This is a genomic window from Mesobacillus sp. MER 48, assembly GCF_023714225.1.
Taxonomy (GTDB): Bacteria; Bacillota; Bacilli; order Bacillales; family Cytobacillaceae; genus Mesobacillus; species Mesobacillus oceanisediminis_A.
The window spans coordinates 115,343-173,013 of sequence record NZ_JAMAUR010000004.1; the positions used below are offsets into that span (position 1 = coordinate 115,343).

51 protein-coding genes, 11 pseudogenes and 1 riboswitch (2 of these 63 running past the window's edge) are annotated in these 57,671 nt (G+C 39.3%); of the genes and pseudogenes, 36 read left to right on the plus strand and 26 right to left on the minus strand.

Annotation, left to right across the window (positions count from 1 at the left end; all coding sequences use genetic code 11):
• On the plus strand, nt 1-318 hold the 3' portion of the coding sequence (locus M3593_RS15370) for a hypothetical protein (protein ID WP_251544657.1). The gene continues 273 nt to the left of window position 1, outside the view; 318 of the gene's 591 nt are visible here — the last part of the coding sequence; its start codon lies off the left edge, out of view; its stop codon occupies nt 316-318.
• Between the two features lie 123 nt (nt 319-441).
• On the opposite strand, the pseudogene M3593_RS15375 reads toward M3593_RS15370, so the two are convergent.
• The 3 genes and pseudogenes from M3593_RS15375 to M3593_RS15385 form a co-directional block, all read right to left on the minus strand.
• Nucleotides 442-636 (minus strand): annotated as a pseudogene (locus M3593_RS15375) (DUF4158 domain-containing protein); the annotation flags it as partial.
• Between the two features lie 59 nt (nt 637-695).
• Nucleotides 696-992, minus strand: coding sequence for a DUF4158 domain-containing protein (locus M3593_RS15380; protein ID WP_251544656.1), 297 nt, complete (start codon nt 990-992; stop codon nt 696-698).
• Between the two features lies 1 nt (nt 993).
• Entirely contained in the window at nt 994-1,563 is a 570-nt protein-coding gene (locus M3593_RS15385; protein WP_251544655.1) for a recombinase family protein, read from the minus strand.
• A gap of 278 nt (nt 1,564-1,841) precedes the next feature.
• On the opposite strand from M3593_RS15385, the gene M3593_RS15390 reads away from it, so the two are divergent.
• The 5 genes from M3593_RS15390 to M3593_RS15410 all read left to right on the plus strand — a co-directional run bounded on the left by M3593_RS15390 (nt 1,842) and on the right by M3593_RS15410 (nt 7,186).
• Complete coding sequence (locus tag M3593_RS15390; RefSeq protein WP_251544654.1) at nt 1,842-2,921, plus strand: GerAB/ArcD/ProY family transporter; 1,080 nt, start codon at nt 1,842-1,844, stop codon at nt 2,919-2,921.
• Between the two features lie 3 nt (nt 2,922-2,924).
• Entirely contained in the window at nt 2,925-4,451 is a 1,527-nt protein-coding gene (locus tag M3593_RS15395) for a spore germination protein (protein ID WP_251544653.1), read from the plus strand.
• The gene (locus tag M3593_RS15400; protein ID WP_251544652.1) at nt 4,448-5,614 is read left to right on the plus strand and encodes a Ger(x)C family spore germination protein; all 1,167 of its coding nucleotides are present in this window, start codon (nt 4,448-4,450) and stop codon (nt 5,612-5,614) included. Before M3593_RS15395 ends, M3593_RS15400 begins: the two co-directional genes overlap by 4 nt.
• Nucleotides 5,615-6,123: 509 nt before the next feature.
• Entirely contained in the window at nt 6,124-6,639 is a 516-nt protein-coding gene (locus tag M3593_RS15405; protein WP_235252822.1) for a hypothetical protein, read from the plus strand.
• Between the two features lie 106 nt (nt 6,640-6,745).
• A complete protein-coding gene (locus M3593_RS15410; protein ID WP_115596644.1) occupies nt 6,746-7,186 on the plus strand; it encodes a hypothetical protein in 441 nt (146 codons plus the stop codon).
• A gap of 791 nt (nt 7,187-7,977) precedes the next feature.
• On the opposite strand, the pseudogene M3593_RS15415 reads toward M3593_RS15410, so the two are convergent.
• Nucleotides 7,978-8,146: pseudogene (locus M3593_RS15415) on the minus strand (DUF1657 domain-containing protein).
• A 206-nt stretch (nt 8,147-8,352) separates the two neighbouring features.
• Here M3593_RS15415 and M3593_RS15420 point away from each other — a divergent pair.
• The 3 genes from M3593_RS15420 to M3593_RS15430 all read left to right on the plus strand — a co-directional run bounded on the left by M3593_RS15420 (nt 8,353) and on the right by M3593_RS15430 (nt 10,701).
• Nucleotides 8,353-8,736: a hypothetical protein gene (locus M3593_RS15420; protein WP_236564809.1), complete on the plus strand. Its 384-nt coding sequence runs from the start codon at nt 8,353-8,355 to the stop codon at nt 8,734-8,736.
• A 586-nt stretch (nt 8,737-9,322) separates the two neighbouring features.
• Nucleotides 9,323-9,949, plus strand: a complete 627-nt coding sequence (locus M3593_RS15425) for a S8 family serine peptidase (RefSeq protein WP_251544651.1) — start codon at nt 9,323-9,325, stop codon at nt 9,947-9,949.
• Nucleotides 9,871-10,701 carry a S8 family peptidase gene (locus M3593_RS15430; protein WP_251544650.1) on the plus strand — a complete coding sequence of 277 codons (831 nt, stop codon included), beginning with the start codon at nt 9,871-9,873 and terminating at the stop codon, nt 10,699-10,701. The genes M3593_RS15425 and M3593_RS15430 overlap by 79 nt, the downstream gene beginning before the upstream one ends.
• 286 nt (nt 10,702-10,987) lie before the next feature.
• Here the strand turns inward: M3593_RS15430 and M3593_RS15435 are convergent, their stop codons facing one another.
• Both M3593_RS15435 and M3593_RS15440 read right to left on the minus strand, forming a co-directional pair.
• Nucleotides 10,988-11,326 carry a spore coat protein gene (locus M3593_RS15435; protein ID WP_095308193.1) on the minus strand — a complete coding sequence of 113 codons (339 nt, stop codon included), beginning with the start codon at nt 11,324-11,326 and terminating at the stop codon, nt 10,988-10,990.
• A 13-nt stretch (nt 11,327-11,339) separates the two neighbouring features.
• A complete protein-coding gene (locus M3593_RS15440; RefSeq protein ID WP_026562888.1) occupies nt 11,340-11,606 on the minus strand; it encodes a hypothetical protein in 267 nt (88 codons plus the stop codon).
• A gap of 316 nt (nt 11,607-11,922) precedes the next feature.
• Between M3593_RS15440 and M3593_RS15445 the strand changes: the two genes are divergently transcribed.
• Nucleotides 11,923-13,440, plus strand: coding sequence for a phospholipase D-like domain-containing protein (locus M3593_RS15445; RefSeq protein ID WP_251544649.1), 1,518 nt, complete (start codon nt 11,923-11,925; stop codon nt 13,438-13,440).
• 519 nt (nt 13,441-13,959) lie between these two features.
• A pseudogene (locus tag M3593_RS15450) lies at nt 13,960-15,335 on the plus strand (transposase).
• 64 nt (nt 15,336-15,399) lie between these two features.
• Here M3593_RS15450 and M3593_RS15455 read toward each other — a convergent pair.
• Nucleotides 15,400-16,752: pseudogene (locus tag M3593_RS15455) on the minus strand (IS3 family transposase).
• A 342-nt stretch (nt 16,753-17,094) separates the two neighbouring features.
• Here M3593_RS15455 and M3593_RS15460 point away from each other — a divergent pair.
• From M3593_RS15460 to istB, 4 genes and pseudogenes are all read left to right on the plus strand, one after another.
• A complete protein-coding gene (locus M3593_RS15460) occupies nt 17,095-18,288 on the plus strand; it encodes an ISL3 family transposase (RefSeq protein WP_251545027.1) in 1,194 nt (397 codons plus the stop codon).
• A gap of 1,043 nt (nt 18,289-19,331) precedes the next feature.
• A complete protein-coding gene (locus tag M3593_RS15465) occupies nt 19,332-20,015 on the plus strand; it encodes a DUF421 domain-containing protein (RefSeq protein WP_251545028.1) in 684 nt (227 codons plus the stop codon).
• 348 nt (nt 20,016-20,363) lie between these two features.
• Nucleotides 20,364-21,911 (plus strand): annotated as a pseudogene (gene istA, locus M3593_RS15470) (IS21 family transposase).
• A pseudogene (gene istB, locus M3593_RS15475) lies at nt 21,908-22,673 on the plus strand (IS21-like element helper ATPase IstB). The pseudogenes istA and istB overlap by 4 nt, the downstream one beginning before the upstream one ends.
• A gap of 280 nt (nt 22,674-22,953) precedes the next feature.
• On the opposite strand, the gene M3593_RS15480 reads toward istB, so the two are convergent.
• On the minus strand, nt 22,954-23,481 hold the full coding sequence (locus M3593_RS15480; RefSeq protein ID WP_251545029.1) for a cupin domain-containing protein: 528 nt from the start codon (nt 23,479-23,481) through the stop codon (nt 22,954-22,956).
• Nucleotides 23,482-23,508: 27 nt separating this feature from the next.
• Between M3593_RS15480 and M3593_RS15485 the strand changes: the two are divergent.
• A pseudogene (locus tag M3593_RS15485) lies at nt 23,509-23,824 on the plus strand (PepSY-associated TM helix domain-containing protein); the annotation flags it as partial.
• Nucleotides 23,825-24,336: 512 nt separating this feature from the next.
• On the opposite strand, the gene M3593_RS15490 reads toward M3593_RS15485, so the two are convergent.
• The 10 genes from M3593_RS15490 to M3593_RS15535 all read right to left on the minus strand — a co-directional run bounded on the left by M3593_RS15490 (nt 24,337) and on the right by M3593_RS15535 (nt 31,903).
• Nucleotides 24,337-24,921 carry a YitT family protein gene (locus tag M3593_RS15490; RefSeq protein WP_251545030.1) on the minus strand — a complete coding sequence of 195 codons (585 nt, stop codon included), beginning with the start codon at nt 24,919-24,921 and terminating at the stop codon, nt 24,337-24,339.
• 596 nt (nt 24,922-25,517) lie between these two features.
• A complete protein-coding gene (locus tag M3593_RS15495) occupies nt 25,518-26,192 on the minus strand; it encodes a DUF421 domain-containing protein (protein WP_251545031.1) in 675 nt (224 codons plus the stop codon).
• A 349-nt stretch (nt 26,193-26,541) separates the two neighbouring features.
• Nucleotides 26,542-27,402, minus strand: a complete 861-nt coding sequence (locus M3593_RS15500) for a DUF421 domain-containing protein (RefSeq protein WP_251545032.1) — start codon at nt 27,400-27,402, stop codon at nt 26,542-26,544.
• A 23-nt stretch (nt 27,403-27,425) separates the two neighbouring features.
• Entirely contained in the window at nt 27,426-27,632 is a 207-nt protein-coding gene (locus M3593_RS15505; RefSeq protein WP_251545033.1) for a DUF1657 domain-containing protein, read from the minus strand.
• Nucleotides 27,633-27,645: 13 nt separating this feature from the next.
• On the minus strand, nt 27,646-27,996 hold the full coding sequence (gene spoVAE / locus M3593_RS15510) for a stage V sporulation protein AE (RefSeq protein ID WP_251545034.1): 351 nt from the start codon (nt 27,994-27,996) through the stop codon (nt 27,646-27,648).
• A gap of 2 nt (nt 27,997-27,998) precedes the next feature.
• Complete coding sequence (gene spoVAD / locus M3593_RS15515) at nt 27,999-29,012, minus strand: stage V sporulation protein AD (RefSeq protein WP_251545036.1); 1,014 nt, start codon at nt 29,010-29,012, stop codon at nt 27,999-28,001.
• A complete protein-coding gene (gene spoVAC, locus M3593_RS15520; RefSeq protein ID WP_251545037.1) occupies nt 29,012-29,491 on the minus strand; it encodes a stage V sporulation protein AC in 480 nt (159 codons plus the stop codon). Before spoVAC ends, spoVAD begins: the two co-directional genes overlap by 1 nt.
• Nucleotides 29,492-29,507: 16 nt before the next feature.
• Complete coding sequence (locus M3593_RS15525) at nt 29,508-29,981, minus strand: YhcN/YlaJ family sporulation lipoprotein (RefSeq protein ID WP_251545038.1); 474 nt, start codon at nt 29,979-29,981, stop codon at nt 29,508-29,510.
• A gap of 78 nt (nt 29,982-30,059) precedes the next feature.
• On the minus strand, nt 30,060-30,266 hold the full coding sequence (locus tag M3593_RS15530; RefSeq protein ID WP_251545039.1) for a DUF1657 domain-containing protein: 207 nt from the start codon (nt 30,264-30,266) through the stop codon (nt 30,060-30,062).
• A gap of 1,244 nt (nt 30,267-31,510) precedes the next feature.
• Nucleotides 31,511-31,903 (minus strand): CBO0543 family protein, encoded by a 393-nt coding sequence (locus M3593_RS15535; protein WP_251665123.1) that lies wholly within the window; start codon nt 31,901-31,903, stop codon nt 31,511-31,513.
• Nucleotides 31,904-31,975: 72 nt separating this feature from the next.
• On the opposite strand from M3593_RS15535, the pseudogene M3593_RS15540 reads away from it, so the two are divergent.
• Nucleotides 31,976-33,296: pseudogene (locus M3593_RS15540) on the plus strand (IS3 family transposase).
• Nucleotides 33,297-33,665: 369 nt separating this feature from the next.
• Nucleotides 33,666-34,618: pseudogene (locus M3593_RS15545) on the plus strand (Tn3 family transposase); the annotation flags it as partial.
• A gap of 83 nt (nt 34,619-34,701) precedes the next feature.
• Here M3593_RS15545 and M3593_RS15550 read toward each other — a convergent pair.
• Nucleotides 34,702-35,637 (minus strand): annotated as a pseudogene (locus M3593_RS15550) (DNA topoisomerase); the annotation flags it as partial.
• A gap of 242 nt (nt 35,638-35,879) precedes the next feature.
• Between M3593_RS15550 and M3593_RS15555 the strand changes: the two are divergent.
• Both M3593_RS15555 and M3593_RS15560 read left to right on the plus strand, forming a co-directional pair.
• Nucleotides 35,880-36,311, plus strand: a pseudogene (locus tag M3593_RS15555) (NUDIX hydrolase); the annotation flags it as partial.
• A complete protein-coding gene (locus tag M3593_RS15560; RefSeq protein ID WP_251665124.1) occupies nt 36,297-36,782 on the plus strand; it encodes a GNAT family N-acetyltransferase in 486 nt (161 codons plus the stop codon). The pseudogene M3593_RS15555 and the gene M3593_RS15560, both read left to right, overlap by 15 nt.
• Nucleotides 36,783-36,882: 100 nt before the next feature.
• On the opposite strand, the gene M3593_RS15565 is transcribed toward M3593_RS15560, so the two are convergent.
• Nucleotides 36,883-37,200: a YbjQ family protein gene (locus M3593_RS15565; protein WP_251544001.1), complete on the minus strand. Its 318-nt coding sequence runs from the start codon at nt 37,198-37,200 to the stop codon at nt 36,883-36,885.
• Nucleotides 37,201-37,322: 122 nt separating this feature from the next.
• Nucleotides 37,323-37,487 (minus strand): hypothetical protein, encoded by a 165-nt coding sequence (locus M3593_RS15570; RefSeq protein ID WP_186326657.1) that lies wholly within the window; start codon nt 37,485-37,487, stop codon nt 37,323-37,325.
• A 304-nt stretch (nt 37,488-37,791) separates the two neighbouring features.
• On the opposite strand from M3593_RS15570, the gene M3593_RS15575 reads away from it, so the two are divergent.
• The 3 genes from M3593_RS15575 (at nt 37,792) to cydB (ending at nt 40,953) form a co-directional block, all read left to right on the plus strand.
• The gene (locus M3593_RS15575) at nt 37,792-38,403 is read left to right on the plus strand and encodes a peroxiredoxin (protein ID WP_251543999.1); all 612 of its coding nucleotides are present in this window, start codon (nt 37,792-37,794) and stop codon (nt 38,401-38,403) included.
• A gap of 179 nt (nt 38,404-38,582) precedes the next feature.
• Nucleotides 38,583-39,935 carry a cytochrome ubiquinol oxidase subunit I gene (locus M3593_RS15580; protein WP_144475212.1) on the plus strand — a complete coding sequence of 451 codons (1,353 nt, stop codon included), beginning with the start codon at nt 38,583-38,585 and terminating at the stop codon, nt 39,933-39,935.
• Nucleotides 39,925-40,953, plus strand: a complete 1,029-nt coding sequence (gene cydB, locus M3593_RS15585) for a cytochrome d ubiquinol oxidase subunit II (RefSeq protein WP_251543997.1) — start codon at nt 39,925-39,927, stop codon at nt 40,951-40,953. Before M3593_RS15580 ends, cydB begins: the two co-directional genes overlap by 11 nt.
• 511 nt (nt 40,954-41,464) lie before the next feature.
• On the opposite strand, the gene M3593_RS15590 is transcribed toward cydB, so the two are convergent.
• Nucleotides 41,465-43,276 (minus strand): solute:sodium symporter family transporter, encoded by a 1,812-nt coding sequence (locus M3593_RS15590; protein ID WP_251543995.1) that lies wholly within the window; start codon nt 43,274-43,276, stop codon nt 41,465-41,467.
• Between the two features lie 172 nt (nt 43,277-43,448).
• Between M3593_RS15590 and M3593_RS15595 the strand changes: the two genes are divergently transcribed.
• Nucleotides 43,449-43,823 (plus strand): DnaJ family domain-containing protein, encoded by a 375-nt coding sequence (locus M3593_RS15595; RefSeq protein WP_251543993.1) that lies wholly within the window; start codon nt 43,449-43,451, stop codon nt 43,821-43,823.
• An 85-nt stretch (nt 43,824-43,908) separates the two neighbouring features.
• Here M3593_RS15595 and M3593_RS24290 read toward each other — a convergent pair whose 3' ends face one another.
• Nucleotides 43,909-45,390 (minus strand): methyl-accepting chemotaxis protein, encoded by a 1,482-nt coding sequence (locus M3593_RS24290; RefSeq protein WP_251543990.1) that lies wholly within the window; start codon nt 45,388-45,390, stop codon nt 43,909-43,911.
• A gap of 202 nt (nt 45,391-45,592) precedes the next feature.
• Between M3593_RS24290 and motA the strand changes: the two genes are divergently transcribed.
• From motA to M3593_RS15635, 7 genes are all read left to right on the plus strand, one after another.
• A complete protein-coding gene (gene motA, locus M3593_RS15605; RefSeq protein ID WP_144475207.1) occupies nt 45,593-46,387 on the plus strand; it encodes a flagellar motor stator protein MotA in 795 nt (264 codons plus the stop codon).
• Complete coding sequence (gene motB / locus M3593_RS15610) at nt 46,380-47,150, plus strand: flagellar motor protein MotB (RefSeq protein ID WP_251543988.1); 771 nt, start codon at nt 46,380-46,382, stop codon at nt 47,148-47,150. Before motA ends, motB begins: the two co-directional genes overlap by 8 nt.
• 110 nt (nt 47,151-47,260) lie before the next feature.
• Nucleotides 47,261-48,478: an MDR family MFS transporter gene (locus M3593_RS15615; protein WP_251543986.1), complete on the plus strand. Its 1,218-nt coding sequence runs from the start codon at nt 47,261-47,263 to the stop codon at nt 48,476-48,478.
• Nucleotides 48,479-49,058: 580 nt separating this feature from the next.
• Nucleotides 49,059-50,405, plus strand: coding sequence for a nitrous oxide reductase family maturation protein NosD (gene nosD, locus M3593_RS15620; protein ID WP_251543985.1), 1,347 nt, complete (start codon nt 49,059-49,061; stop codon nt 50,403-50,405).
• On the plus strand, nt 50,402-50,863 hold the full coding sequence (locus M3593_RS15625) for a nitrous oxide reductase accessory protein NosL (protein ID WP_144475203.1): 462 nt from the start codon (nt 50,402-50,404) through the stop codon (nt 50,861-50,863). The genes nosD and M3593_RS15625 overlap by 4 nt, the downstream gene beginning before the upstream one ends.
• A complete protein-coding gene (locus tag M3593_RS15630) occupies nt 50,860-51,678 on the plus strand; it encodes an ABC transporter permease (RefSeq protein WP_144475202.1) in 819 nt (272 codons plus the stop codon). The genes M3593_RS15625 and M3593_RS15630 overlap by 4 nt, the downstream gene beginning before the upstream one ends.
• Nucleotides 51,671-52,378: an ABC transporter ATP-binding protein gene (locus M3593_RS15635; RefSeq protein ID WP_251543983.1), complete on the plus strand. Its 708-nt coding sequence runs from the start codon at nt 51,671-51,673 to the stop codon at nt 52,376-52,378. Before M3593_RS15630 ends, M3593_RS15635 begins: the two co-directional genes overlap by 8 nt.
• A gap of 138 nt (nt 52,379-52,516) precedes the next feature.
• On the opposite strand, the gene M3593_RS15640 is transcribed toward M3593_RS15635, so the two are convergent.
• Nucleotides 52,517-53,185 (minus strand): nitrous oxide reductase accessory protein NosL, encoded by a 669-nt coding sequence (locus M3593_RS15640; protein WP_144475200.1) that lies wholly within the window; start codon nt 53,183-53,185, stop codon nt 52,517-52,519.
• 250 nt (nt 53,186-53,435) lie between these two features.
• Here M3593_RS15640 and M3593_RS15645 point away from each other — a divergent pair, with 250 nt between their 5' ends.
• Entirely contained in the window at nt 53,436-54,533 is a 1,098-nt protein-coding gene (locus M3593_RS15645; RefSeq protein WP_251543981.1) for a carbohydrate kinase, read from the plus strand.
• A 15-nt stretch (nt 54,534-54,548) separates the two neighbouring features.
• A complete protein-coding gene (locus M3593_RS15650; RefSeq protein ID WP_283905375.1) occupies nt 54,549-55,472 on the plus strand; it encodes a pseudouridine-5'-phosphate glycosidase in 924 nt (307 codons plus the stop codon).
• Between the two features lie 62 nt (nt 55,473-55,534).
• Here the strand turns inward: M3593_RS15650 and M3593_RS15655 are convergent, their stop codons facing one another.
• Nucleotides 55,535-55,876, minus strand: coding sequence for a helix-turn-helix domain-containing protein (locus M3593_RS15655; protein WP_144475197.1), 342 nt, complete (start codon nt 55,874-55,876; stop codon nt 55,535-55,537).
• A gap of 218 nt (nt 55,877-56,094) precedes the next feature.
• Between M3593_RS15655 and M3593_RS15660 the strand changes: the two genes are divergently transcribed.
• Both M3593_RS15660 and M3593_RS15665 read left to right on the plus strand, forming a co-directional pair.
• Complete coding sequence (locus M3593_RS15660) at nt 56,095-56,310, plus strand: hypothetical protein (RefSeq protein WP_251543980.1); 216 nt, start codon at nt 56,095-56,097, stop codon at nt 56,308-56,310.
• 216 nt (nt 56,311-56,526) lie between these two features.
• Nucleotides 56,527-56,613, plus strand: a riboswitch (cyclic di-GMP riboswitch).
• A gap of 29 nt (nt 56,614-56,642) precedes the next feature.
• Nucleotides 56,643-56,771, plus strand: coding sequence for an anti-repressor SinI family protein (locus tag M3593_RS15665; RefSeq protein WP_144475195.1), 129 nt, complete (start codon nt 56,643-56,645; stop codon nt 56,769-56,771).
• Between the two features lie 98 nt (nt 56,772-56,869).
• On the opposite strand, the gene M3593_RS15670 is transcribed toward M3593_RS15665, so the two are convergent.
• Entirely contained in the window at nt 56,870-57,190 is a 321-nt protein-coding gene (locus tag M3593_RS15670) for a helix-turn-helix domain-containing protein (RefSeq protein ID WP_144475194.1), read from the minus strand.
• 269 nt (nt 57,191-57,459) lie between these two features.
• On the opposite strand from M3593_RS15670, the gene treR reads away from it, so the two are divergent.
• Nucleotides 57,460-57,671: the beginning of a trehalose operon repressor gene (gene treR / locus M3593_RS15675; protein ID WP_144475537.1), read on the plus strand. It continues 514 nt past the right edge of the window; only the first 212 of its 726 coding nucleotides appear in the window; it begins with the start codon at nt 57,460-57,462; its stop codon lies off the right edge, out of view.

Below are 57,671 nucleotides of genomic sequence, written 5' to 3' on the forward strand. Positions count from 1 at the left end.
AATAAAAAAGGATTAAGGGATGCTCTGTTTCATTTAAACGAAGTCATTCAGTCTCTTTATGAACAAAACCTAAAGCTAAATAAAAAAGTAAATGATAAAGAAAACTTAGAGGAGATCATCAAACAAAAGGAAAAAGAAATAAAGGAACAGCAAGCCATTATTAAACATTATGAAAGTCTTGTAATTGCTAGTTCTAATCCAAGTGTTAGGCGAGAAAAAGGAATACGAGATAATGTGATTTCCATAAATGAACAGAACAAACAGCAGAGTCTTAGCCTGGATTTTAAAAGTAGTTTTGCAACATTATTTGATGACTAAAAGAGGGATAAATCAATGTATTTCATTAACACTTTTCTGATTCAAAATTTGTATCTTACCTAAACAAAACTATAGATGTATAGCATGCTTGGATTAGCCTTATCTTAAATTCATACATGCTATTTATGTGGAGAGAATATCGAACTTTGCTACGTGTTGACGTGCCCCCCACACGATTCTTTCTATTGTTGTCATGGCTGGCAAAATTACTTTTTGTCTTCTTAATTTTTCAATTGTTGAGCGAATCAAGTAATCTGTATTTCCGTCCACAAGTGAGCATCTTTTAGTATATTGTGCAATTATTCCACATATACTAAAAGATAAACTTTGGTAACCATAATGTTGCCGAAGTTCCTCTAAGTGCTCATTGCGAGTTGCTACCTTTTTGCATACTGGTTATAATCTTGAGGGGAGACATTAATTTGCTTCGCGACAAAATCGAGTATTTTGTTAGGAATATCTTTAATCTGAAATAAAGTCCACCCAGGATAACGGAGGACAGCGAGCTGTAAGGCAATCCCTATACGATTATGGTCTCTTCGGTGCTTATTAATAAATTCAAGATCTTCTGAGTTAAAGGTATAGTACATTTCTATGTCATGATCACTCATATCGTCAGGAATGGACATAAACATATTTCGTTGATCAGAGGTCAACAATTCTTTTCCTCTCATGTTATAGCTCCTCGTTAGATATTTCTTTCTTTCCTAAGTAACGATATAAAGTTGTTGCTCCTATTCCTGTAGCATCTTTAATTTGTGATAAGGAGTAGTCTTTACTTTCATACATCTTTAAAGCAAGCAGGATTTTTTTTGATCCAACCTTCGGTCTACCTCCATTTCTTCCCCTAGCTCTAGCTGCCACCAAGCCATCTTTTGTTCTCTCACTAATAATGTCCCTTTCTAATTCTGCTATGCTAGCCAACATCCTGAAAAAGAATCGTCCCATAGCTGTCGTTGTGTCAATTTTATCTTGAATAGAAACGAAATGAATTCCTTTTTCTTCAAACTGTTCCATGAGTTCAATTAAATGTTTGGTACTCCGACTAATACGATCTAATTTATAGACAACCACTGTGTCACCTTTACGGAGGATTTTTAGAAGCTCATCTAACTGATGGCGATTTTTCTTTTTTCCCGATTCTTTTTCTTCGAAAATCTGATCCACATCATAATGTTTCAATGCATCAAGTTGTAATGTTAATGACTGATCTTGCGTACTTACCCGTGCGTATCCAAATTTCAATACTAATTCCCCCTTACATACTACCTTCATTATACCAAAAAGGGGTGTTGGACATATGTATTAGTAATTTGATTTTGGTTATATTTTCGGTCATGTATTTTTATGTTTTTATGTCTTTTTTTAAGAATCGCTTTTTCATAACCAAAAACGGTCGTTTTTAGAATTATTTTATTTAGTTGGGTAAAAAATTGAAGAATAGGTAATTATATTGAATGGTGTAACAAAAAGGAAATTCATGTTAGATATTTAAAATAAAAATTGGGGTAAGAGGGTTGAAAATGGATCAAAATAAAGCAAAGTTTTCAACTATATTTGTTCTTTTTATGATGAGTATAGGATTAATGAACCATGTAATGGTGATACCTATGTTACTAAGCGCAGCCAAGAGGGATTCTTGGATATCTGTACTAATTTCAGGAGTATTATTTTTGGGGTGGCTAGTTTTTCTTCAATCAATTATAAAAAAATTAGACTCTACCCATTTATTTACTTGGTTGAAGGAGCGATTTGGTAAAATTGTTGCTTGGGGTCTTTCTTCGTGTGCATATGTTTTTATCCTTATATTAATTGGAGTTACCTTAAAGGATATGATTGTTTGGACAGTTACATCCTATTTCCCTCTAAGCCCAGCTCCCATCCTAGCATTAGTTTTTCTAATCATTTGTTTTTTTGCTGCGACATCTAGCTTTACTACACTATCGCTTATTTCAGGTTTTTTACTTGTATTTGTTGTTGGTTTAGGTTTTTTTGTCATGAGCCTCAATATTCCATACAAAGATTATGCTCAAATATTCCCTATATTAGAAAATGATTGGAATCCTGTTTTGAAAGGCATAATTTATAGTTCAGGTTCATTTTTGGAGGTTGCACTTATACTCTTCTTACAACATAAATTAAAACCTGATATCAAAGTTCGGAGTATCCTTTTTCTTGGAATTATCTTAATAGGATTAACACTTGGTCCTTTATTAGGTTCCATTGCTATTTTTGGTCCTGAAGAGGCTGCTAATCAACGGTACCCTGCATACGAAGAATGGCGGCTATTAAAAGTTGGGCAGTATATTGAACACGTAGATTTCTTTTCCATTTATCAATGGCTATCGGGTGGATTTATAAGAATAAGTTTAGGTTTATTTATAATGGGGCAACTATTCCCCTTTGAGAAAGATAAGAGTAGACATCTATTAATAGGGTTTAGCTCACTAATTACATTGTTAGCTGTCATTCTGCCAATTAGCGATATGCAATTTGTTCGATTTTTGCAAAATGTATATTTTTATTTATCTTTTCTATTTTTACTTCTTTTTTCTTTATGCATAGGGTTTTTAGCTTTTCTAAAAGGCGTAAAGGGGAGTTAATCCTTGAGAAATTCCAACCATAAATACCAAAAGAAAAAAAACTCTAATCATATTTCCTTTCAATCAACTGACGAAGTAACTGCTGAAATCATTCGTTCTACTTATCAAAATAGTGAGGATGTTAAAGTTGTACTCCATAAATTTGCTGATGAACAACAAGAAATAGATGCCATTTTTATTTATTGTGATAATTTAGTTGACAAGAAACAAATAAATCAATATATCATTCCACAACTTAAAAAAATGATAACAAACAATCACCCTAAAATATTTAAAGATGGAGTGGAATGGAATCACGAAGAGCTGGAATGGACACCTTTAAAGGTGGAAACAGGGTTAAATTCCATCTCTTTAGAGATATTCGATGGTAATTTAGTTATTTATTTTCCGAAATTTAGTGCTTTTTTTTCTGTCAGTGCATCCAATAAACCAAACCGTTCAACCGAACAATCCAGTTATGAGGTATCTGTACGTGGGCCAAGAGATAATTTCACAGAGGATATCTCAACAAATATAGCACTAATTCGAAAAAGGCTAAGGTCGCCAACGCTATCTTACCAATCTTATACAATAGGAAAAAGATCTCAAACTAAGGTGGGGTTATTATATCTAGAAGATGTGGTTAATACGGAGCTGCTGGATACCATTCAAAATCGACTATCTATTGTTGAGATTGATGGAATTATTAGTTCAACTCAATTGCAGGAAATGATGTCCAAACAGTCTCTATCCATCTTCCCACTTTCTGCTGATACATCAAGACCTGACTTTGCAGTAGATTGTTTATTACAAGGTAGAATAATCGTAATAGTAGATGGCTCTCCGTTAGTCATTATTGCTCCTGTAACCATTACTTTCTTGATTAAAGCAGCAGAAGATTCACATTTTAACTATTTACCCATTTCGTTAGCTCGATTTTATCGATGGATAGGATTTCTTTTAGCTGTCTACCTACCCGGCTTCTGGATGGCACTGCTTGCATACCATCAAGATCAGATTCCTTTTCCTCTTCTTGCGACTGTAACTGTTGCAAGATCGGGTTTGCCATTTCCTGCACCATTAGAACTTATGATTGTTTTATTCCTTTTTGAAATGTTCCGTGAAGCTGGCCAAAGATTACCCTCACCTCTTGGACAAACCCTCTCCGTGGTGGGCGGACTCATCATTGGTGACGCTGCAATTCGATCGGGTTTTATTTCTCCTTCAGTCATTGTTATTACGGCTCTTTCTGCCATTTCAGGGTATACACTAGTGAACCAAATATTAGCAAGTGCAATATCTATTCTCAGAGGCTTTGTTCTTGTTTGTTCGATTTTTATGGGTCTATACGGTTTTATGATTGCAGGATTTGTTATCGTTATTTATATAGCGAGGTTACGTTCTTTCGGAATCCCTTACTTAGCTTTAGTATTTCCGAAGTTTAGTTCGGATTTTTTTAAAGCACTGTTTCGATTACCATGGAAAAGTTATAGAGAGCGAGTAAGTTATGTTCGTACTCGTGATAGCTCAAAGACGGATGAAGGAGAGTGACGATATTGAAAAAACGTAAACTCTTTTTAATAAGCATAATAACTCTCTTTAGTTCGGTGTTATCGGGATGTTGGAATATCAAAGAAGTACAAGATACTTACTATGTTGCAGCACTTGGAATGGACTATAAAGATGGAAAATATATAGCCTATGCTCAATTACTGGACTTTTCTAATGTGGCTAGACTAGAAGGCGCCAGACCTGATAAGCAGCCACCGGTTTGGATTGGGAGAGGTGAAGGAATTACGATGACAGAAGCATTAAATCAATTATACAAGGATGCACAACAAAGACTTTTTTGGGGACATGTGTCTACACTAATTTTGAGCAATAAACTACTTGAGCAAGATATTAAAACCTCTATTGATTTTATTAATCGGTATCGGGAAATACGATATAATATCTTATTGTATGCTACAAAGGAATCCATTGAAGATGTATTTAAAACAAAATCATTTTTCACCTTATCTGGACTTTCGACCATTCTTCACGAACCAAGAGAAGGATATAAGCAAAGATCCTACATACAACCTATTCAATTTTTCCAATTCATACGAGATAGCGATCCTGTTGGGCAAACAGCTTACATTCCTTCTATAAAAATATCCACTGAAAATTGGAAAGAGGAAGATAATAAAGCACCATTGTTAAGAAATGACGGTGCTTTCTTTGTAAGGAATAAGCATCTGCAAGGCTGGCTTTCTGAATCTGATTTAAACGGTCTAAGATGGATGGATGAAAAAACTGTTCGATCTCCTTTGTGGATAGTTGAAGATGACCAACCTATTGTTTCTATAGTATTAGAAAAACCCAAGATAAAAATTACACCTGTTATCCATAACGAACAAGTGATATATAACATTAACATAGTCGTACAAGCTGGAATAAACGAAAAGTTAAAGGAAATTAGTGAAAATAAGTTAATTGCTAACACTGAAAAAATAATAAGGGATGAGATTTTAAAGACTTTTGAGAAAGGAGTAGAGATAAATTCGGATGTTTATAAGTTAGGAGAAATATTATATCGTGAGAACCCCCAGAAATGGAATAAAGAGATAAAAGAAAAGCGATTTTTCTTAAATAAGGATAGTATCGAGCAAATCAACATTCAAGTTAATTTAGTGAACTCAGGAAAATTGAAATACCAAGACGGACATTATTAAGAACGATAAAAGAGTAATTCTGGAACTATATTAAGTAGCGAAATTACATAGAAGGAGCTTCATTAATTACACAAAAGTCAATTCTTAATTTATGGAATTGACTTTTTATTCTAATACATCTGCTTAGCGTATAATATTCGCGTTTTGTCGGCAGGACCCCTATATATACTTCATAATCGATTGAGTTGGCTTTCCTTCAGGTTTTTATCAAGTTCCTGAGCTTACCTGCTCTTTATCTGTTTGTTAAGAACGTTTTAAAAATGCCTGTATACTTTTAACACCGGCCTTGTTTGCAAAGGAAAATTATACTTGCAGAATGCAAAATATTTATCCGTTTGCAAAGAAAACAAAATTTATTTTGTTAAATGAGACAAAGGCCTAGTCTAGGGACATAAGTGAAACATACCATAGAATTGTAAATTGGTTTTAAAAGGTATTTAACCTCATTTAACATGCGATATTGCTTCTTTTTTTAGAAGTAAAAAAATTTAAAAAGGGTGATAATAAAAATGGAAGCCCAAACGGAAAACTATAAATATTTATTGGGATGGTGTACCGACATTTATGTTCATTGGGAAAGTGTGAAACCGAAGTTCTCAAAACTCTTTGACTTAAGAACTTTAGAGGAATGGGAAGAGACATGGCGCAATTTAATGAGTAAATTACAAAAAAATTTAACAGTAGACTCTGAGGACTTTGAGACAGCTACAAGTCTGTATGAACAGTGGGAGGTGCTATACAAAGAAGCACATCCAAATCTAGAGGGTAATGAATCCGATGAGAGAGAAAATTCGGATCAGGATTTGAAAAGTGAAACATTAATGGCAATAAAGCCTTTTGTTGATTATGGTCTAAAAGAAGTTGCTCTTACTTCCTATGAACATGCGCTAACTGAAATTGCCGCAATGGCCTATCTTCTGGGAAAAGGCTTTGATCAACAAACAGCTTATAAAACCGTTGAATCTTGGGAAGTAAATGAAATGTTCGAAACCGAATATGGAAGATTCAAAATGAATAAATATTAAAATAATTTATTAGACTTTCTTTCTTTTTTTAACACTCTGATGTATAGATAGAAATTAAACTTTAAACTCTTGTATTTATGATTATTACGAAACGAGGAATCAACTTATGCAAACTGCACAGAAACTCATGGTTAGTATACCTTTTCCATCAAAATGGGGTATTTCGGCTTCTATAGCCGGTCGACCCATTATTTGGGGAGTACTCATCATTAATTCTATTACAGGTAATAATAAAGTATCTGGTACAATTAATTTTCGTGGTACACCTATTCAAATTAATGGGTATTGGGAAGAAAACACCAAACAAATAAGTTTTGATTCACCATATGCCTCATTTTTTGGTAACTTAACTATATTTGATGATCCCTCGATTAGAATTCGTCATTTCGTTTTAAGTGGACGGTTTATTATGAAACCTCCCTCTTTGCTTGCAGGTGAGTACGGAACTTGGATTGCTACAACTGATACAGCACTCACTGAACCTCCTATATATCAGAACGGCGTTCCTCCTGCCGGAGTCTTTTTAACATCAGATATCCTGTACTAAATCACTACCCTCCCGTTACACTATGGTAAGATATCTTTATATATATCACATATATTAGGCGCACTAGTCCGTTAATCCACTTGAATAAATTATTTTTGTGTCACCCCGAATAATACTCTTTTTTTAGATTATGGTAATGGTTTCACATCAACCGGTTTTTAAATAGTATTTAGGAATGGATTCATTTTGACAATCGATTGCCCCCTTATCCATAAAGCCGATTATTTCTCGTAAGTTGAGGAAAAATCGGCTTTATTCATGACGAATTATGCTTAGCGTATGTTTTAAGCGCTTTTTGTTGGTGGGATCCCTTATATATAAAATAGCCTTATAATCAAAACGGTTGCTATATTTCATTGCTAAAAACTTTTATTGATTCCAAATTCTCTTTAAATCCAATGGAACGAATACCTTATTCCCATGTATCTCCCTATGTATGATAGGATTTGAAAAGCATTGATCTAAACTTAACCCTTCTTTTTTATGCCTAGCTCTTATAAAGTCTTCGGGTAATCGCATAACACTTGCTCCTTTTATATTTTTTATAAAACAACTCTTGGTAAGAAAGCTTAGTTTTTATTCGCTCTCTGTAATATACCAAGAATGTTGCGACATAAAGCTTAGAATTGTAATTTTTACGAACGTGTGCTTCAGTTATTTTTTTTATGAGACTGGGCTTGTTTGTTTTGTTGTCTTACTTGTTGTTCATTATTTTTGCTTGTAAACTCATTTCCTTATTGATTTTGTGCTCCTTGCGTACTGCCTTGGGAAGCTTGGCTTCCATCTTAGGCTTATTGCGGTTCTTCTTGTTCGATTTGTTGAACGCGTGGTTCAACGCTGTGTAGAACGGATTGAGTTTGTAGCCTCTTGGTAAAGCTGCTTAGCTTGTTGATTGCAAATGTTTCGAAGCTAGCCTGCAAATCCTGGTAGAGCTGTCTTTACGTCATTTTTTACTGTTATAAATAACGCCGCCTTTAATTTTTACTTTATTAGAATGATGTATAAGAATATTTTTTATAACTCCAATTTTATCCTGCTTTTAAATGACCAAAAACCCACAGTTATGTAATTATATTTGATAAATGGCACCATTTTTTTGATAGAAGCCTCTTTTCCTCTGTACTACATTTTTTATCTTCAATTCCTGACACCTAGGCCGCTACTGTTTGGTGATTAAGGACCTTAATTTTATTGATGTTAAGTTAAAATGTTCGTATAAAAAAGTGGAAGGAGAAGATAATATTGAAAGTAAACAACCAATAGAGAGGACGATAAAAATGAATCTAAAGTGGTTAAGGCTATTAACAGCAGTTTTTCTATCTGCCATCATGTTATTGGGGTGTAATAATGTAGAAGAGGATAAGGATCCACCACCACCTGAAGTGGATGTAGATCCTGACACAGAAGAACCCATTGAAGATCCTGAAGATGCAAATGACCCAGATAATATAGATGAAAATAAAGATGATGAAGCTGATTTAGTCCCTGATGCAGAAGAACCCATTGAAGATCCTAAAGATGTAAACGATCCAGATAATATAGATGAATAAATATTAACAGCAATAAGGCACACCGTTTGTTTTCAAACGGTGTGCCTTATTGCTCCAAATTTAACTGTTATGATAAAGCTCAATTGTTGTTTTTTTAACCAATAGTACAAAAATACATTTAAACATTTCAACTCTACTAGTTTTCCTTTATAAGCATGGAACATATCAACTATTTTTAAAACATTTTATTAATTTCCCAAGATTCAACCGTTAAATAAGCGGTCTATGCCAATTAAATAGGTTATTGTAGCACTTCCTTCAGCTCAGGGTATTGCGAAAACTGGCTGGAATATTGAGGATGATAATAAGACATGTAATTATGATATTGTATAATTTTTATAACTCCCCTTTCTTAAATTGAATATATTTAGTTTTATCTTATTTTCCTAATTATCCTAGGACTAGACATTTGCCTACATACCCTAATTTGAAAAAACAAATAAAGAAATAAGTAATAGCAAAAGCTAATCATCTTTTCTTTCTTTAATAGCAACGTAAACGAAACTCCTATTTTATTTCCATTTATTTCATCGTTAAAACCCCTGTGACTAAACAAGCTAATAACAATACTATTTAGAGGTGTCTCATGAGAAAAATACCAAGGGCCTTATTGGTTACCGTTTCCATACTTATTCTTTTATCCATAGGGTTACTATTTTTAGTACAAAATACAAGAAACACAGAGAATCACGAAAATGAAACTGTAGCTGTCAAAAACAGATTTAATACCCCTATAACCAGAGTCCAAAATGTTGAAAGCGAAAAAAATGTTCTTCAAATAAACAGCATTGCCATGGATGAAACCATAAAGAATCACTTAAGAAATGATCCTTCCGTTTTTCTTATTAAACACAATGAAAAAACTGAGAGTCATTATATTAAGAAAGAAGTAACCGTCAAATTCAAGGTTCACCCAACAACGCAGGATTTAGAACGGATGGCAAGTGAGATAAATGGTAAAATCATTGAAGATCTGAATTCTACGATTGCTTTTCATTCCAATGAGCTTTCAACTTCGGAACTAATTGAATACTTTAACGGACAGGCTATTGTTGAATTTGCTGAACCCAATTATCTTTATCTGCAAAATAAAATTGGACTTCCTAATGATTTGCTATACCGCGAACAATATCAATGGAACTTACCGGTCATTCAAGCCGAAGCAGGCTGGGATTTACAACAGGGGATGAACATATTATTATTGCTGTTATAGACACTGGGGTTGATCTGGACCATCCTGATTTGAGCAGAAGATTAACAAATGGATACAATGTTCTGGAAAATAACGACTTTCCTGATGATGACAATGGCCATGGCACCCATGTATCCGGAATCATTGCATCGGAAACAAACAACCAAGAAGGCATTGCTGGCATCACTTGGTATAACAAAATAATGCCTATAAAGGCAATGGGTGCTGAAGGATATGGAACGACCTTTGATATAGCAAAAGGGATTATTTGGGCAGTGGATCATGGAGCAAATGTCATTAATATGAGTTTAGGCAATTATCAGCCTTCTTCCCTTTTGAAAGAGGCAATCGATTATGCATACAATAAAAATGTAGTCATGATTTCTGCAGCAGGAAATGAAAATACTATGCAACCGAGCTATCCAGCAGCATATCCTGAAGTTTTAAGTGTGTCAGCTGTCGACAACACAGGACGACGAGCATCTTTCTCAAATTACGGGGATTATATTGATGTCTCAGCTCCCGGAGTCCAAATTACGAGCACCTATTTTAACCAGCAGTATGCAGCTTTATCAGGTACTTCTATGGCTTCGCCTCATGTGGCAGGACTTGCTGGGCTCTTGCTTTCTGCAAACCCTAATTTAACTAACAGAGAAGTAATAGACATTATTAAGAATTCTGCATATGATTTAGGAATCCCAGGAAATGATAGCGATTTCGGCAATGGCTTAATTGATGTAAAGAATGCACTGGAGGCAGCCCAAAATGAATAATCTGAAATACTCCCCCTATTGACCCCATGTCAGGCAAAAGGCAATGAACCTTTATAAAAGTTGCCTTTTGTAGTTAAAAAACACCTTGAAATTTTTGAATTCATCCCAAAGTGGTTCCTAATTCTGGGTTCTGACATCATATTGCTAGGAAAATCCTTCACAAGCAATCCCCTATTCGCCAAATGGATTTTCTGGAAAAGTTACAACGGTTTAACTAAGGGTAGTCTATATGAAAAAATTGAATAATTTAAAAGCTATGGACTGGTTACCATAGCTTTTTACGACCTTATTGTATTGGAGGATTATGCGGAAACTGGGACATGTACCCTGTAAACTGCTGTGCCGCCTGTTGAAGTTTTTGTGGCTGTTCCGCTTCAAGCGAATACCATCCCTTTTGAAACATCAGATTATACAGTTCACGCTGCAAATTCTTCGTTTCGTCGAAAATCGCGTGAATGTCCTGATATAGCGAAGCGTGGCTTGCCTCATTCATTGCCGTAGAATAAGATGCCGTAATGTACTTTTCATACGAAAGCATATCGTTTAGGAAGTCACGTTCATTCATCTCAGGTGTTTTTGGTATAGGTGTTTCTGGATTTTGAATCTTGTTTTGATTGTTATTCATTTTGTATGTCCCCTTATTGATTCATTTGGTTCACATTTTGCTCCAAATGCTGCAAAATGCGCTGATAATGTCTTTCGTGCATCATGCATGCCTTTTCAAGGGCTGCTACGACCTGTTGATCTTGGCACTGGCCTGCTGCAAAATGTGCCTTTTTGAATCCTAAAAGGTTCCACGATAGCATGTCCTTTAAGTAATTAAAATCTTTTCCTGTGAGCACCTGTGGTGGCTCTTGAAAGACCGGCGGCTGACTTTGAGATTGATTCGGTTGTTGCTGTTGCATGAACAGTTCCTCCTTATTGCTTCATTTACCACTGTAACTTTCCAAATTTATAAAAAACTATACCTATATTTAGGAATTTACCAGATGGTAATTTTCAAAATCACTAAGTCTCTAGTTAGGACAGTGCCCAGATCATTACGCCTTTCGTGATGTCAGAACTTACCCAATCTTAATTCTCTTTTTTTCGTTCTTAATATCTTATAAAAGTTCTTATAAAGGTAGTCCATAATATATAACAGACAATCCCTTCATATTCCATACGTATACTGGTTACATAGTTTGTACATGTTAAGAGAAAAAGAAGGAGTGATTCCAGTTGGAGTGGATTTTTTATCTATACCTGTTAAGTATGTTCTTTATGTTATTCATAGCAATTTGGGAAGTTCGTAGCCCTGCCAAGGCTTTGAATTGGATAACAATCGTCCTTATTTTGCCAATCATTGGTATCTGGCTATATCTTAGTACATCAAATCCCAGGCGTATTCATCGGAAAAGATTGACCTCTTCTCATAATGAGTCTGATAAATTACCTGATACATATAGTGATTCAGCATCGGTAATTGCTGATTCTTTACGGCATTTCGCCGTAAATGGGCTTCGAGTTGGCCAAGTCCAAGTACTTAACAATGGATTAGCAAAGTATGAACAACTCATCAAATCCCTACAAAAAGCCCAAAAAACGATTGACCTGGAATATTACATTTATCGGAATGACCAAATTGGTAATCGTATCACAGAACTACTGATCGAAAAAGCAGCAAACGGAGTCAGGGTTCGTTTTATAAGAGATGGTTTGGGGAGCAAAAAATTTCCGCGTCACATAATCCTTCAGATGATGGATGCAGGAATAGAATGCCGGACAATATTTCCTTTACGATTCCCCTGGATTATGTCCAATTGGAATTACCGGGATCATTGTAAGATTGTTACGATCGACGGAAAGGAATCCTTTACTGGCGGTATGAACGTGGGGTATGAATATACAGGATTAAAGCCTGATGTAGGATTTTGGCGGGACACTCATTTGCAAATCATAGGGGAAGTAGCAGTCGATTTGCAAACAATCTTCGACGTTCATTGGAATATCGCTTTGCCGGAACGGATAAAGTCAAAAACAAAATCTAAGGCAACGAAAAAAAATACTAAAATCCAAAAATATAAATCAAAGGAAACCAATCCAACCGGCAGCGTAGATCTTTCCAGATTGTCAGCCGAATTGGGATCTGAGTTGTATGCCATAGATGGTAAAATGACAGATAATTCCCCAAAGACAGGGAATTTGCAAAAAGCGTACATCCATACGTTGGAAGGAAATCCCGGAGTTCCTACTCCAGTCATTCGGCAAGCTTACTTTATATGCATAACACAGGCAACCAAGACGATTGATATAACGACACCTTACTTTGTACCAGAAACAGATATTATCATGGCATTAAAGACAGCTGTGGCTCGTGGTGTTCGCGTAAGATTACTGGTTCCTCGCCACATTGATCAAAAAATCGTAGGCTTTGCAAGCCGTACCTATTACGGGGAACTTATAGAAGCTGGAGTCCAGATCTACCAGTACGACAAAGGGATGTTGCATGCGAAGCTGATGATCATAGATGAGGAAATTGCAGAAGTAGGCGCAGCAAACTATGATATGAGGAGTTTTCGCCTGAATTATGAGGTGTGTCAAGTCGTGTACAGTGCTGATGTGGCAAGGGAACTCACAGAGCAGTTCGAGAGGGATCTTACTGATTCTGTACCAATAAGAATTGAAGACTTGTTGCAACGATCCCTGACCGAGCGCATTGTTGAACAGGGTGCTCGCCTGTTTTCTCCATTATTATAAGTTGATGTATCCTGTTTTTATTGTTCTATCTTAAATCTAGATTTTAAAAATTTTTGTTTTTAAATATTTCTGATTTATTTGAAAAAACCCGTGTTATAAGAACTGAACTGTGCCCCCGTTTACGGACAGTTTAAAAAAGCGCCTATGAGGCTAATAAGTGGCACCGGTATTGTACGTGGCCACTGAAAAAGTCCTTAAACTATTAAAAAGCAGAAATCCTTATTTTCAGGGTTTCTGCTTTTTTCATTTATAATCAGCTGTATTCTTAGACATTGTTGTTATTAATAAGCAGAGGTTGATTTGCGCTCCAGGATGCTCGCTTTCCGCGGGGCGTGCGGTGAGCCTCCTCGTCGCTAAAGCTCCTGCGGGGTCTCACCTGTCCCGCTGATCCCGCAGGAGTCTCCCACCTTCCGCCCCAATCAACCGTTTATCATCAGAAATTGAAAAAACAATAATACCCCCCTTTTTATTTAAGAAAAGCCTATAATTAAAAGTATCTAACTGAAGCAGGTGGTTCCGATGATTCCAAAACAACAGTCATTAAAGCTTAGCCCTTATATGGATCTCTATAATCTAATCGTTCCTAAAGATAATATGTTGCACATGATCAACGACCTTGTCGACTTTTCTTTTGTGTATGATGAGCTAGAGTCCAAGTATTGCCTGAATAATGGCCGGAATGCCATCGACCCTATCCGGATGTTCAAATTTTTATTGTTAAAAACCATTCATGACCTCTCTGACGTAGACATTGTGGAACGGTCCCGATACGACATGTCCTTCAAATACTTTCTGGACATGACTCCAGAAGAAGAAGTCATTGATCCAAGCTCCTTGACTAAATTCCGTAAATTGAGACTCAAGGATATCGTGGACGCGACACATACAAAAGCCCGTTATAATCAGATGACACCAAAGGAAGCGCTGATGGAGCGCTCCAAGAACTTGAGAAAGGCTATTTACCAGATAGATGAGTCTATGAAGGAGAAATTTCCACCCAAAACAAAAACAGACGTGCTGGAGGATGAAATTTCCTACTCCCAGGAACTCATCAAAGTCATCGAGAAGGAAGAGGTCCTTCTGCAGTATCCCAAGGTGAAGGAACAACTTAACCTATTGAAGGAAACTGTTACAGACGATATTGAACAGCTCCAGTGTCTGAAGGACCAGGATGCAAAAGTTGGCCACAAGGCAGTTGACTCCTTCTTTTTTGGATACAAGACACACATGGCAATGAGCGAAGAACGAATTATTACTGCAGCTGTCATCACGACTGGTGAAAAGAATGATGGGAAGCAACTTGAAACACTCATTGAGAAAAGCGTGGAAGCAGGATTGGAAGTTGAGACCGTCATCGGGGACAAAGCGTACTCTGAAAAAGAAAATATAAAATACACCAAGAAGAAAGAGATCAGATTGGTCGCCAAATTGAACCCTCTGGTCACAGGAAACCGCAAGAAAGAAGATGAGTTCGATTTTAACAAAGATGCCGGAATGTACGTATGTCAAGCTGGGCATATGGCGATAAGAAAAGCTCGAACTGGGAAAAAGAATGTAGGGGAAAACCAAAAGATACGTATTATTTTGATATTGAAAAATGCCAAAGGTGCCCTTTTAGAGAAGGGTGCTATAAAGATGGGGCCAAAAGTAAAACCTATTCCGTTACCATAAAGTCACTAGAACACACGGAACAGGCTCAATTTCAAGAAAGCGAATACTTTAAGCAGAAAGCCAAAGAACGATACAAAATCGAAGCGAAGAATAGTGAATTAAAACACAGACACGGGTATGATGTAGCCACATCCTCGGGTCTAATTGGCATGGAATTGCAGGGGGCCATATCTATCTTCACTGTGAATCTTAAAAGAATACTGAAGCTAATAAAAGAAAAATAGGGAAAAATAGATATATAAAACAAGAAAAAAGCCAATCCCCTTCCTTTATCAGAAAGGGGATTGGCTATTTGATTAGAGGACGGAAAGAAAATCTTAGAATCGGCAGATTTTCAGTGGCCTCGTATTGTACCGGGGTCATTTTATTTAATCCCCATTGATAACGGTGATGATTATATTCTTCGATTACTCGATCTACTTATTTCTTTACATCCTTCAAATTATCAAGTGATTTATACTCTGCTAAATCTTTAAAATGTCCAAAGAAACTCTCCATTGGTGCGTTATCCCAACAGTTTCCCTTTCGGGACATTGATTGAGTTAAGCCAAGCTTTTTCACTTTGCTTTGGAATAGAGGATGCGTATAGTGCATACCTTGGTCAGAATATAACATGGCTTCTGGATGAAAATGATTGCCAACAGCTGCCTCCAACTTTTTCAACGTCTTATAGACGATGTCCATCTCTAATGACGTGGACAGGTGATACGCAATAATTTCCCTTGCAGCTCCGTCCTTTACGCAGGATAAATATGCTTTTTGCCCCTTTCCATAATAAAGATAAGTAATGTCAGTAAGCAGGACTTTCCCTGGTTCCTCCTGATTGAATTTACGGTTTAGAAGGTTAGGGCAGGTTCGATGTTCCTGGGTTGCCTTGGCCATCTTACGATAAGGATTGGCTTTCCTTACTTTTGTTTCAAGATTATATTTTGCCATCAAACGCCTTATCTTCTTGTGGTTCATTACTGCTGAATAATCATTCTCCATGATCATTTTAATCTGGAGGGCACCTACTTTTTCTTTTTTGCTTATGAATATTTCTTGGATTAACTCTATATCCAATTCATCCGCTCGTCACGTTGAGCCCGTAAAAGTGCAGCCTTCAACCAATCTCGGCTGACACCTGCCAGTTTACACAGGTAGGAAACAGCTTTCTTTAACTGATGTATTCTTATCGTTTTCTCAATCAGAGAAAACTTCTCAGCTTCCGTTAAAATCGTTTCTTCTTCAACACCTGCCTTTCTAATTCTTCCAGCTTTTTTAGGAAGTCATTCTCTGCCTCAAGGAATTTAATTCTTGCCTCAGCTTCCTTAATTTCTCTTCTACGGAAAGATGCCTTGAAGAAGGGCGTCCAGTACTCCCTTTGCCTCTACGTTCCGTAAGGAAACCTTCCTCTCCAAACCTTTCATAAGAATCCCTCCAACGCTTAAGACAACGTTTGGGTTGTTCCTTACCGATCATGTCTAGGTCAAAGCCTTGTTCAATAAAGATTTGCGATGGTGTTTTTCCACTTTTGTAATCCGTAACTGCTTTTAGCTTAAACTCAGGACTATAGGAGATTGACCTTTCAGAAGCGCTCAAAACATTAGGATTCTTCTCAAGCTCTTTAATTTGGAATTCATTATAGATATTCTTACTCATAATAATCCTCCGCCCACTTTCATTAAATCTATTGAAACACAAAAAACCCCGGATAGGGGCACTTTTTTATCAGTGTCCGCTATCCGGGGTATAGTTCAAACTTCCAACATGGGTTTTTTTCTTATTTACGATGGAAATTCATTACTAAAAAACGGTAATACTAAAAAGGCAGCTCAAAGAGTTTGAATTCAAAAATATCTGTTATCTTTTAATTTAAATATAGGGGTGATATCAATAAATGATTCATCATCATTATTTGTGATTTAGCACAAAAAAAAGGAAAACACTTTTGAATTCCTGGCAATAATGTTAGTTAGCCAACAAACATTAGGAGGTTTTCACGTGTTTTCCGTGTTACTAGAATTGCCAGAATTTGAAGTTGTTAATCAAGAAATTTTTTCTACTCATTATTTAGTTCATGTCGAGACAAAGACAGAAGAGGAACGCTGCCCTCATTGCGGCTTTCACTCATCAATTGTCCACGACAAGAGGACAAGAAAAGTACGGGATTTATCTGTACTTAATAAGCCTTTATTTTTAATGGTCTGTGTTAAAAGATATCGATGCCAGAATTGTGAAGAAGTGTTTTCAGTTTCTTATGAATCTGTTGCTTCCCACCAGCACTACACCAATCGCTTTCGTCAGTTTATCTATGAACAAGTTCTTGGGACAACCATTCAAGATATTAGCCGAAAATACCAAATTGCTTACTCCACAGTTGAGCGCATTTTCTATTCAGTCGCTGCCGAAAAGGCTAGGGATCATCAAGCCGCCATCGAAGAAAAACAGGCTAATCAAGAAATCACGTTGAGTCTTGATGAAGTCGCTGTTCGCAAAGGACATAAATATGAAACCGTCCTGTATGATGCCAATTTAGGAGCTGTCATGGGCATGCATCAGCACCGTGATTTTCATTCAACTTTGGAACTCTTATCTTTAAAGGTCTTTCATCCCGAACAGGTCAAGAACGTTGTGGTAGACATGTGGGATCCCTTTCATAAAGCCATCCGAACGGCTTTTCCAACTGCCCAAATCATTGTCGATAAGTACCACGTTGTTCAAAAAGTTATTCAAGCGTTAGACCAAGTTCGCAAGAAAATACCCGGCTTAAAGAAAGCTCGATTTCATCTCCTGAAAAGTTATGAAAATGTAAAGCAAAAGCATCGTGAACGACTAGATGAATTATTAGATACACACGAAAGTCTTGCTTATGGGTATTATCTTAAAGAGCTATTCAGAGACTTCTATAAATCAAAGGATTATGAAACAGCCGACCATTTATTAAGAGAGTGGATTAAATTAGCTTGGAGTAGCCCATTTCCATCCTTTCATGACGTGGCTAAAACGATTGAAAACTGGCGAGACCAAATTCTGCAATACTTTAAAACACCGTACACAAATGGGCGCACTGAAGGCACGAATCATAAAATCAAAAACATTAAACGGCGAGCTTATGGATATAGAAACCTTCATCGGTTTAGAACACGTGTATTTTTAGAGTGTACAGGACAGACTTATGAGAAACAGGGATTCTAGCCCCTCCTTCTTCAGCATTATGGTGGATAATAGTTGGTGGAAAAGATGCCGTCAAGGAAAGCACTTGACCGCATCTTTTCCACCAACTGGCCGGTCTGTAAGCTGAAGAAGGAGAGATTGTGAGTAGCTCTAATCTAGCTAACTTATTACCGGAATTTTTTCTAAATCACAAACAATGGTGAAGAGACCAATAAATAATATATTTGAAAATCTTAAGGAAATACGTTTATTAGAAGATAAGCTCTATCATTTAGAATTAAATGGTTGGCTAAAAAATGAGTTTTTAACTTGGGAATGGTGGATATTAGTCGTTTTTTTAATTGTGCCTTGGGTTATATGGGCTAAACTTGTTAAACGAGACATTATTTTAGAAATTTTGTTATTTGGTACAATAATTATGATGACAACACCTTATTAGATGTAGTTGGTGCACAATATAGTTTTTGGGATTACCCCATTGATTCCTACCTATTAATCCTCGGGCCTTTCCTTTTGATTTTTCAATGGTACCTGTAGCTTACATGTTGTTATATCAATATTTTAGAACATGGAAATCTTTTATTTTAGCCCAGATCATTATGGCCCTAACATATGCCTTTATAGGTGAACCCTTTTGCGAGTGGGTCAAACTTGTTAATTATTTAGAGTGAGATACAGATATTCATTCATATATTACATCATTGTTGGAATTGTAACTCGAGCTTTAATACTAAAACTAGCCTCTTTTTCTAAATCTTAAGATTTACAACTAAGTAAAGTGAAATGACCAATATTAAATCTACAGTCCAACCATTTTTATTTTTCTTGAAAATTAGGGATAACTCAGTTTCCTTGTTTAACAATTCTTTCCTTATAGTGTTGCTGATAACAAAAAAATTGGTAATATTTTTATCTTAAAACTAGCTCCGTACTACTAAAATAATTTGATATTTACCACCTTAATCAACTCAAAAATGTAAGGAGTCTGTATATCCTTTCATAAGTTAGCCGAATTTAAATTAGAGAACTCAAAAAAAGGATAATTTAACGGGAGGAAAAGCACATTGGAAGAAATTAACATTAGTTTCCTGACGATCAAAGTTATCGTAGGTTTTGTCGCTTTATTTTTTATTATTATCATCACAGGCAGAACATCTATCTCTCAGTTAACCCCGTTTCACTTAGTTTTTATATTAGTACTTGGGGATTTTTTGGGAAATACCATTTATGAAGATAAGGTAAGGACTTTTCATTTTTTATATGCCATCGGATTGTGGACTCTTCTCATGTTGGGGATAGAGTTTATAACTCTAAAAAACAAATCGGCACGTTCTCTCTTTTTAGGCAATCCTAATATCATCATTCGGAATGGTGTCATCGACAGAAAGTTACTTAAAAAGAACAAATTGGATATAAATCAGGTATTGAGTTTGCTTCGACAAAATAATGTTTTTTCAGTTCGTGAAGTCAAATACGGTATATTGGAAGCTAATGGGCAATTAAGCATATTATTAAAATCTAAGTATCAAAAACCAGAAAAGCAAGATTTTAATCTTCCAGAAAGTCCAGTAGACCTCCCAACATCGTTAATTATAGATGGAGAAATTTTATGGGATAACTTACATGAACACGGCTTTGATAAACAGTGGTTACATAACAAATTAACTGCTAATGGATATGAAAATGAAAAGCGTATACTCTACGCAGATTGGCGAGAGAGTGAAGGTATACATATAAGCCCTAAATAAAATTGTTCTTTTATAACCTGAATACATTAAACAAGTAACTTCAACGAAAACCTAAACAATTTTGTAACGTCTATGTAGGCTAATGTTTTAATGAATCGGATAAAAGGTAATATAAACAATACTCAAATAGTTGTCGGTCACTTCCGTAAAAATACGTAGCCATATAAGACCAACAACAATAAGGTGAACGAGATCACAAACTAAGATACACCATAATGTAAACGCTAGAATAAAATTGACAGTTTTCGCTTGGTTAGATTTTACACTTTTGCTCTATCAGCCTAAAACTTTAGTAAAATAGTTTGCGACGTTATTTTACTGGAGGTTAGGATTTTGGAGGAGAAATTAGTGTTGTATGTAAAGATACAGGAATTACATAAACGAAAATTTAAAGTAACAAAAATCGCTAAGGAGCTTAAGATCTCGAGGCCAACTGTCTATAAATATTTGGATATGACATTGGATGAAGCAAAAGCTTTCACTGAACAACTTCATGGCAAGAAAAGGAAATTAGACGGCTATAAAGACTGGATACTTGCCTGGTTAGAAGAGTACCCGCACCTGAGTGGTGCACAAATCCATGACTGGCTCCTTGAGAGATACCCCGATCTGGAGGTCGGTGGAAGTACTGTGAGAACTTATGTAAAAGAAGTCAGGGAAATCTATCAGATAGAGAAGAGAGTGATTGTTCGTCAATACGAAGCAGTTCCTGAACAACCAATGGGTAAACAGCTTCAGGTAGATTGGGGTGAAACAAAGCAGAAGACTACTGACAACAAGGAGATTAAGCTGTATTTCATTGCGTTTGTCATGGTTCACTCAAGGCAGAAATATATGGAATGGCAGATACGCCCTTTCACTACTAGAGATGCAATCCGGTGTCATGAAAATGCATTTCAATTTTATGGAGGACGCACGGAAGAAATCGTATATGATCAGGATCACTTAATCGCAGTCAGTGAGAATGCAGGACAGTTGCTTTTAACAGCTGAGTTTCAAAGTTATGTGAATGAACGTTAGTTTAAAGTTCACCTCTGCAGGAGAGCTGACCCGGAATCTAAGGGCATGATTGAAAATGTGGTGAAGTACATAAAAGGTAATTTCGCAGACAGTCGAGTGTTTAGCGACATAGAGGATTGGAATCAACGGGCATTACAATGGCTCCAGCGTACCGGGAACCATCAGGTTCATCAAACAACGAAAAAAAGACCAGCAGAAGTGTTTCTCCTCGAAAAGCAACACTTACAGCCAGTCTCTTCATTACTTTCATATGAAAGTACCAATAATCAAAGTATAACAAGAAGTGTAAGTAAGGACAACACGATCCGTTATAAGTCAAACCGTTATTCCGTCCCACTTGGGACCTATCAAACAAACTCTGAAAGTCTAGTTTTAATTGAAGTTAAAGGTGGAGAACAACAAACGCTTGTAATTCGGAAACAGGCAGAAGGTGAAATCATCGCCGAGCATGGTATCAGCATAGAGAAAGGAAAGCTAATTCAAAATCGCAATCATACACGTGATCGCTCAAAAGGAGTTGAAGAGTTTAAACAACGTTTGATTTTCTCTTTTAAAGATCAGAAACAGGCAGCTGTATATTTTGATGAGATCAGTAAAAGATACCCGAGGTATCGACGGGATCAGTTCGACATCATTCACCAGATGATTCAAAAGTATCCAGAGTTTATTGATACCGTTATGACCAAGTGTATGACAGAAAGACTGTATAGTGCCAACGATTTTCGTGATATTGCACATCACCTTCATACATCGAATCATCAGCCAGTAAAGGAGATAGAATCCCATTATGCCAAACCAGCAAAACATTCCGATATCAAGGCCTCTACTCGATCCCTAAATACCTATACTAGAATTTTAGGAGGTCGCGTACGATGAATAGAACAGTGAATGAACTGCAGGATCAATTTCGTCAGTTACGATTAGCAGAAACCGCGGAGGAGTTACCACAGCTTCTTCGCGAAGCTGAAAAGGCTTCATGGACATACTTGGAGTTTTTGGAGTCTATTACGCGATATGAATTAGCAAAACGTGAAGCGAAAAGTCTAGAAAAAAGAATGAAATGGGCACGCTTCCCTTTCGTGAAGCCATTAGATGAGTTTGAACTGGAAGGGCAAAACGTTCTGACTGCCCGTCAGTTAACCCAACTCAGAGAGTTAAGCTGGCTGGAGCAGCAGTACAACTTAATACTGCTAGGTCCACCCGGCATTGGTAAAACATATATCGCGATTGGATTGGGGCTCGAAGCCGTTCACAGAGGATTCAATGTTTACTTCGTCACGATGGGTGAACTTGTCCAGCTCTTAAAGACGGAAGAATATCTGAACAAATCAAAGGTACAACTCAAACGGCTCAGAAGTGCTGATCTAGTAATTATCGATGATTTGATGTATATGGCGATGGATCAGAGAGAGGCGAACCTATTCTTTCATTTAATTAACCATTTATACGATTCGAAGTTCGATCGTTCTGACCTCAAATAAAAGTCCGGATGAATGGGGCAATTTAATTGGAGATCAAGGCATTACTACGGCCATTTTGGATCGGTTACTTCATCATGTGGAAGTCATTCATGGAAGAGAGGATGAGGAAAGTCATCGTATGAGAAATCGGAAAAGCATATTTTCAGCAGAAGTGTAAAAAGGAAATGAGCAAAAAGTGTAAAATTCGACTTGACGTCTACACATAATGTTCAAACAAGAAATAATGTCCATACATATTCTTATCTTAATCATCAAATTAAGTTCCCAATTTGGCTATACTTTTACTCAACAACTTGGCCCGATACACAAAGAAAGAGCCCAATTCATATTCCAGAAATGCGCCCAATTGTTGAAGATTGATGAATTTTTAAGGACTAGCAAATGCATAATACTTTTGATATTTCATTTCAAATATTTAACTATTAGTCATGGTTTTCTTAAGAAGTCATTGCGTCTGCTTTCGTTTCATGAACAGTACCAAATGGATGCTCAGGCGGGGCATAGATAGTATAAAGTTTAAGTGGTTTATCCCCCGTATTGGTTAGATTGTGCCATTTACCAGCAGGTACCATGATTGCATAATCATCATAAACTCTTTCTTGAAAATATAAATTATCTTTAGTATCACCCATTTGAACGATTCCTTGCCCCTCTTCAATACGTAAGAATTGATCAACTGTAGGATGAACTTCTAAACCGATGTCTTCCCCAACATTGATACTCATCACAGTAACTTGCAAATTACTTCCTGTCCATAAGGCTGTTCGAAATGTACGGTTTTGCTTAGTAGCCTCGTCAATATTCACTACAAATGGTTCTTTTCCATAATCTTTTAATTCAATGCTGCTTTCCTCATTTAATGAATGCAAATAACCGTACTCTATCTCATCAGTAAAAGCGCGGTACACAGGCTGTCTTCCATAGATATACATTGGTATGTTGACGTAATAAGGATGTGAATACATATTGCTCTTTCCCTTCACAGATTTATCTTACATGCAGTACCTGCCTTTTAGATAACAGAAGGAATGTTATTTTTAATTATGACAGGTTTACATTTGTCAGATTTTTGGAGAAACAATTTCCAATGCAACCAATTCTGGCGCAGGATATCCACCTTCTATATGGTCAGGAAGTGTTCCAACATCCACAATTAAAACAAAAGATATAGCAGATTTCCCTTGGGCAGTTGAAAATTTAGATATACCTAAGTCAGAAATTCAAGGTTTTATTCCACTGTCAATTGATGATGTGGTTGCAATAGCGAATCGTGAGGGTATACATCCAAGTTATACTGTAAACATTCCAAACTGAAAAGAAGGCTACAATAACCATATGAAGTCTCCTGTATAACTGTTGGTTAAAGTTATACATTATGTGGGACGTCTTTCCCTTTCTCCAAAATAAAGGTCGAAATGTTTTGAATTATATATGGACATTTATAGTCGACTAGTTCTGGACAGGCAATACCATCCACTTTCGGAATTTTAAGGGTGTCAAAAACACCTAATTTAAGGAGGAGTATTAGCGATACAGGTATTACCCCAATAAACTCTGGTGTATTCTTCTAAGACTTTAGGATAACATTCAGGACAGTACCTTCTGTTAAAGTGAAGTGGACTTATAGGTGACACTGAAAGTCGACTTTTTTCAGAAAAAATCCCACAGGAAATACACATATTCATGTTCCTTTTCAAAAAAACAACCCCTTAATTTCATCTTTTCGAAAAACCTAAACTATAATATGTTCCACTATTGTCCTATGTATAGGCATTTTCCCTGTAAATTTTCTTATTTGGTTTATCACCTATAGACCTTTTTCAAATGGTGTTCTTGTGAATCCCTTCAATTAAGAAGGTTGTTAGACCGACAGTTGAGATAGCTACACATGAATAAAGAAAGTTATCTACTTTCAGTACAGTAAATCCTGCTAATACAATGATTCCATCAATGAGTATTATTATAAGTGCTATATTTATGGAAAAAGTTTGAGAAATAATTTTGGCAAGTAGATCAGTTCCTCCAGTGCTTGTCTTATATCGAAGCATTAGCCCAACACCTGTTCCGATTATTGTACCTCCGATTAGTGCACTTGAAAGGTCGGAAATGAAAAATTGAGAACGAAGAGGAGCAAGCAAATCAATAAATAAAGAGGAGACCAACAAGCCTTGCAAATTACTAAAAAAGTATTCTCTGTTATTTATTGAGGAAATTATACAAATAGGGATACTTAATCCAATCAAGGTTATTCCTGTTGACAAATCAAAATAGTAATGAAGCAATAAAGCAATCCCAAGAATTCCACCATCTATTAAATGATTAGGAATTAAAAACGCATTTACTCCAATTCCTAATAACAAACTGCCAATAAAAATAGCTATTAATTTCTGAAAAATAACGATCACCTTATCCCTTATTTTTAATCTAATAATATGTAGCAATCTTGAAATTAAGAATAGGGTATAGATGTTAGGCAGAGACAATGGGTGAGTGGGATTTTACCTAAATAGGGATTTTCTATAAAAAAATTTTTAAAGTCTATGGATACTTTTCTTCATAAAGTTGAATTGAAAAGTGATGTAATGTCCAAAAGTTTTTTTGATTTCTGGCAGCCAAGCAAAGAGGAACAAATAACTTTTTCCTTTTCAACTCCATCAGCTTTATTGACTAATATAATCTAGTCAATAAAGCTGACGGCTCTTTCAATTCGTACAGTGCGACAAAAAATGGCAAACTTCAGGAAATACCGACAAAGGCCCTTATCTACTAACATTATTCAATATTATTGATTCATTAGAAATTGAATAATGATGTATATTTAATATTTATCTTAAGAATATTTGAACTGACTAACAATGTATTTATGTTTTTTGCAAAAGTCAATAAGTTTTTCACCAAATATTCAAAACAATGTTGTTCTAATTTGTTATCCCTTCATCGAGTATTTAAGCAGTAACTCACTCTTCTAGTGTTACGTTATAAGCTAAAAACCAATTTACACCTATTCGTTTACTTCATATGTGTTAACAATTAATGAATGATCAGCTTCTCTAACCGAAGCGTAGAAAATATTATTGATTCGATCATATCCCTTTCTTTTTAGTTCTTTATTTAGCCACTCTTCATTCCTGTTGATTAATTTTAAATTGCGTTTTTGTACTTTTCCCTCAATTACAACAGCTATGGGTAATCCATAGTATTCCACTTTCATATGTAAATCTTTTGGAGTAATAGGAGCTAACTCTTTCTTCGGCAAAACACTAAGTTCACCAGTTGCTTCCAAAATTACGTATTCAATATCCCGAATATCCGGATAACCTGATGTTCTTAAATTTGACAACAGCTCAGATAAAGGATATCTACTTTTCCTTAAGTTTCTAAATACTATTTTACCGTGTTTAATTAGAATAGTCGGTTTTCCTATAATAAAAGGATTTAGCCAGTTTAATAAACTTAATTTTGATATGACTAGATGAACGCATGTTATAACAATGATGCCAATAATCCCCTCTGTCACTCCATTTACTTTAATGGATCCAAAAGCTAAATAAGATAAAAAAAGAATCGCTCCAAAATCGTGAGGCGTAAGTTGTGCTAGTGCTGATTTTCCTAAAATTTTTACTGCCGCAATAAACGCAATATATAAAAAAATTAATTTAACTAAAAAAATAGACACTTCTCACACCTCACAAAAACTTATCTTAGTCTAAATTCGACGAATTTTTTATTTCTTAACTAAAGATTCGATTTAAGAGGATGCTGTATTTTACAGAGAAAAAGTACACAAAGTTGTAATTACGCATACAGAGTATTACAACTTGAAACGAAGCTCTATAGTCACGCCCCTTTAGCCAAGAAGTCAGCAGCCTCAAGGCTTATCTATGCTATGGAGATGAGTATGCCACCTCTCCGTGTAAAAAAAAATTTGTCTTTGCGGAACTCTGCACTTTTTTTGCAAAACACAGATACTAATGCCACTTTTTTGTCATGCGCCACAAGATAAATAAAAATAAGCGGAATAAACATTATCCTTTTAATATAGACGACACTTTATCAATGGCTTCTTGTAGTTTTTCACTATTTTTAGTGTACATTTGCTTAGCTTCCGTTGATTCCGTTCCTAAAGCAAACAGTTCTAAATCCGCCTGGCATTTTTTCAGGGTGGAAAGGATTAACGGCCTTTCTTGAGGGGATGCAACTTGGAGTTTATCGTCAAATAAATCAACTGTTAATTCTCCATAAGAATTGACCTGTCCTAGGAATACATTTTCAATTGTAACCCCTAGTTTTTCTAATTCAGTGTGTAACCAATCCCGACTTCGACCAATGGTGGCAAGTGGCTCATCCATGACTTCACCATCCATAATGACGGTTTGAGGCTCCTTGACAGAAGGAACGATCAAATTTAAATCTTTTGCTGTTAAAGGCTGATTCTCTTTTTTTAACATCACGGATAGATCCCCAGTTGGCTCCAACACTGCAAACTCAACATCAGCTACTTGAAAAACGTCTTTTCTTCGAAGCAATTCTAATAACTCATCTGTTGTATATCTTTCTTTCTTGAGATTATCTTCCATAATTTTACCATCTTTAATAAATACAGACCCTTTCCCTTCGACTAAATCTCGAAACTTTTTATTTTTTAAGGAAAGCAAACCAGCTAAAAAGGGGATTGCTGCAAAGACGACAATTCCAATGATTCCGTGAAAAATGTTTCGCTCAAGTCCCATGGCAACTTCTGCGCCAATGCTACCAATGGTGATACCGTTAACATATTCAAAAAATGATAATTCAGAAATTTGCTTCTTTCCTAACCATTTTGTAATCAAAAACAGAACAACGACAAAAATAATTGATCGTACCGCAATATCTAACCATCCAGGCATTGCTTTTACACCTCCTGTTAAAATTAGAAACCTTTATACTGGAATTCTTCTCGCTCTAATTCACCAACTCGATTTTTTAATTCAGTTACCACCTCATGTACAACCATCATTGTTTCATGCAATGTTCGTTTTGATTCAATATTCTCAGTACGGAGCGCTATAGTAGATAAAGCTGCTTCCATGCTTTTAAGGCTGGCAAGCGACTGTTTTAGATCTGATGCGATTGTCATTTATAAGTCTCCTTTATCCTTTTGGTTTGAAAATTATAGCACCTAACATACCAAATACAATGGATGCGGAAATACCAGAGCTTGTTACCTCGAACATACCTGTTAGCACTCCCACTAGGCCGTGTTTATCAGCCTCTTGCATAGCGCCATGTACAAGAGAATTTCCAAAGCTTGTAATAGGAACTGTTGCTCCCGCACCGGCAAAATCAATCAATGGTTCATATAATCCAAACCCATCTAGAAGGGCACCAATGACTACAAGAGCACTTAAAGTATGTCCGGGTGTCAATTTAAATACATCAAACATAATTTGACCAATCACACAAATTAAACCACCTACAACAAATGCCCAAAAATAAATCATGTTTATTGTTCACCTCCATATTCAATTGAAACTGCATGGGCAATACAAGGAATCGTTTCGTTTTGCTGAAAGGACAACGGCGATAGTAAAGCACCCGTGGCTACAACTAACATTCGTTTAAATTCGCCTTTTTTCATTCGGTTTAATAAATGGCCGTACACCACTGTTGCTGAACATCCTGCGCCACTTGCCCCCGCGAGAACGGGTTGTCCCTCCCGATAAATCATAAGGCCGCAATCCTGATACTGTTCTTTACTGATAGGGGTTCCATGCTTTTTAAATAGATCCATTGAAACCTCCTGCCCTATTTGACCAAGATCTCCAGTAACAATTAAATCGTAATAAGATGGTTCAATATTTCTTTCCTTTAAATGCGCTTCGATGGTATCAACGGCAGCTGGTGCCATAGCTCCCCCCATATTGAATGGATCGGTTAGCCCCATATCAATTACTCGGCCTATTGTGGCAGAAGTTACGCGAGGCCCCTCTCCGGAATCACTTAATAAAGCTGCACCAGCACCAGTAACCGTCCATTGAGCGGTAGGGGGTTTTTGCCCACCATATTCTGTTGGATAACGGAATTGTTTTTCAACTGCTGTGTCATGACTTGACGCACCCGTTAAAATATATTTAGCTCCTTTAGTATTGACGATATAGGCACTTAAAGCTAACCCTTCCATAGAAGTAGAACAGGCGCCGAACAAACCAAAATATGGTGCTCCAATGGTCCTACTAGCAAAACTTGTTGGAGTAATTTGATTGATTAGATCACCTGCAAAGATAAATTGCACTTCATCCTTTTGGATTCCCCCTTTTTCCATTGCTTTATGACAAGCCTCTTCAAAAAGGATTTTATGTGCCTTTTCATAAGAATCCTGTCCGATCCATAAATCCGCATGAAGGAGATCGAAATCCTCTGGGATGGCCCCATTTGCTTCAAATGGCCCACCAACCGTGCCAGTAGAAATAATGACAGGTTTTTGTTCGAAAATCCATGTACGATGGCCAGCTAACATTACAAACCACCCCATCTTATTAATATGGTCTTTATTAGAGCAATAACAAATGCTGAAAAAACACCAAATACTATGACTGAACCTGCTAATTTAAATATATTGCCACCTACACCCAGCACAAATCCTTCAGTTCGATGTTCAATGGCAGCTGATATGACGGCATTGCCAAATCCAGTAACGGGCACGGCTGACCCAGCCCCTCCAAATTGGGCAATTCGATCATATACTCCAAAACCTGTAAGAAGCATAGCGATAAAAATTAAAGTCCCCACTGTTGGATTTCCAGCTGTTTGATCTGTAAAATCAAAATAATAAATATAAAAGTCTTGAATAAGCTGGCCAATAAGGCAAATAAGACCGCCTGTAAAAAACGCCTTAACGCAATTTTGGATGACTGGCCTTTTTCTTTCCCGATTTTTTTGAATGGTTTGATATTCCTGTTGAACAGGCGTTAATTGTTTCTTTTTATTGTTTGCCATAGACCTAACCTTCCTCTTATGTTTGTTCCTTCATGAGCTTTTTTATGTTGTTGAAATCTTTTTTTAAGTCTTTCATATTTGCGTTATCCTTTTGTAGCTTTTGTTCTAATTTTTCAAGTTCCCAAAACATTTTTTTATCAGAGGATACAATGACTTTAAGATTTGGATACATTTTTTCTATTACAGATTTTACTTCTTTTTCAATTTTCTTTAACCGAAAACGATTAAAGTTATCAACTTTTATTGCTGTAAACAGCTCTTTATCCGTATTTACTGCCTTTACATCTGAAATTTCTTCTTTGATAATAATCTTTTCTTTCGCATTATTGGCAATAGACTGATCAATGGGCTTATTTGTATGTACTTGTGAAATGTTTAAATCCTTATGGTTTTCATCCAATTGATTTTGATTGTTGTGACATCCTGTTCCAATCCCTATTACTACTAAGAATGAAAGAAAGATTTTTACTTTAGTTTTTTTGTTTTTCATGAAATCATCTCCATGCTTGACCTTTGTTTAAGGACTTAAAAAAGGTTGGCCTCTCAACCAACCTTTTTTAACTTCTAATTATTGTTGTTTGTATTGAGGTTCTTCTTGTTCGATTTGTTGGATACGTGGTTCTAAACTGTCGATAACAGACTGGGTTTGTTTAGCAGCGTCTTGGTAAATTTGCTGTGCTTGTTGGTTGTCAGTACCAAGAGCAAACGTTTCAAAGCTTGCTTGTGCACTTTTTAATCCTGCTAATGTTTGTTTAACTTGAGCAATTACTGTCATGATAATTTCCTCCTTGAATTTTTTTTACTCTTTTATATTGCTTTATGGAGAATTTTTTATTCAGTGATTTTTGGGAAATTTAAATCTAAATTATTTTTGACGTATAGCTCCATTTTTCCGATAATAACCCCTTTTCCATATCCCCATCATTTCTTCTATTTCTCGTTGACAGCAATAGGCCTTATAACTTTTCATTTTTTCTTTTCTCAATTTCAATTTCTTTTACACCCCTACCTTTATAAAATAAGATGATTGTATTTCCTGAAAGGACTAGAATATTTTTCCCATTTTTCGGATATTATCCCAAAGTTTCAAGGATTTTTCCCTCTTAATCATCCTATTTGTGGGTAACTTATATTATTTAACATTGAAAATGTAATTACAAAGATAAACGCATGCATTTATCGCCGTATCAAGGGTTTGTCTACTACATATAAAGGAACTGTTTTGTTATTAAACATCAAATTTTTCATACATTTTAGAAGGTGAAAAAATGACAACAAAACAAAAAAAAGAAAAGCCTTATCAACGTTCAACCGTTAAAAACAAAAAAGGACATTCAAGAAATAAAACTTGGGATTAAACTGGGAGACAAAAGGAACAACCAAAAATCCGAGATTGGGCGAAAGAGATGTATTGCTATATTTGATGGGGATTAATACAGAATTACAGGTAGGTGACATTGTCAAATTAAAAGTCGGAGATGTGAAAGGGAATAATTATTTTTATATTCTGGAAGGCAAGACAACAAAAAACAGAAAGTAAATATTAGTATGCTTTCTGGAATAGAATTGATAAAAAAATTGGATACATAATTGTTTCAAACTAAAAAGAGTCAATTTCTCTACATAAGAATACAGGGAAAACGTGTTTATAATACTCATAAGAAGGTATGATAAAGAAGGAATTGGCAAACTTTGCACCAAAGATTTACTGTAAGCAAGTTTCTTTTTTCGATAGGTTTTTAAAATTGTGTTTTAATCAAATGTTCAATTATGGCTCTTATCACACCTAGATGATATGTTTGGTAATGAATACCATCATTGAAGATGTCGTACAAAAAATATATTGACAGCTTAAAAAGTACCCGAAACCACACATCGTAACGGACCATATTAAATGCAACTGGTGATTTATATTCATTTTTTATATTTAAAATCAAAAACTTCTTCCCTTTAAGCGACTCCTGTCCTTCTTAATTAACTGATAATAATAGAATTCACTCTCAATCCTTCATTTTTAGGTTACTCAATATTTTTTTGAAATGATATTCTCGAATAGTAATGAGATATTAAATATAAAATAATGTAGATAGGAAAAGAATAAAGATATTTCCAATTTACAGGATTATATAATTTTATCCAAACCGCGAAAGGTTCACCAACAAAAGCACTAATGGTAGCAAAAATAATTGCCTTTATATAAGGGCTAGATATATTTTTATATTGAAGTAAAAACATAACAAATACAGGTAAAAGTGAAGTGTTCCAAGGCATTGAAGCAGGAATAAATGGTACAACTGCATATTGGTAGTACCAAAAACCGAGTTGAACTCCCAGTGAATCTAAAAAATTAGAAATAAACATAATAAAAAATCCAGCGGTTAAAGAATGAACTATACCCCGGATAGCGGACACTGATAAAAAAGTGCCCCTATCCGGGTTTTTTTGTGTTTCAATAGATTTAATGAAAGTGGGCGGAGGATTATTATGAGTAAGAATATCTATAATGAATTCCAAATTAAAGAGCTTGAGAAGAATCCTAATGTTTTGAGCGCTTCTGAAAGGTCAATCTCCTATAGTCCTGAGTTTAAGCTAAAAGCAGTTACGGATTACAAAAGTGGAAAAACACCATCGCAAATCTTTATTGAACAAGGCTTTGACCTAGACATGATCGGTAAGGAACAACCCAAACGTTGTCTTAAGCGTTGGAGGGATTCTTATGAAAGGTTTGGAGAGGAAGGTTTCCTTACGGAACGTAGAGGCAAAGGGAGTACTGGACGCCCTTCTTCAAGGCATCTTTCCGTAGAAGAGAAATTAAGGAAAGCTGAGGCAAGAATTAAATTCCTTGAGGCAGAGAATGACTTCCTAAAAAAGCTGGAAGAATTAGAAAGGCAGGTGTTGAAGAAGAAACGATTTTAACGGAAGCTGAGAAGTTTTCTCTGATTGAGAAAACGATAAGAATACATCAGTTAAAGAAAGCTGTTTCCTACCTGTGTAAACTGGCAGGTGTCAGCCGAGATTGGTTGAAGGCTGCACTTTTACGGGCTCAACGTGACGAGCGGATGAATTGGATATAGAGTTAATCCAAGAAATATTCATAAGCAAAAAAGAAAAAGTAGGTGCCCTCCAGATTAAAATGATCATGGAGAATGATTATTCAGCAGTAATGAACTACAAGAAGATAAGGCGTTTGATGGCAAAATATAATCTTGAAACAAAAGTAAGGAAAGCCAATCCTTATCGTAAGATGGCCAAGGCAACCCAGGAACATCGAACCTGCCCTAACCTTCTAAACCGTAAATTCAATCAGGAGGAACCTGGGAAAGTCCTGCTTACTGACATTACTTATCTTTATTATGGAAAGGGGCAAAAAGCATATTTATCCTGCGTAAAGGACGGAGCTACAAGGGAAATTATTGCGTATCACCTGTCCACGTCATTAGAGATGGACATCGTCTATAAGACATTGAAAAAGTTGGAGGCAGCTGTTGGCAATCATTTTCATCCAGAAGCCATGTTACATTCTGACCAAGGTATGCACTATACGCATCCTCTATTCCAAAGCAAAGTGAAAAAGCTTGGCTTAACTCAATCAATGACCCGAAAGGGAAACTGTTGGGATAACGCACCAATGGAGAGTTTCTTTGGACATTTTAAAGATTTAGCAGAGTATAAATCACTTGATAATTTGAAGGATGTAAAGAAATAAGTAGATCGAGTAATCGAAGAATATAATCATCACCGTTATCAATGGGGATTAAATAAAATGACCCCGGTACAATACCGGGGCCACTTATTAGCCTCATAGGCGCTTTTTTAAACTGTCCGTAAACGGGGGCACAGTTCAGAAACGCATGTACTCTTTTTTTTCTAAATATCCCCCATAAAATCCAAGGAATAATGGTCAATCCTACCCCAACCCACCATTGCCACGTGAACAGTACATGTTCTATCCATAACGTTTGTAGTTCTGTATTTGCCTCATGTGTTTGCCGATATAATTGTTCAACTCTTTAACTCCACCATGCATTTCCTAAAATGCCCCTTTTTCATTATTATTCTCAGTATGACTAAATCCATCTTAATAATACATGTTTGCATTTTCGGAACTCTACCCTTAAAAGAGGCACCCATCCGATTGAAAATGTAACAAAATCAGGAACGTGAGGAAAAAGAAAGGTCCAATAAAACGATATTAGGTTGGTTAAAGGAACCACCGGGTCATCCTTCACCCGAAACATTTCTAAAAATAATAGAACGACTCGAATACATACGGGGAATAGAATTAGAGACGGTAAAAATTAGTCATTTGCATCGCAATCGCCTGTTACAGCTATCTCGTTTAGGTTCAAGATATGAGCTTTATGCATTTCTTGACTTTCAAGAAAATAAACGATATTCGATATTAACCGTCTATTTATTACATCTTACTCAGGAGTTAACTGATAAAGTTTTTGAAATTCATGACAGACAAATACTTAGTTGTTATCAAAAGGCCGTAAAGCTCAAGAGGAAATTCAGAAACAAAACGGTAAAAAGCTGAATGAGAAAGTTATACACTTTCCGACATCGGACAAGCCTTAATCAAAGCAAAATAGGAGAAATTATACGTTTTTGAGACTTTAGAATCCGATATCGAATGGAATTCTATTGTCTCGTCGGTGGAGGTAGTACAGGAGCTTGCACGGTTCTGTCGACTATGATTATTTAGATTTACTATAAAAACGATTTTATTCACTTGGAAAATATACCCCGACGCTATTAAGGATATTGGAATTTCATTCTACAAAGGCAAATTAACCACTTTTACAGGAGGTAGAGATTATCCGAGAAATGAATGAATCCGGCAAGGGAAAAGTTCCGATGAATCACTTGTGGATTGTATTTCGAAGCGTAAGAAAAAGCACTTATATGAGGATGACGGTACAATCAATCGTCATTATTACGAAAGGGCAGTCTTAACGGAACAAAGAGAACACGTTCGTGTTGGTGGTGTATTTCATTGTGAGTAGTAAACAATATAAAGATTTTGAGGAATATTTGTTTTCGGTAGATACATGGAATCAAACGAAAGAGAATATGAATAACGTATATTTCCGCGTTTCGTTATATTTATGTACACAAAAATATTATGCACACTTTATAAACAGAAAATGGATTGTTAAATTAATATGGTTTTAAGATTAATAATTTATGCACACCTCCTTTCTTGTAGATACTGTTCGCGGATAGGTGACGAGCTTGTGCTGCTCATACAAACCCTGAAGCACATTGGATGTTTTCTTTGCCGAGAAGCCGAAGCGTTTATTGGCGTCACGCTGTAATTCTGTCAGGTCATATGGCAGCGGCTGCGGTTCGAATTTCTGTTTGCGATCGAGTGACTTCAACGCTGCTTTCTTATTGGATAGCTTCTTTTGAATTTGGTCTGCTTTTTTCTGTGAAAAAATACGCTTTTCGCCTTTATGGTCCCACTCAGCATTTAGAGATCCAACCTTTGCCTGGATGGTCCAGTAATCCTTCGGAACGAATTTATTGATTTCATCCTCGCGTTCAAGGACCATTGCGAGTGTTGGAGTCTGGACCCGCCCTGCAGATAATGGATCCTTATATTTGGTTGTTAAAGCCCTGGAGACATTCAAGCCGATTAGCCAGTCAGCCTCGGCACGGCAGACAGCCGACTCGTACAGATCTTCATACTGCTTGCCAGGCTTCAGGTTTTTAAAACCTTCCTTTATGGCGCGGTCTGTCTGGGACGAGATCCACAAACGCTTGATCGGCTTGCGCCAGTTGATGCGCTGAAGGATCCATCTTGCGACAAGCTCACCTTCACGCCCGGCATCGGTCGCGATGATGAATTCACCTACATCCTTGCGCTCAGCAAGATGTTCAATCGCCTTGAATTGGTGGCTCGTCTGCTTGATGACCTTCAGCCCCATTTTTTCAGGGATGATTGGGAGTTCTTCAAGCTTCCAGACTTTATACTTCGGATCATAGTTCTCCGGCATCTTCAATTCGATCAAGTGGCCAAGTGCCCAGGTGACGATGTATTGATTTCCTTCAAAATAACTTTTATGCGTTTTATTGCAGCCAAGCACACGCGCCAGTTCGCGGGCAACACTTGGTTTTTCTGCAAGGACTAATGATTTCATGATTGCTCCTTTCAAAACAAAACAGTTTTGCTTATGCTTTACTTATAATATCATTTTAGATGATCTCAACTTTGAGAATTGTCCAGCTACAGCGCCTAGCCCCTCGAGTCGCTTCGGTCCTGTCAATGAAGTCAAAGAGCGACTTCACTGCCAGGCCCTCCAGCGCTTGTCCGGGCTGAGCGAGGCGCTTCCGCTTTTCTTAGTATAATAGAAAAAAGCGATTTTTTGTAATGGAGGGAACCATGAGCGATTATATAAAAGAAATCCGCGCTTTGATCGGCAGCCGGCCATTCATCCTTGCAGGTTCTGCGGTACTTGTTTTTAATAGGGAGTATGAAGTATTGCTGCAGCTTCGGGCTGATACGGGCAGGTGGGGAATTCCAGGGGGTGCGATGGAACCTGGCGAGAGTTTTGAAGATACTGCTCGCAGAGAACTGTATGAGGAAACGGGGCTGCGCCTGAATTCATTGAAGTTTTTGGATGTTATCGCTGGTGAGGAATATTACTTTCAATATCCGAATGGCGATGAAATTTATAATGCGATTGCCTTGTATGCCTGTACTGATTGGGGCGGAGAGCTGCAGATGCTCGATGGCGAAAGCAAGGAGCTGCGCTTTTTTGCCTTGGACAATCTGCCTTCACTCCAGGGGAGGCCGGAATTGATAATAAACAAAATCAAGGACTATGGAATCCTGCCAGTCATCAGGGAAATTGAACTGAATCATGTCATAGCAGCTGCTGAAGTTCTTGATCTTCAGAAAAAGTCGTACAGAATTGAAGCGGAACTGATTGGCACGGAGGAAATCCCACCGTTAAAAGAAACATTCGAACAGCTGCAGAATTGCGGTGAAACTTTTATGGGTTATTATATTGAAGGTCTGCTGGCAGGGGCAGTTTCCTTTAAGAAGGAAGGGAAGGTGCTGGATATTCATCGGATGATGGTCCACCCTGACTATTTCCGCAGGGGAATTGCCGGGAAGCTGTTGGCCGAGATTGAGCGCCAGGACCGCCAGGAAATCATTGTCTCCACCGGGGCCGCCAATACGCCTGCTATCAAGCTTTATGAAAAACTGGGCTTTGTGCGCCAACATGACTCAGTAGTCGGAAATGGACTGGTAATCGCTAATTTTAAAAAAGAATCATAAAAAGGACCAGGCAGTGTGCCTGGTCCTTTATCTGAAGTGAAGTACATAAACCTTATACCTTATTTTAAACAATGGTTCCGGAAAACGAAGCCCAACAACCTTATTCCTTAATCCTGACGGCTGTCCCTGTTGCGATGCACATCATTATGCCTTCACGCAAGGTCTCAAAATCAAGGTCTACACCGATAACGGCATTTGCTCCCAGGCGGCGTGCTTTGTCCTCCATTTCGCGAAGCGCGATCTCACGGCCTTCCGCCAGTTTGTTCTCATATGCAGAACTCCTGCCGCCGATCACATCGGTGACACTTGCCAAAAAGTCGCGCACGACATTCGCGCCCATTATCGCTTCTCCAGAAACAACCCCCATGTATTGTTCAACTTCCTTGCCTTGCAGTGTCGATGTAGTGCTTACGATCATGTTTATTCCTCCCCGAATTTTATGTGCTGACTGTGAAAAGATTGTGTATGGATAACTATACGATGTTCGGTGGAAAAAGTTTCACAAAAAGAACCCGGCTATTGGCCAGGTTCAGGAATAACTTATACTTCATCTTCCTCAATCCGATTTTTGAAAGCTTCCTGGACAACCAGGAATTCCTCGTCTTCCTGTGCTTCGGTTTCAGGACGTTTTGCTTTCAGTGCATCTGCAGGCAAGTCTCCTGGATGGCCTTTTTTCTTATGGTTGAATTCTTTTCCTCTGCCCATTCGTGAACCCTCCTTTCTTGTCTCATGTAGTTTTTCCTGAGGGAACCTGAAATATAGAGGCTGTTTTCGTAAAGATTTATGTTAAAATCCTAAAGCCGATTTTAACGTGCTATAAAGCCATTTTGCAGTTCGTTTTTAAGTGTGCAAGCTCTTTTCTCATAACAAGCTTTAATTTTGTGTAGAAAACTAGCTCATTCAATCCCAATATGTAGTCAATAGCAATAAAGTTTGAGAAAAGAGCCTTATAAAAAATGAACGGCATATGATTGTATAGATACAAATTTTATGAAAGGAGGGCGCTGGAATGGATGAAAAAGTGTATGCCAAAGATTTAGTGGAATGCCCGACTGTTTTTTGTGCAAACCGTGACGACCAGGCACCATTATTTACGGCAGATGCCTTGATCAATGGTGATATCAAGAAAATCAATCTGGAGGATTATCGTGGGAATTGGGTCATTTTATTTTTCTATCCGAGCGATTTCACTTTTGTCTGACCGACAGAGCTGGCGGCGGTCGCCGCTATTTATCCATATATAAAGTCGATTGGTGCAGAACTGATGTCCATCAGCACGGACAGTGTTTACAGCCATCGCGTCTTTAAAGAAACTTCACCATTACTGAAAAATGTGACGTTCCCGATGGTCAGTGACAGGACACAGGTCATCAGCCGTGCCTACAGGGTGCTGGATGAAACGACAGGTGCCTGCTTCAGGACTTCAGTTTTTATCGATCCCGAAGGCATTATCAGAGCCAAGTTGACTTATCCAAGAAACGTGGGGAGGAATCTCCCGGAACATCTGAGAATTCTCCAGGCACTGGAATATGCGAAGCAAACAGGGAAAGGCGTACCGGCGAACTGGGTGCCCGGGCAGCCTGGAGTCAGTACAAATCCCTCGAATATCGGAAATATTTAATGAGTGCAGGTCCTTAATACAGGGCCTGTTTTTTATGTCTGTGACGCGCATCACAAAATATAGGAAAGATGTCACAAAATATCTACAAAAATCTTCGATATCACTCACAAAGTTTTTTTAAAATAGAATTACGACTATGTTAATCTTTTCACAAACTAATGAATTTTGGAGGAATCAAAATGGATGAGGTCCTGATATTAAGCCGGATTCAGTTTGCTGTCACCGTGTTTTATCATTTCTTGTTTGTACCGCTGACGCTTGGACTGGTCATTCTTGTAGCCATCATGGAGACCAAGTATGCTCGCACCCTTGACCAGACGTATAAACGGATGGCGGATTACTGGGGAAAGCTGTTTGCGATCAACTTTGTTCTTGGAGTCATCACCGGCATTACAATGGAGTTCCAATTTGGGACGAACTGGTCCGAGTATTCGAAGTATATGGGGGACATTTTCGGTTCGCCGCTCGCGATTGAAGCACTGGCCGCTTTTTTTCTTGAATCGACCTTCATGGGCATCTGGCTGTTCGGCAAGGACAAGTTTTCGCCAAAAATGCGGGCTATCTCAATCTGGATGGTTGCGCTCGGCACGAATATCTCTGCACTATGGATCATCACTGCCAATGGGTTCATGCAAAATCCTGTAGGCTATGTCCTGAAAAATGGCCGTGTAGAGCTGAACAGCTTTACGGAGCTCGTTACCAATCCTTATGCATGGTATATGTTCGTACATACAGTCGTCAGTGCCTATATCGTTGGCGCGTTTTTCATGATGGCCATCAGTGCCTATCATTTACTGAGGAAAAATGAAACAGGGTTCTATAAAAAGTCTTTCAAATACGGGCTGGCAATGGCACTGTTCTCTGCCACGCTGACTCCATTCATCGGCCACCAATCCGGGGTATTCGCGGCAAAGATGCAGCCGGCTAAAGGAGCGGCGATGGAAGCAGTCTGGGAAACCCAGAAGGACATGCCTTTCCATCTTATACAGATTCCTGACCAGGAAAATGAGCGGAATGCGTTTGAAGCAATCAGCATTCCTAAACTTGGCAGCTTTTTTTACACGAATTCCTTCGATGGCGAGGTAACGGGCCTGAATGATATAGCGAAGGATGAACGGCCGAATGTTGAATTGGTATTTTACGCCTTCAGGGTGATGGTCGCGCTCGGCGTCTTTTTCCTGGCTGTATCATGGTATGGATTGTATTTGCACCGGAAAAATAAGCTCGAGAGCTCCCCTCGATATTTGAAACTCGTCCTTTACTCCGTGCTCCTTCCATACCTTGCAATTAACGCTGGGTGGATGGTGGCAGAGGCGGGACGGCAGCCGTGGGTGGTTTATGGATTGATGAAGACAACAGAGGGTGTGTCTCCGATTGCTGTATCACAAGTGGTCTTCTCACTGGCAGCGCTCGTCATTTTTTACACGGTTCTCCTGATTGCAGATGTCTATTTGATCATAAAGTATGCGAAAAAAGGGCCGGAATCAGAGGCCCAATATGGTCTTGAAGGAGGCGTGAAGCATGTCTCATGATACACTCGCGATTATTTGGTTTGGTCTTTGGGGCTTGATCTGGACCGTTTATTTCATCCTTGATGGATACACGCTCGGAACAGGGATGCTATTGCCCTTCACAGCTAAAAACCGCCAGGAAAGAAACCAGCTACAGGAAGCAGTCGGACCGTTCTGGGGCGGGAACGAGGTCTGGCTGATTACAGCCGGAGGTGCGACCTTCGCCGCATTCCCATCCGTCTATGCTGACATGTTCAGCTTTTTATACACACCGTTATTTCTCGTCTTGATTGCCCTGTTCATAAGGGCCGTCGGGCTCGAATTCATGCATAAGGATGACAACCCAATCTGGCAGGCTGCCTGCAAATGGGGCTTTTTTGCCGGAAGCTTCCTGATTGCCTTCTTGTTTGGTGTGACTTTCGCCAATTTGTATCGCGGCCTGATGATCGGGGCAAATGGCTACGAAGGGAATTTGTTCAGCCTTCTTAATGGATACGGGATTTTGGGTGGATTACTGTTTGTTTCGCTGTTCCTGTTATCCGGGTCATTATGGATCCAGTTAAAAACATCAGGACAAACGGCAGTGCGGGCTTACAGGATTTCGCGTGTGTTGGCAGGAGTGGCGCCAGCAATGCTGTCACTATTCTTCCTGGCAACAGTGAACCGGACTCCATTGCTGGATAACTACTCGGAGCATCCAGTTCTCTGGATTGTACCAATTCTCGCCTTGGCCGCGATGCTTTCATCGGCTTACTTTATCTTTAAAAAGAAAATCGGCTATGCGTTCACTTCAGTCTGCTTAACCATATTCACAAAAATGGCGTTCGGATTCATCGGGATGTTCCCGAACATGCTGCCATCAAGAATAAACAGCACCTACAGTGTCAGCCTATTTGACGCAGCCGGAAGCAAACTCAACCTGACGATCATGTTCATTGTCGCAATCATCTTCGTGCCAATCATCCTTGCCTACCAATCATGGAGTTACACATTGTTCAAAGACAAAATCTTAAAAGAGAATGCGAAAGGATACCAATAAGAAAAGGCGTCTGGGTTACCAGACGCCTTCTTTTTGAAGGAGCGATTTAAGCAGGGATTCTTTGGGCATTCGGGTTAAAGAGTTTTCTGGACAGTTCAAACAAAGTTCCGTTCCAAAATGACTAAGAAAAGGAGTTTCCTGGACAGTTCATACAAAGCTCCGTTCCAAAATGTCTAAGAAAAGCAGTTTCCTGGACATTTCAAGCTAAGTTCCGTTCCGAAATGTCTAAGAAAAGCAGTTTCCTGGACAGTTCAAACAAAGTTCCGTTCCAAAATGACTAAGAAAAGCAGTTTCCTGGACATTTCAGACCAAGTTCCGTTCCGAAATGTCTAATAAAAGCAGTTTCTTAGGCATTTCAAACAAAGCTCCGTTCCAAAATGTCTAATAAAAGGGGGTTCATGAACATGTCAGAGAAAGACTCACCTCAAAATATCCAATGAAATATACATGAACAGAGCGTTCAATACAGCAAAAATAAGACCTATTAGATTCACTCTAATAGGTCACATTTCTATGTTAAGTCCGTAACCGTAGTTTTTAAATTTGCATTGGTGCTGATATTTCTTTCAATAACCGTATTTTCTTTTTTCAGGTATCTGGCGTAGGATCTGTTCCATTTTTTTATGGCAGCATAGGATAGAATCGCTGTGACTATGACGATACCAGCGATGACTGGCCAAAATGCTGTGGATACATAACCGCCGTCGTAGGCTAATCCGATCGGTGAGAACACAATATAGGTGATGGCAACGAATGCAAGCAGGATTATGGATACTGGCAATGTGTATTTCCATGGAACCATGTCAACAGCTGCTTCTGATCGGAAGGTATATGGTGTCGCTCTTGGCTTCCAGATTCCAATCCCGACCATGATGGCGACTTCAGCCACGAACAGGATTGCGTATATATGGATGAAGTGGATTGGGACTGCATAATCGAACAGATGCTGGGTTCCCCAGACAAGCATATAGTATGTGATGACATGGAAGATGATCACAGCTTTTGCTGCCAGTGCTGGTATTCGTTTTGAGAATATGCCGACAAGCAGGATGGCGATGATCGGGATATTGAAAAAGCCTGTGAATCTCCTGATCAGGTCCCATAAGCCCTCAGGCGCGTTCATTAACAATGGTGCAATACATAATGAAATGACTGCCAGAAGCGTGCCGGAAATTTTGCTTACGGAAATCAATTTTGCATCATCAGCTTCTCGATTAAAGCGCGCTTTATAGATATCGAGCGCGAACATTGTTGCAGCACTGTTCAGTAACGAGTTGAACGAGCTCAGGACTGCTCCGAGGAGGACGGCCAGGAAAAAGCCGGACATCCACTTCGGAAGGATATCGGAAATCAATGCCGGATAGGCGAGATCCACCGATTTCAAGCCGCCTCCATACATATGGAAAGCGATAACACCGGGAATCATCATTGTAAGTGGCACAAGCAGCTTATAAAACCCGGAGATTAATACACCTTTCTGTCCCTCAGCAAGGTTCTTTGCGCCAAGGGTTCTTTGGATGACATACTGGTTTGAAGCCCAGTAGAATAGGTTGGCAAAAATCATTCCGGTAAAAATGGTCCCAAAAGGAACGGAATCCTGCTTTGTTCCGATGGAGTTCATTTTTTCAGTGTCGGTCGTAGCGATTTGCTTCATGCCATCGCCGATACTGCCGTCTCCCAATGCGATCAGACCAAGGATCGGAACAAGCAGCCCGATGATGATCAAGCCGATACCATTTAAAGTATCGGAAATTGCAACTGCTTTCAGTCCGCCGAAAATTGCATAGATGGCACCGATGATGCCAATGATCCAGATGACAATCCAAACCGATGCTTCATAAGAAATGCCAAATAGTTCAGGAACGTTGAAAAGCTGCAGCACAGCCAGGGCACCAGAATAAAGCATGGAAGGTGCAGTCACGAGTATGTATCCGAGCATGAACAGGAGGACAGTGTATTGTCTTACGCCTTCATCAAACCGCTTGCTCAAAAACTCGGGAAGGGTAGTGAAGTTGCCCCTGAGGTATTTCGGCAGAAGGTAGGTGGCCATGATAATGATCGCGAAGGCAGCTGTAACCTCCCAGGCCATGTTTGACATATTGGTGCGGTAAGCCTGGCCATTCAAGCCGACCAGTTGTTCAGCTGACAGGTTGGTAAGCAGCAGGGAACCGGCAATGAAACCGCCTGTCAGGCCGCGTCCAGCGAGGAAGTAACCTGCGGAATCACTGACCTCCCCTTTCGTTTTTATATAAGAATACCAGGCTACCAGACCCATGAAAAAGGCAGCCGAAACCAGAGTGAATCCAATTCCCCCAACATTCATTCAATGACACCCCTTGATGTGTAATTTTTTACTATTTAATAGCCTGCTTGCTGTATCTTTAAACCTTTAACGCGATAAAATATTATTTCCGAATATTTAAATTAGAAAAAAATGGATGAAAGTTATATACTAATAGTAGTTATGATGAATTTAATGGACTGGAGTGGTTCAGATGGATTTTTCAATGGTGGTTTCTGAGGATCGTATCAAGCGTGCTTATAAAGATGGAGAGTTTGAAAATCTGCCAGGCTACGGAAAACCGCTGATTCTGGAAGATTTGTCAGCTGTGCCGGAACACCTTAGAATGGCGTACAAGATGCTGAAAAACGCTGGTTTTTCACCAGAAGAACAGAGGCTCAGGCAGGAAGTGATGTCAATCGAGGACTTGATCCGAACTTGTGAAAATCCCGAAGAGAAAAACAGGCTGAACCAGGAACTCAGCGCCAAGTTGCTTAAGTACAATAAAATCATGTCCAGCAGGGGTGCCAGGACAAATTCCTCTATTTTTAAAAATTATGAACGGAAAATTGAAAAGAAACTATTATAAAGAAATGGCCAGGTGGAGAAATCCAACCTGGCCATCTTATTATTAGAGATAATTTTTCAGCAGGATAAGATACCCGTAAGGTATCTTACGCACCAAGCTTCTCGATTTTTTCAGCTGCAGCGGCTGTCTGGCTGACGTAGGCGGCAATTGTCTGGTTATCATCGTTCAATGTTTCGATCGTGGCGTTCATCTCTTCAAGGCCGGCAGTTGCCTGCTCGATGATTGCAGCCAGCTCACGTGTTGAAGCTTCGACATCGCCTGTCTGATTCTGGACATCGCCAACCATCAATTCGAATTGGCTGAATTGATTTGTCAGCACTTGCAAGGTACAACTGACATCTGCAAAGAAACCAGAAACCTCCTCTACAGCGGTGCGGCTATCCGCCAGTTTTTCACTGCTGTCATTCATTTTTTCCAGTGCAGCTGAGTTTGTTTCATTTACAGAAGTAAGGTTTTCGGTAATCTGGATGGCGGTTTCCTTCGTCATTTCCGCGAGCTTGCGAATTTCATTGGCCACGACGGAGAAGCCTTTGCCAGCCTCGCCAGCCCGCGCCGCTTCAATCGAAGCATTCAAGGCAAGCAAATTTGTTTGCTCAGTGATGTTGCGGATGTTGACGATGAAGCCATTGGTTTCTTCGATTTTCTTCGTCAGCATCGAGAATGTCTGGCTCAATTCGGAAATTGAAGCAGCAAGCTCTTTCATATCACCCTGGAGCTCGCTTATTTTTCCAGAACCGCTTTCTGTCGCTTTGGCAGCCTGTAGAGTATTATCTGAGAGCAGAACAGACATTTCCGACATTTCATCCATTCTTTGCTTTGTCAGCTCTGCATTCTCAGAAATCTGATTGATTTGTTCAGTCTGAACCTGGCTTCCGGCAGAAATTTCATTGACGGCGATTTTCATTTCTGTTTGTGAAGACAGATGGGTCTGGATTTGTTCATTTATTTTACCAAGACTCTCAGTCACGACGAGCAGTTCGCTATGCAGCAAGGCACTGTGCTGCTCTTTCCGTACTTTTTCATTTTCGGATTCAGCCAGGAAGGATTCCAGGGAATGAAAGGAATTCCTGTTCAGGCGGATCAGCACAAACAATACTGCACCCATCAACACATAGCAGAGCACGATGGCGGCGAAGGTGCTGCTTAAAAAGTCCTGGTTTTCTTTGGCCAGCAAATTGTTCATGATGACCGCAACCAAGCCGAGGCTGTAACCGGTAATGAAGATTTTCAGGTTGAAATGGATGGCTGAGAAGACAGCAAGGAATATCAGTACCAGCAAGAATGCCCCATTGCCGCCAAACATTCCGATATAGATGAAATGGTGGGTGAAAATAGCCGCAAATGCGGCATAAGGGAAGAGAGCCTCTTTCTTAAGCCATAGCTGCAAAATCAGGAAAAACAGGATGAAAAATGATAATTCACTTACATAAACCATCGTTTTAATGAATGGTTCTTTTTCAATCAGTGTATAGGCAGAAGTCGCAATCAAGGATACCGAATAGGTACTTAGCATCAAAACGTTCTTTTTTCTTGTATCCTGCCTGCGGAGATTTTCAATAGCCTCCACGTAAAATCCTCCTCAACTAATCAATTGTCTTTGCTTATGTTATATCGGCATAGAAATCTTCAATTTTAAACGCTTGGCTAAAAATTATTTTTGATCGCTAAATCACTTAAGATTTATAAAAATGTGTCGAAATAAAAAGAGATACTATGACAGTTTAGAGCTAGAGACAGAAATAGAAGTAAAGCAGACAGGGGAGTCGTACATGGATAAGTCGTCGATCATTGGTGTCATATTAGCGATCATTGCAGTCGGAGTCGGGATGGTATTGAAGGGTGTAAGCGTCAATGCGCTCGTGAATCCGGCAGCGTTCTTAATCATAATTGTGGGTACTGTTGCGGCGGTGTCAATCGCTTTTCCGGCGAAAGAACTGAAGAAAGTGCCCAAGCTGTTTAAAATCCTCTTCAAGGAACAGGAAAGTACTGATTTACCGTCATTGATCCGCCTGTTTTCTGAATGGGCCCAGCTTGCCAGAAAGGAAGGCCTGCTTGCGCTCGAAGCAAAAACAAGTGAGATTGAAGATGAATTTTTGAAAAATGGCTTATCGCTTGCTGTGGATGGACAGAGTGCCGATTACATCAGGGACGTGTTAACGGAAGAGGTTGAAGCGATGGAAGAACGCCATTTGTCAGGTGCAGCCATTTTCACCCAGGCAGGTACTTATGCGCCGACTCTCGGGGTTCTTGGGGCAGTAGTTGGTCTGATTGCTGCACTGAGCCATATGGACAATACCGATGAGCTTGGCAGGGCAATCAGTGCTGCGTTCGTTGCGACGTTGTTGGGGATTTTCACTGGGTATGTGTTATGGCACCCATTCGCCAATAAATTGAAGCGCAAATCAAAGCAGGAAGCACAAGTGAAATACATGATGATTGAAGGCATTCTTTCAATCCTTGAAGGGGAAGCGCCGCGAGTAATCGAGCAGAAGCTTGCTTCCTACCTGCCAGCTGGTGAACGGAAGCTGATACTTGAAGAAAGCGTCGTGACTCAGGATGAGTAAGAAAAGGAAAAAGAAGCATCATGAGGAACACATGGATGAGTCCTGGCTGATCCCGTATGCGGACCTGCTTACGCTCCTGCTTGCATTGTTCATCGTCCTGTTCGCCATGAGTTCGGTCGATGCCGTCAAGTTCCAGCAGATGTCGAAAGCGTTCAATGATGTTTTCTCCGGAGGGACAGGGGTATTTGAATTCCAGAGCCCGATGCCCGAAGGCCAGATGGAATCGCCTGATGAACGCAAGGAAGACGTCGAAAAGAATGATGAAGACAAGGCTGATGCCGCCAAAGACCAGATGGAGCTTATGGCCCTCCAAGAGAAGGTCAACGCTTATATAGCTGAGAAAAAGCTGACAGACAAGCTGAATACAAAGCTGACGGATGAAGGACTGCTGCTGACAATCCGTGACAATGTCCTGTTTGAGTCGGGCAGGGCAGAAGTTCGTTCATCAGATATCAACATCGCAAATGAAATCGCGGACCTGCTGATCATGGAGCCTCCACGGAATATCATCATCAGCGGACATACAGATAATGTGCCAATCAGGACTGCGAGATACGAATCGAACTGGGAACTGAGCGTCATGAGAGCCGTTGAATTCATGAAAATCATTTTGAAAAATGAACAGCTCGACCCTCGCTGGTTCAGCGCAAAAGGATTTGGAGAGTTCCAGCCAGTCGCAACGAATGACACAGCAGAAGGCAAGGCAAGGAACCGCCGGGTAGAGATCCTAATCCTTCCGCGTACAAGCAATAATCCAAGTTAATAGACAATACCGCTGCCAGACGAAATGGCGGCGGTTTTTTAATTTGGGTATTTTCATAATATTGGATATTTGCTATGATTTAGGAATCTAACTTTCCGAGGTAAAAAGAAATGAATAAACTAAAAAACTATTATCGCCAATTCCATCCGATTGTCTGGGTGCTGCTGAGCGGTACTGTCCTTGCGAGGGGATCCGCGTTCGCAACACTGCCGTTCCTGGCCATCTACCTTTCTAGGAATCTGGATTTGCATCCTGTATTGATTGGATTGACGATTGGAATCAGCCCATTGTCTGGTGTGATCGGCGGCTTTCTGGGCGGCCATTTGTCAGACAGATATGGCCGTAAGCCAGTCATGATCGGTTCGTTGTTCGCGATGTCGCTTGTCTATTTTGGCTTCATGATCGCTGAGACACCGGGCTGGTTCATTATTTTAAATGCATTGAATGGCTTGAGCGGATCATTCTTCGAACCGACCAGCCAGGCACTGATTGCCGATTTGACGGAAAAAAGCAAGCGGATGAGGGCCTTTTCACTCAGATATACGGCCATCAATATCGGAGCATCAGTCGGTCCATTGCTTGGTGCCTATCTGGCAGTGGTTTCTGCCAAATCAGCTTTCATGGTGACGGGGATTATGTATTTCGTCTATGTTTTGATCCTGGCACTGATGATGAAGAAATATGATCTGGGCAACCCGGCAGGTGGAGGGGCAAGCAAAGTAACGATTGCCAGTTCCTTAAAAATCATCAGCAAAGATAAGGCATTGAGATATTTGATATTGGGAACGATCATCATTAATTTTGGGTATTCACAAATGGAATCCACTGTGCCGCAATATCTTGAATCGTCGATTGCAAACGGGGTATTTGTCTATTCCGTGATGCTGTCCATCAATGCAATTCTGGTCGTCCTGCTGCAAATGCCAATCAGCCACTTTGCGGAAAGGTTCAAAACGATGCAGGTGATGATGGCAGGTGCGGTCTTCCTGTCATTGGGAATGCTGACGTTTAGCTTTGTAACTGGCTGGGTCACAGGCATTACGGCAATTGTTTTTATTACAATTGGAGAGATACTCATCTTCCCATCAAGCAGTTATCTGGTCGATCAGCTTGCAACGGATGAGCTGAGGGGCACCTATTTCGGAGCGGCACAATTTCGGAGAATCGGCCATTTCCTCGGACCGATTGCGGGCGGATATTTATTGAAGGAAGCAGGCGGAACCATATTATTTATGTTCATATCCCTGGCTGTACTTGGCAGTATCCTGTTTTTCGTCCAGGGCAACAGAATTTTTGTGAAAAAAATGCCCCCTGCTATTGAAAACTAGCAAAAAGAGCAAGATTCGATCGAGAATCTTGCTCTTTTTGCGTTTTTTAGGAAAGGGATCATCCGAACAGAATGTTATATAGCGAAAAAATAATTAATATAGCGGAAATCCTAAATATATAGCGGGAAAATATGTTATATAGCGAAAAACATTTTTATATAGCGAGAATTTCATTTTTATAGCGATTTGAAAAAAACTGGCGAAAAAAAAGAAGCCGGTCAATTCATTACTAGGCTTCCTTGCCCGGTGGGTCAGGCTGGCACATTTTATCAACGGCGACGCCAATCACTAGCATCATGACAATCGGAATGGAGAAGTTCAGTATATGAACAATCGTCATGCCCATTACCTCCTCGAATTAATTAGATATACATATTACTTACATTATATTGCATTTGTCACAAAATAGACACATTTGATTTTTGATTATTCTGAAACTTAAGGTCCGAATCTGTAATTGCGTTATATATCCTCTTTTAAGACTCGTATGGACTTCAACGTTTCCCAACAAATATTTCAAGATTTCATCACATTTATTTGCTAGTTTTAAAAGAGATACTTTCCGGGAGGGGGCGGCAGTATGCACAGGCTGCCAGGGCCATTTTGGTTTATCATACTTTTGCTTCTTTGGCTTGTGCCTGTTGATGCCAGCGCCGAAGATCTTAAGGTGGAGGAAGGACAATCGATCCAAAGGATGCTTGACCAGGCGGAAGCAGGAGACATCCTCACAATCTTTCCAGGGACCTATAGGGAAAATATTGTGATCAATAAGCGAATGACACTGAAAGGAGAACAAGGGGCAAAAATTGATGGCGGGGGAAAAGGCAATGTCATCGAAATCACTGCACCTGATGTCACCGTTAAAGGACTGACGATACAAAACAGCGGTTCAGGGCAGGAGGACAGCGGGATTTTCATTAAGAAAGCTGATGGAAATATTATTGAAAACAATACATTGAAAGATGTCCATAATGGAATTTATATAGCGAACAGCATGGATAATCGGGTGCTGAAAAATAGCATAACAAGTTATGAATCCCATTTTTCGAAGCGTGGAAACGGGATCCACATGTTCAAGGGCGGCGGCCATTTGCTGAAGGAGAATGAAATCGCTGCTGTCCAGGATGGTATTTACTATGACTTTACGGAACATGTCAAAGTAACAGGAAATCATGTCAGTGATTCACGATATGGAATGCACTTCATGTTCAGTGAAGACATTTCTGCAGTTGGGAACCATATCGAAAAGAATGTGACCGGGTTCATGGTGATGGATTCGGCAGACATCACATTCATTGAAAACAGGGTAACCGATCACTTTCATTTCCGGGGTTTTGGCATAATCATTTATGAAACGAAGAATGTCCTGGTTGAGCGCAATGAAATGTTACGGAACAGCACAGGATTGTCCTTGGAAAACGGAATGAATCTATCAATCAACAGGAACCTGATTGCGGCAAACCAGGTTGGGCTTGAATTCGTGGGAAAAAATAAAAACAATCTTTTGGCTGAAAACAATTTTATCGGCAATGTGGTCCAGTCCAGGATTTCGGGGGAAGACATGAGGCTGGATGATGGATTGAAGGGAAACTACTGGGATGATTACAGCAGTTTTGACCTTTCGGGCGATGGCATTGGCGAAGAGGCCTATAAGGCTGGCTCTTTATATGACCGTATTCTTCGTAAACAACCGTACTGGCAATTCTTTTTCGAAAGCCCGTCTGTCAAGCTGTGGACAAAGGCGGAATCCTTATTTCCAAGCTTTGGATCGGCAGAGGTCTATGATGCGCGTCCGCTGATAGAACCGGCAGAAATCCAACTCTCTGCTGCACAGCAGAATGGGGACCAGTGGAGGTACGGAGTGATTGGAATGGTATTTATTGCGATATCGTTATTAGTCATTGTGAAAGGAAGGAAATTCAGATGATCAAGAAGCTTGGTATATTACTGCTCCTTTCAGCGACAGCTGCTGGCTGCAGCAACAATGTGATGGGGCCGGAGGAAATCAACCCGGAGATTGATGTTTGCGAAGTCTGTAATATGGGTCTTGCCCATGAGCACTATGCCACTGAGGTCGTTGCCGCTGATGGGGAAGTATATAAGTTTGATGATATTGGCTGTATGGATGAGTTCCTTGAGAGGGAAGCAGATCTTCAGGATGAAAAGGCAGCCAAAAAATATGTGCGTGATGTGGATACAGGTGAATGGGTGGAACTGCAAAACGCTTTCCATGCCTACCATCCTGATTTCTGGACACCGATGGCAAATGGAGTGGTAAGCTTCAAGGACAAGGAGAGTGCTGAACAATATGTGAAAAAACAGGGCATGGGAGAAGTGTTGAATTATAAAGAGTTAAAAAAACATGAGTGGAGCTGGGAGCAATGATGCATATTGCCAGGCAGCAGATGACCCTGTTGATGAGAAGCCACTGGCTGGCAGGCTTTGGCTTGCTGTTCTCATCTCTTGCCGTCATGGTTGCATTCCTCGGGAACACCGGGGGCTCAGGCTTCGATGGATTTAACCGGATGACAGCGAGCCTCCTGAATATCAATTTATTGCTGATCCCCCTGCTTTCACTTTTAATTGGGAGCCTGTTCCTGTCTGGTGAAAAGGAGGATCGGGGGCTGATGCTGCTTCTGACGTATCCTGTTTCGCCCTGGAGTGTGATCCTCGGAAAATATACAGGTTTGTTTGTCGCCATCTGGTCTGTGCTGACATTTGGATATGGAGCAGCACTGCTGGTGATTTTCTTTTTAGGCGCGGGTGTTTCTATATCACTGCTGTTATTATTTTATCTCTACTCCATATTGCTTGCGGCGATTTGTCTGTCACTGGCGATGGTGATTGGGACCATTGCCAAATCGCGATTCCAGGCGCTTGGCATCAGTTTGATTGTCTGGGCATTCCTGGTCCTGTTCTATGAATTTATCATTATGGGTTTAAGCATGCTCCTAATGAAGCAATGGCTGCTGCCGATGCTGACAGTGTCGATTTTCCTGAACCCGATAGAACTGATCCGGGTCCAGTCGATCCTATCGCTTGATGGCGCATCGGTATTTGGCCCGCGATTATATGATTTGACGATCTGGGCGGATGGCATGATGGGAAAAATGCTGTTTATTCTTGCTGTCTTGCTCTGGATGGTTTTGCCGGTGGTTTTTTCGGTGCGCAGGCTGAAAAGGGGTGTTGCAGATGAATGAGGAATGGATCAGGATTGAAGCACTGGCCAAGCATTACAGTGAGACAAAAAAGGTTAAAGATATCAGTTTTTCAATCAACAAGCCGGAAATCTTCGCTCTTTGCGGCGGAAACGGTGCGGGAAAAAGTACGTTGATTAAAATGCTGACAGGCATCATGAAGCCGACCAGTGGGAAGGTTTTTCTCGAAGGGAGTGAAATCGACCCGCGAAACCATGATTTTAAAGAACTGTTTTCGTATATGCCAGATGAAATGTTATTCCCGTGCCAATTGACTGCTCTTGAAGTGTTGACATTTTTTGCGAGATTAAGAGGCATCAGTGATGAAAGAGTGAATGAAGCACTTCAGCAGGTCGGTTTATTTGAAGTGCGTCATATGCAGATCAAACAATATTCAAAAGGCATGCAGCAGCGGCTTTCCCTGGCGCAGGCACTGCTCCCTGATGTTCCATTAAGGATTCTCGACGAACCGACTAATGGGCTTGATCCACTCTGGGTGTTACGCTTCAAGGAAATTATTAAGGAAGAGAAGCGGCAGGGAAAAACGATTTTTTTCACTACCCATATTCTCAGTCTTGTAGAGGAATTGGCTGACCGGGCTGCCTTCATGGAAGAAGGGAAGATGAAGGTCTGTGATGCCGTCGATTCACTTATCCATCAGAACGGCAACTACCTTCCATTGGAAAAAGTATTTTTCAATTAGCATTCCTCCGTTCCACTAGCGGCACTGGTGAATAAGAAAACTCCCGGTAAAATGGTACCGGGAGTTTTTTCGTTTTATCAAAGCTTTCTTTTCGAAACGTGAGCTGTTATTCCTTTTTGAAGCATCGGAAAAAACTTATCAATGACCGCTTTCTTTTTTGCTGCTGTCTTCCATATTGTTTTCGCTATCTTTATTCATGTCTTCCATATCGTTTTCATTATCTTTATTCATGCTGCCCGAATTCATCTTCATTTTCTTCATATATCTTTCATTCGCCATCTGGTCGATTTGCTCCCATGAAGCCATCATTGCGTTTTTATCGCTGTTTTCTGCGATGAATTTTTCGGCGCTTCCCTGATCTTTGAAGAAAGCATATCCGTATTTCATCGGTGTTTTAATCTCGGCTTTAACAGGTATGGCGGCATCTGCATCAATCCATTCTGATGTCAGGTAGTCACGCACCCATTTTTCCTCGAATTCAACTTCATCGCGTCTGGGTGTATTCAACAGACATCCAGAATCATCAAAGAACACATAGTCACCGTCTTTGGTTTTCGCCTGTGCCGTGAAAACGCCCATCGGATCTTTTTCAGGATATACCTTCATATTGCAGAAAGCACAGACATCGTCAGCGCCTGGCTCATGTGGGCCGTCTGCGTGATCATCTGCTTCATTCTCTTCATGTTTCATTTCTTTAGCTGCGGTATCCTGGTCATCTTTTGGCTCGTTTTTGGCAGAGTCATTACCGCAGGCTGAAACGATTGTCATCAACATTATTGCCATCATGACAGCAAGGAATTTCTTCATACAATCTCCTCCTTTGATCGAATATAATCCTATCAGGGAGTTGTGATTAAAATGCGAAAAAAACGTGGGGAAAAAGTGAGATACACCGGTTTTTTTTGACGATTTTATGACAGGAATTCAAAAAGTGCGGGAATATCACTATTCATGTCTTTGTGATAATTTAACTGAATTTTAATAGTCTTGAGTATATTTGGACAAAAGTATAAGATTTAAATGATAGCTATATTTTGGAAATAGCGAGGTGCTCGACATGAACGATGTAGAGGCTCTTATTTTAAAATTGATAATAGAGGATCCGTACATTTCACTGAATGATCTTGCCGCTAAGACGGATGTGCCGAAAGATGCAGTTGCCGGCTATATCTCCTCCTTAACAAAGCAAGGGAAAATTTTGGGGAGAGCCTATATGTTGCCAGAGAGACGCCAAGTGTTATGTGTAGGCGGTGCAAATATAGACCGAAAGATATGGGCGAAAGGTGTGCTGGAACTGGGCACTTCGAATCCGGCTGAGAGCTCAAAGTCTTGCGGCGGGGTTGCCAGGAATATTGCGGAGAATCTGGGGAGGCTCGGGAATAATGTCAGTGTGCTGACAGTTGTGGGCGATGACCATGAAGGACACTGGCTGATGGAATACACAAGGGCGTTCGTCGATTTCACTCCGTCCGAGTTCCTCAATGGTCAGTCTACTGGGACCTATACGGCAGTCCTGGACCATGATGGGGAAATGACTGTCGCTTTAGCCGAGATGTCAGTCTATGATTCTATCACTCCAGCATTCATCGATCCCAAATGGGGTTATTTTGCTTCAGCGGATTTCATCATGCTGGACACCAATTTTCCGGCAGATGTGCTGGAGCGGATTATCGAGCGATGCCGCAAGGAAAACATCGAGCTTTGTATCACACCTGTTTCATCGCCGAAAGCGAGGAAATTGCCTGACAACCTGCTGGGGGTTACCTGGCTGATTGCCAATAAGGAGGAAGCGGAAGCGATTTCGGGCATCACAATTGAAAACGAAGGCGACTTTTTCAGGGCTGCAGAGATCATCATACATAAAGGTGTCGAAAAGGTTGTCATCAGCCGCGGAGATAAAGGATTGATCTATTTTACAAGAAAAGGTGAAGCTGGAGTCCTGATTCCCCCAGCGATCTCTGTCATCGATGTGACTGGAGCGGGTGATTCGCTCGTCGCCGGGATCATCTATGCCCATCTTAATGGAATCCCGACTGAGGATGCCTGTAAGATCGGGATGGCCTGTTCGATTATTACCTTGCAGTCGATCGAAACAGTGAACCCCATCTTGAATAATAAACAGTTACTCGAAACTTTCAAACAAAACTTTAAATAAGCGAGGTACAACATGCTGGAGAAGTGGCTTGATTTTTCACAGGAAGTAATAGAAGCGAAGAACGCGGGCAGACCGATCGTTGCTCTGGAATCTACGATTATATCACATGGGATGCCTTATCCACAGAATGTCCAGACAGCAAGGGAGGTAGAGCAGATCATCCGTGATAATGGGGCGGTTCCTGCAACCATTGCCATTCTTGATGGTAAAATTAAGATCGGGCTCTCGGATGAAGAACTGAAGTACCTGGGCAAAAGCAAGAATGTAGAAAAAACCAGCAGACGGGACCTCGCGTATCTGTTATCAACCGGTAAAAATGGAGCAACAACAGTGGCAGCCACAATGATCTGCGCAGAACTGGCAAATCTAGAGGTATTTGTGACAGGAGGAATTGGCGGTGTACATCGTGAAGCGGGAACAACGATGGATATTTCTGCCGACCTGCAAGAACTGGCAAAAACAAATGTAGCAGTAGTATGTGCAGGCGCCAAGTCGATTCTGGACCTGGGATTGACTCTAGAGTATCTTGAAACCCATGGTGTACCTGTTGTAGGCTATGGTACCGATTCATTGCCAGCGTTCTATACACGGACGAGCCCGTATAATGTAAACTTCCGCCTCGATACTCCCGAGGCTGTCGCGGATATGATCAAAACTAAATGGGATCTTGGGCTCAATGGTGGAATCGTCGTTGCCAATCCGATCCCTGAAGGTGATGCAATGGAAGAAAGTTTCATAGCTGACGTGATCGAAAAAGCACTGGCAGAAGCGAAGAAAAAGCATATAGACGGCAAGCATTTGACCCCATTCCTGCTGGGTAAGGTTAAAGAACTGACCGAGGGAAAGAGCCTTGTTGCTAATATCGCGCTTGTCAAAAATAACGCCAGGGTGGGAGCGAAGATTGCCGCCAGCCTTTCCAAACAGAGAATCAGCCATTAAGGCTGTTTTTTTTTGGTATTTTGGTCTAAGATGCATTCTTAATTTGTATTTTATAATACTCGCTACTTTTCTTTATCAATACGGTTCTTGAATTTCATGAAATCAAGGTAATAAGAAAAATCTTCTTTGCTGATCCCATTTTTTATTGCTTCGTCAACAAGTCCGATCCATTCCTCATCAACGGGGATCGAATCAATCCTTTTTGTTTGCTGGCCCATCAGGTTCTCCACAGACGTATCCAGATTGTGGGCAAGTCGTGATAAAACCTGGAGCGAAGGATTTTCTTGAATGCCTCTTTCGATATAACTTAGGTATGACTTGGAAACATTCGCTTTTTGAGAAAGTTCAGTAATAGAATAGTTTCTTTCCAATCTTAATCTTTTAATCTTCTCTCCAACCTTCATCTAGTTATCTCCTTAAAATCAACTATATTCATTATAACGAACAAATAGATTCTTTAAAAAATACGAAATAGTATGAGAATGGAAGGAATTTCTTAAAAAAGAACGATTATTGTTCTTTTTTAAGAAAATTTGCCTTATTATGGACTTTTTCAAAAATGGTTCCTCTGAACTATACTCGAATGGAGTGTAGTAGTACCGAGTTAAGGAGGCAAATGGCAATGTACAGAAAAAACTGCGATCGATGCAATCGTCCCTCGTTTAGCAGCAGTGAACAGGGTGAATGGCTATGTCCGGTGTGTGGCAATGATTTAACAAGGTACCCGTTTTTCAATGCCATCAGCCTTGAAAAAGTAGTCCTAAAGCATCGCGGGAAAAGGCAAACCTATCCAAAAACTTCACAGTCCAAAGGCTTATCTTCAGATTTATGGGGGTGAATGTAAAAAAAGAGTTCAACATTTAAGGATAGGATGCGACAAAAAATACTAGTAAAAAGATTTAAATTTTCAGAAAAATAATGTTTTAATCTATAAATTTGTAATTGTTTGGAAGAAAAAGAAGGATAGTTCCAGAAATTCGCCGACAAATATTTACATGTTAAATATATAGAACAAGGTACAATGACATTGGGAGTAAACGATTAAGCAAAAAGGTACAGATAAAGGCAAACTGGTTGAAAAACCAGGACGCAAAGTCACGGATCTAAGGTGCAAAAGTACTATGATGGCCGGGCCGCCTGGGATACTAACTGTATTTTGGGGGGAAGAACTTGATTAAAGAACAGGTAATTTTCGAAGAATTGGATACAGAATGGATGCAGCTGATCATGGAAGCATTGGAGATGGGAATAAATAAAGAAGAAATCAGGAAATTTTTAATGACCAATAGGCAGGAGTAAAGGATACATAAAGATAATCGTTATATACTCGGGCAGCTCCTTACAGAGGTGCTTTTTATTTTACAAAAAAGGGACAGCGAAATGGCTGTCCCTTGTGATTATTTATTATTGAGTTTCCATTTGTTGAACTCGAGAAATTCACGGAACTGGTCTTTGCTGATTCCGGAATCCATTGCTTCTTTCACAAGATTAACCCAGTCAGAATCAATATTTTCTTTATCGACTTGTTCATGGATCAATTGATCAACCGGGACATTCAGGACTCCAGCGATCTTCTCAAGAAATTGAATTGAAGGATTCGTTTGCAGATTCCGTTCCAAAGAGCTTAAATAGGACTTTGCGACGCCAGCTTGCTCAGCCAACTCGGATAGGGACATTCTTTTCTCTTGTCGAAGTTTTTTGACGCGTTCACCAATCACAGTATCCACACACCTTGTCAATTTATAGTTATATCATAACAAATCTGATAAAATAGTTCCATATTAAGAACACCTTACAGAACAATTATAAACAATCTTCTCAATTTTTGTGGTGTTTTTTTTAATAAAAGGTTGGGAAAAAAATAGTCTCTATAGTTATCGGCGGTTAACGGTGAATTTTTATAAAAAGTAAACAGGATAGTCTATAATATTCTTTTATTCGAAAAAAAGGTAAAATGGTAGCAATCAGACAAGGTACGGGTGATGATATGCAGAAAAAGTATTTATTGATCTATGAAGAAATCGCCAAACAAATCCAGGAGGGGCATTACCACGCCAAAACAATTTTGCCATCTGAAAATGAATTTGCCGAAATGTATCAGACATCACGCGAAACAATTCGCAAAGCCCTGAATCTTCTCGCACAAAATGGCTTTATCCAAAAAATCCGCGGCAAAGGCTCACTCGTGCTCGATTTGAA

Excerpts from the sequence above, each read along its gene's own strand:
- M3593_RS15380 (WP_251544656.1), bottom strand. The coding sequence starts at position 992 with ATGAGAGGAAAAGAATTGTTGACCTCTGATCAACGAAATATGTTTATG.
- M3593_RS15390 (WP_251544654.1), top strand. The coding sequence starts at position 1,842 with ATGGATCAAAATAAAGCAAAGTTTTCAACTATATTTGTTCTTTTTATG.
- M3593_RS15405 (WP_235252822.1), top strand. The coding sequence starts at position 6,124 with ATGGAAGCCCAAACGGAAAACTATAAATATTTATTGGGATGGTGTACC.
- M3593_RS15410 (WP_115596644.1), top strand. The coding sequence starts at position 6,746 with ATGCAAACTGCACAGAAACTCATGGTTAGTATACCTTTTCCATCAAAA.
- M3593_RS15425 (WP_251544651.1), top strand. The coding sequence starts at position 9,323 with ATGAGAAAAATACCAAGGGCCTTATTGGTTACCGTTTCCATACTTATT.
- M3593_RS15430 (WP_251544650.1), top strand. The coding sequence starts at position 9,871 with ATGGAACTTACCGGTCATTCAAGCCGAAGCAGGCTGGGATTTACAACA.
- M3593_RS15435 (WP_095308193.1), bottom strand. The coding sequence starts at position 11,326 with ATGAATAACAATCAAAACAAGATTCAAAATCCAGAAACACCTATACCA.
- M3593_RS15440 (WP_026562888.1), bottom strand. The coding sequence starts at position 11,606 with ATGCAACAGCAACAACCGAATCAATCTCAAAGTCAGCCGCCGGTCTTT.
- M3593_RS15480 (WP_251545029.1), bottom strand. The coding sequence starts at position 23,481 with ATGTATTCACATCCTTATTACGTCAACATACCAATGTATATCTATGGA.
- M3593_RS15500 (WP_251545032.1), bottom strand. The coding sequence starts at position 27,402 with ATGCCTGGATGGTTAGATATTGCGGTACGATCAATTATTTTTGTCGTT.
- M3593_RS15505 (WP_251545033.1), bottom strand. The coding sequence starts at position 27,632 with ATGACAATCGCATCAGATCTAAAACAGTCGCTTGCCAGCCTTAAAAGC.
- spoVAE (WP_251545034.1), bottom strand. The coding sequence starts at position 27,996 with ATGATTTATTTTTGGGCATTTGTTGTAGGTGGTTTAATTTGTGTGATT.
- spoVAD (WP_251545036.1), bottom strand. The coding sequence starts at position 29,012 with ATGTTAGCTGGCCATCGTACATGGATTTTCGAACAAAAACCTGTCATT.
- spoVAC (WP_251545037.1), bottom strand. The coding sequence starts at position 29,491 with ATGGCAAACAATAAAAAGAAACAATTAACGCCTGTTCAACAGGAATAT.
- M3593_RS15525 (WP_251545038.1), bottom strand. The coding sequence starts at position 29,981 with ATGAAAAACAAAAAAACTAAAGTAAAAATCTTTCTTTCATTCTTAGTA.
- M3593_RS15530 (WP_251545039.1), bottom strand. The coding sequence starts at position 30,266 with ATGACAGTAATTGCTCAAGTTAAACAAACATTAGCAGGATTAAAAAGT.
- M3593_RS15565 (WP_251544001.1), bottom strand. The coding sequence starts at position 37,200 with ATGATCGTAAGCACTACATCGACACTGCAAGGCAAGGAAGTTGAACAA.
- M3593_RS15570 (WP_186326657.1), bottom strand. The coding sequence starts at position 37,487 with ATGGGCAGAGGAAAAGAATTCAACCATAAGAAAAAAGGCCATCCAGGA.
- M3593_RS15580 (WP_144475212.1), top strand. The coding sequence starts at position 38,583 with ATGGATGAGGTCCTGATATTAAGCCGGATTCAGTTTGCTGTCACCGTG.
- cydB (WP_251543997.1), top strand. The coding sequence starts at position 39,925 with ATGTCTCATGATACACTCGCGATTATTTGGTTTGGTCTTTGGGGCTTG.
- M3593_RS15590 (WP_251543995.1), bottom strand. The coding sequence starts at position 43,276 with ATGAATGTTGGGGGAATTGGATTCACTCTGGTTTCGGCTGCCTTTTTC.
- M3593_RS15595 (WP_251543993.1), top strand. The coding sequence starts at position 43,449 with ATGGATTTTTCAATGGTGGTTTCTGAGGATCGTATCAAGCGTGCTTAT.
- motA (WP_144475207.1), top strand. The coding sequence starts at position 45,593 with ATGGATAAGTCGTCGATCATTGGTGTCATATTAGCGATCATTGCAGTC.
- motB (WP_251543988.1), top strand. The coding sequence starts at position 46,380 with ATGAGTAAGAAAAGGAAAAAGAAGCATCATGAGGAACACATGGATGAG.
- M3593_RS15615 (WP_251543986.1), top strand. The coding sequence starts at position 47,261 with ATGAATAAACTAAAAAACTATTATCGCCAATTCCATCCGATTGTCTGG.
- nosD (WP_251543985.1), top strand. The coding sequence starts at position 49,059 with ATGCACAGGCTGCCAGGGCCATTTTGGTTTATCATACTTTTGCTTCTT.
- M3593_RS15625 (WP_144475203.1), top strand. The coding sequence starts at position 50,402 with ATGATCAAGAAGCTTGGTATATTACTGCTCCTTTCAGCGACAGCTGCT.
- M3593_RS15630 (WP_144475202.1), top strand. The coding sequence starts at position 50,860 with ATGATGCATATTGCCAGGCAGCAGATGACCCTGTTGATGAGAAGCCAC.
- M3593_RS15635 (WP_251543983.1), top strand. The coding sequence starts at position 51,671 with ATGAATGAGGAATGGATCAGGATTGAAGCACTGGCCAAGCATTACAGT.
- M3593_RS15640 (WP_144475200.1), bottom strand. The coding sequence starts at position 53,185 with ATGAAGAAATTCCTTGCTGTCATGATGGCAATAATGTTGATGACAATC.
- M3593_RS15645 (WP_251543981.1), top strand. The coding sequence starts at position 53,436 with ATGAACGATGTAGAGGCTCTTATTTTAAAATTGATAATAGAGGATCCG.
- M3593_RS15655 (WP_144475197.1), bottom strand. The coding sequence starts at position 55,876 with ATGAAGGTTGGAGAGAAGATTAAAAGATTAAGATTGGAAAGAAACTAT.
- M3593_RS15660 (WP_251543980.1), top strand. The coding sequence starts at position 56,095 with ATGTACAGAAAAAACTGCGATCGATGCAATCGTCCCTCGTTTAGCAGC.